At 71.1% G+C, this 54,817-nt stretch carries 60 protein-coding genes (2 of these 60 running past the window's edge); 28 read left to right on the top strand and 32 right to left on the bottom strand.

The genetic code is table 11. The features are described 5' to 3' along the window. Positions 1-579, top strand: the 3' portion of a protein-coding gene (locus DFI_RS13390) for a phosphodiester glycosidase family protein (protein ID WP_244940279.1). Its footprint begins 69 nt before the window's first position; 579 of the gene's 648 nt are visible here — the last part of the coding sequence; the start codon falls outside the window, past its left edge; its stop codon occupies positions 577-579. A gap of 10 nt (positions 580-589) precedes the next feature. On the opposite strand, the gene pth is transcribed toward DFI_RS13390, so the two are convergent. The 17 genes from pth to DFI_RS13475 all read right to left on the bottom strand — a co-directional run bounded on the left by pth (position 590) and on the right by DFI_RS13475 (position 15,361). Beyond that, a complete protein-coding gene (pth, locus tag DFI_RS13395; RefSeq protein ID WP_027464239.1) occupies positions 590-1,246 on the bottom strand; it encodes an aminoacyl-tRNA hydrolase in 657 nt (218 codons plus the stop codon). 10 nt (positions 1,247-1,256) lie between these two features. Continuing rightward, the gene (locus DFI_RS13400) at positions 1,257-1,661 is read right to left on the bottom strand and encodes a hypothetical protein (RefSeq protein ID WP_022800807.1); all 405 of its coding nucleotides are present in this window, start codon (positions 1,659-1,661) and stop codon (positions 1,257-1,259) included. Positions 1,662-1,717: 56 nt separating this feature from the next. Then, positions 1,718-2,218, bottom strand: a complete 501-nt coding sequence (locus tag DFI_RS13405) for a DUF427 domain-containing protein (protein ID WP_027464238.1) — start codon at positions 2,216-2,218, stop codon at positions 1,718-1,720. After that, complete coding sequence (locus tag DFI_RS13410) at positions 2,215-3,255, bottom strand: DNA topoisomerase IB (protein WP_027464237.1); 1,041 nt, start codon at positions 3,253-3,255, stop codon at positions 2,215-2,217. The genes DFI_RS13405 and DFI_RS13410 overlap by 4 nt, the downstream gene beginning before the upstream one ends. 91 nt (positions 3,256-3,346) lie before the next feature. Further along, positions 3,347-4,102 (bottom strand): uracil-DNA glycosylase, encoded by a 756-nt coding sequence (locus DFI_RS13415; protein WP_027464236.1) that lies wholly within the window; start codon positions 4,100-4,102, stop codon positions 3,347-3,349. Between the two features lie 152 nt (positions 4,103-4,254). Then, a complete protein-coding gene (gene carA / locus DFI_RS13420; protein ID WP_027464235.1) occupies positions 4,255-5,439 on the bottom strand; it encodes a glutamine-hydrolyzing carbamoyl-phosphate synthase small subunit in 1,185 nt (394 codons plus the stop codon). A gap of 187 nt (positions 5,440-5,626) precedes the next feature. Then, on the bottom strand, positions 5,627-7,273 hold the full coding sequence (locus DFI_RS13425) for a hypothetical protein (protein ID WP_027464234.1): 1,647 nt from the start codon (positions 7,271-7,273) through the stop codon (positions 5,627-5,629). Between the two features lie 97 nt (positions 7,274-7,370). Then, positions 7,371-7,904: an N-acetyltransferase gene (locus DFI_RS13430; RefSeq protein WP_027464233.1), complete on the bottom strand. Its 534-nt coding sequence runs from the start codon at positions 7,902-7,904 to the stop codon at positions 7,371-7,373. Further along, the gene (locus DFI_RS13435) at positions 7,901-8,392 is read right to left on the bottom strand and encodes a GNAT family N-acetyltransferase (RefSeq protein ID WP_027464232.1); all 492 of its coding nucleotides are present in this window, start codon (positions 8,390-8,392) and stop codon (positions 7,901-7,903) included. Before DFI_RS13435 ends, DFI_RS13430 begins: the two co-directional genes overlap by 4 nt. A gap of 103 nt (positions 8,393-8,495) precedes the next feature. Continuing rightward, complete coding sequence (argH, locus tag DFI_RS13440; protein ID WP_027464231.1) at positions 8,496-9,902, bottom strand: argininosuccinate lyase; 1,407 nt, start codon at positions 9,900-9,902, stop codon at positions 8,496-8,498. Further along, positions 9,899-10,414, bottom strand: a complete 516-nt coding sequence (locus DFI_RS13445) for a GNAT family N-acetyltransferase (RefSeq protein WP_051308298.1) — start codon at positions 10,412-10,414, stop codon at positions 9,899-9,901. The genes argH and DFI_RS13445 overlap by 4 nt, the downstream gene beginning before the upstream one ends. A gap of 122 nt (positions 10,415-10,536) precedes the next feature. Further along, complete coding sequence (locus DFI_RS13450) at positions 10,537-11,013, bottom strand: GNAT family N-acetyltransferase (RefSeq protein WP_027464229.1); 477 nt, start codon at positions 11,011-11,013, stop codon at positions 10,537-10,539. Further along, on the bottom strand, positions 11,010-11,504 hold the full coding sequence (locus tag DFI_RS13455; protein WP_022800796.1) for a GNAT family N-acetyltransferase: 495 nt from the start codon (positions 11,502-11,504) through the stop codon (positions 11,010-11,012). Before DFI_RS13455 ends, DFI_RS13450 begins: the two co-directional genes overlap by 4 nt. 1 nt (position 11,505) lies before the next feature. After that, positions 11,506-12,747, bottom strand: coding sequence for an argininosuccinate synthase (locus DFI_RS13460; protein WP_022800795.1), 1,242 nt, complete (start codon positions 12,745-12,747; stop codon positions 11,506-11,508). A 271-nt stretch (positions 12,748-13,018) separates the two neighbouring features. Beyond that, entirely contained in the window at positions 13,019-13,510 is a 492-nt protein-coding gene (locus DFI_RS13465; RefSeq protein ID WP_022800794.1) for a hypothetical protein, read from the bottom strand. Between the two features lie 133 nt (positions 13,511-13,643). Then, entirely contained in the window at positions 13,644-14,186 is a 543-nt protein-coding gene (locus DFI_RS13470; RefSeq protein ID WP_027464228.1) for a hypothetical protein, read from the bottom strand. A gap of 41 nt (positions 14,187-14,227) precedes the next feature. Then, the gene (locus tag DFI_RS13475; RefSeq protein ID WP_027464227.1) at positions 14,228-15,361 is read right to left on the bottom strand and encodes a pyridoxal phosphate-dependent aminotransferase; all 1,134 of its coding nucleotides are present in this window, start codon (positions 15,359-15,361) and stop codon (positions 14,228-14,230) included. 293 nt (positions 15,362-15,654) lie between these two features. On the opposite strand from DFI_RS13475, the gene DFI_RS13480 reads away from it, so the two are divergent. Together DFI_RS13480 and DFI_RS13485 are read left to right on the top strand one after the other, a co-directional pair. Beyond that, positions 15,655-16,791 (top strand): GGDEF domain-containing protein, encoded by a 1,137-nt coding sequence (locus DFI_RS13480; protein ID WP_051308297.1) that lies wholly within the window; start codon positions 15,655-15,657, stop codon positions 16,789-16,791. A gap of 190 nt (positions 16,792-16,981) precedes the next feature. Continuing rightward, a complete protein-coding gene (locus DFI_RS13485; protein WP_027464226.1) occupies positions 16,982-19,300 on the top strand; it encodes a DUF937 domain-containing protein in 2,319 nt (772 codons plus the stop codon). Between the two features lie 68 nt (positions 19,301-19,368). On the opposite strand, the gene DFI_RS13490 is transcribed toward DFI_RS13485, so the two are convergent. Next, positions 19,369-20,031: a metal-dependent transcriptional regulator gene (locus DFI_RS13490; protein ID WP_022800789.1), complete on the bottom strand. Its 663-nt coding sequence runs from the start codon at positions 20,029-20,031 to the stop codon at positions 19,369-19,371. Between the two features lie 65 nt (positions 20,032-20,096). Here DFI_RS13490 and DFI_RS13495 point away from each other — a divergent pair, with 65 nt between their 5' ends. Genes DFI_RS13495 through DFI_RS13520 form a run of 6 tightly spaced genes read left to right on the top strand, consistent with a single transcriptional unit; the run spans position 20,097 to position 24,659 of the window. Then, positions 20,097-20,651 (top strand): sigma-70 family RNA polymerase sigma factor, encoded by a 555-nt coding sequence (locus tag DFI_RS13495; RefSeq protein WP_027464225.1) that lies wholly within the window; start codon positions 20,097-20,099, stop codon positions 20,649-20,651. Next, positions 20,648-20,920: a hypothetical protein gene (locus DFI_RS13500; RefSeq protein WP_027464224.1), complete on the top strand. Its 273-nt coding sequence runs from the start codon at positions 20,648-20,650 to the stop codon at positions 20,918-20,920. Before DFI_RS13495 ends, DFI_RS13500 begins: the two co-directional genes overlap by 4 nt. Beyond that, a complete protein-coding gene (locus DFI_RS13505) occupies positions 20,917-21,684 on the top strand; it encodes a transcriptional regulator (RefSeq protein WP_081426017.1) in 768 nt (255 codons plus the stop codon). The genes DFI_RS13500 and DFI_RS13505 overlap by 4 nt, the downstream gene beginning before the upstream one ends. Before the next feature lie 7 nt (positions 21,685-21,691). Further along, the gene (locus DFI_RS13510) at positions 21,692-22,957 is read left to right on the top strand and encodes a DUF1800 domain-containing protein (protein WP_027464222.1); all 1,266 of its coding nucleotides are present in this window, start codon (positions 21,692-21,694) and stop codon (positions 22,955-22,957) included. Between the two features lie 20 nt (positions 22,958-22,977). After that, on the top strand, positions 22,978-24,207 hold the full coding sequence (locus DFI_RS13515; protein ID WP_051308294.1) for a DUF1501 domain-containing protein: 1,230 nt from the start codon (positions 22,978-22,980) through the stop codon (positions 24,205-24,207). After that, complete coding sequence (locus DFI_RS13520) at positions 24,204-24,659, top strand: hypothetical protein (protein WP_162899080.1); 456 nt, start codon at positions 24,204-24,206, stop codon at positions 24,657-24,659. Before DFI_RS13515 ends, DFI_RS13520 begins: the two co-directional genes overlap by 4 nt. On the opposite strand, the gene DFI_RS13525 is transcribed toward DFI_RS13520, so the two are convergent. Next, positions 24,656-25,585: a GNAT family N-acetyltransferase gene (locus DFI_RS13525; RefSeq protein ID WP_027464219.1), complete on the bottom strand. Its 930-nt coding sequence runs from the start codon at positions 25,583-25,585 to the stop codon at positions 24,656-24,658. The two genes, DFI_RS13520 and DFI_RS13525, sit on opposite strands and share 4 nt — an antisense overlap. 363 nt (positions 25,586-25,948) lie before the next feature. Between DFI_RS13525 and DFI_RS13530 the strand changes: the two genes are divergently transcribed. From DFI_RS13530 to DFI_RS13560, 7 genes are all read left to right on the top strand, one after another. After that, a complete protein-coding gene (locus DFI_RS13530) occupies positions 25,949-26,380 on the top strand; it encodes a GntR family transcriptional regulator (RefSeq protein WP_051308292.1) in 432 nt (143 codons plus the stop codon). A gap of 35 nt (positions 26,381-26,415) precedes the next feature. Continuing rightward, a complete protein-coding gene (gene tkt, locus DFI_RS13535) occupies positions 26,416-28,383 on the top strand; it encodes a transketolase (RefSeq protein WP_162145443.1) in 1,968 nt (655 codons plus the stop codon). Positions 28,384-28,483: 100 nt separating this feature from the next. Continuing rightward, complete coding sequence (gene gmk, locus DFI_RS13540; protein ID WP_027464217.1) at positions 28,484-29,209, top strand: guanylate kinase; 726 nt, start codon at positions 28,484-28,486, stop codon at positions 29,207-29,209. Between the two features lie 75 nt (positions 29,210-29,284). Next, the gene (locus tag DFI_RS13545; protein ID WP_027464216.1) at positions 29,285-29,815 is read left to right on the top strand and encodes a macro domain-containing protein; all 531 of its coding nucleotides are present in this window, start codon (positions 29,285-29,287) and stop codon (positions 29,813-29,815) included. Between the two features lie 101 nt (positions 29,816-29,916). Further along, entirely contained in the window at positions 29,917-30,774 is an 858-nt protein-coding gene (locus DFI_RS13550) for a sulfurtransferase (protein ID WP_027464215.1), read from the top strand. A gap of 48 nt (positions 30,775-30,822) precedes the next feature. Next, positions 30,823-31,293 (top strand): hypothetical protein, encoded by a 471-nt coding sequence (locus DFI_RS13555; RefSeq protein ID WP_027464214.1) that lies wholly within the window; start codon positions 30,823-30,825, stop codon positions 31,291-31,293. Between the two features lie 32 nt (positions 31,294-31,325). Next, on the top strand, positions 31,326-31,835 hold the full coding sequence (locus DFI_RS13560; protein WP_027464213.1) for a hypothetical protein: 510 nt from the start codon (positions 31,326-31,328) through the stop codon (positions 31,833-31,835). 131 nt (positions 31,836-31,966) lie between these two features. On the opposite strand, the gene xseA is transcribed toward DFI_RS13560, so the two are convergent. Both xseA and crcB read right to left on the bottom strand, forming a co-directional pair. After that, on the bottom strand, positions 31,967-33,220 hold the full coding sequence (gene xseA, locus DFI_RS13565; RefSeq protein ID WP_027464212.1) for an exodeoxyribonuclease VII large subunit: 1,254 nt from the start codon (positions 33,218-33,220) through the stop codon (positions 31,967-31,969). After that, positions 33,217-33,570 (bottom strand): fluoride efflux transporter CrcB, encoded by a 354-nt coding sequence (gene crcB, locus DFI_RS13570; RefSeq protein WP_043779624.1) that lies wholly within the window; start codon positions 33,568-33,570, stop codon positions 33,217-33,219. The genes xseA and crcB overlap by 4 nt, the downstream gene beginning before the upstream one ends. Before the next feature lie 81 nt (positions 33,571-33,651). Here crcB and DFI_RS13575 point away from each other — a divergent pair, with 81 nt between their 5' ends. Together DFI_RS13575 and DFI_RS20960 are read left to right on the top strand one after the other, a co-directional pair. Beyond that, positions 33,652-34,572 carry a magnesium transporter CorA family protein gene (locus tag DFI_RS13575; RefSeq protein ID WP_027464210.1) on the top strand — a complete coding sequence of 307 codons (921 nt, stop codon included), beginning with the start codon at positions 33,652-33,654 and terminating at the stop codon, positions 34,570-34,572. Then, positions 34,572-35,672 (top strand): alpha/beta hydrolase, encoded by a 1,101-nt coding sequence (locus DFI_RS20960; protein ID WP_027464209.1) that lies wholly within the window; start codon positions 34,572-34,574, stop codon positions 35,670-35,672. The genes DFI_RS13575 and DFI_RS20960 overlap by 1 nt, the downstream gene beginning before the upstream one ends. Here DFI_RS20960 and DFI_RS13585 read toward each other — a convergent pair. The 3 genes from DFI_RS13585 to DFI_RS13595 all read right to left on the bottom strand — a co-directional run bounded on the left by DFI_RS13585 (position 35,663) and on the right by DFI_RS13595 (position 37,083). Continuing rightward, positions 35,663-35,860: a hypothetical protein gene (locus tag DFI_RS13585; protein WP_043779608.1), complete on the bottom strand. Its 198-nt coding sequence runs from the start codon at positions 35,858-35,860 to the stop codon at positions 35,663-35,665. The two genes, DFI_RS20960 and DFI_RS13585, sit on opposite strands and share 10 nt — an antisense overlap. 393 nt (positions 35,861-36,253) lie before the next feature. Further along, complete coding sequence (locus DFI_RS13590; protein ID WP_027464208.1) at positions 36,254-36,859, bottom strand: phosphoribosylanthranilate isomerase; 606 nt, start codon at positions 36,857-36,859, stop codon at positions 36,254-36,256. Beyond that, positions 36,856-37,083 carry a hypothetical protein gene (locus DFI_RS13595; RefSeq protein WP_043779621.1) on the bottom strand — a complete coding sequence of 76 codons (228 nt, stop codon included), beginning with the start codon at positions 37,081-37,083 and terminating at the stop codon, positions 36,856-36,858. Before DFI_RS13595 ends, DFI_RS13590 begins: the two co-directional genes overlap by 4 nt. A 204-nt stretch (positions 37,084-37,287) precedes the next feature. On the opposite strand from DFI_RS13595, the gene DFI_RS13600 reads away from it, so the two are divergent. Further along, positions 37,288-39,078, top strand: coding sequence for a copper amine oxidase N-terminal domain-containing protein (locus tag DFI_RS13600; RefSeq protein ID WP_420810871.1), 1,791 nt, complete (start codon positions 37,288-37,290; stop codon positions 39,076-39,078). Positions 39,079-39,158: 80 nt separating this feature from the next. On the opposite strand, the gene DFI_RS13605 is transcribed toward DFI_RS13600, so the two are convergent. The 3 genes from DFI_RS13605 to DFI_RS13615 all read right to left on the bottom strand — a co-directional run bounded on the left by DFI_RS13605 (position 39,159) and on the right by DFI_RS13615 (position 41,831). Then, positions 39,159-40,334: a DUF3089 domain-containing protein gene (locus DFI_RS13605; RefSeq protein WP_051308279.1), complete on the bottom strand. Its 1,176-nt coding sequence runs from the start codon at positions 40,332-40,334 to the stop codon at positions 39,159-39,161. Positions 40,335-40,375: 41 nt separating this feature from the next. Beyond that, positions 40,376-41,215, bottom strand: coding sequence for a Cof-type HAD-IIB family hydrolase (locus tag DFI_RS13610; protein ID WP_043779556.1), 840 nt, complete (start codon positions 41,213-41,215; stop codon positions 40,376-40,378). Positions 41,216-41,447: 232 nt separating this feature from the next. Continuing rightward, positions 41,448-41,831, bottom strand: coding sequence for a 4'-phosphopantetheinyl transferase superfamily protein (locus tag DFI_RS13615; RefSeq protein ID WP_027464182.1), 384 nt, complete (start codon positions 41,829-41,831; stop codon positions 41,448-41,450). 126 nt (positions 41,832-41,957) lie between these two features. Here DFI_RS13615 and DFI_RS13620 point away from each other — a divergent pair, with 126 nt between their 5' ends. Both DFI_RS13620 and DFI_RS13625 read left to right on the top strand, forming a co-directional pair. Next, positions 41,958-42,974, top strand: coding sequence for an MBL fold metallo-hydrolase (locus DFI_RS13620; RefSeq protein WP_081426014.1), 1,017 nt, complete (start codon positions 41,958-41,960; stop codon positions 42,972-42,974). Between the two features lie 141 nt (positions 42,975-43,115). Next, the gene (locus DFI_RS13625; RefSeq protein ID WP_027464180.1) at positions 43,116-43,814 is read left to right on the top strand and encodes a HepT-like ribonuclease domain-containing protein; all 699 of its coding nucleotides are present in this window, start codon (positions 43,116-43,118) and stop codon (positions 43,812-43,814) included. Positions 43,815-43,854: 40 nt separating this feature from the next. On the opposite strand, the gene DFI_RS13630 is transcribed toward DFI_RS13625, so the two are convergent. The 5 genes from DFI_RS13630 to mnmG all read right to left on the bottom strand — a co-directional run bounded on the left by DFI_RS13630 (position 43,855) and on the right by mnmG (position 48,462). After that, on the bottom strand, positions 43,855-44,700 hold the full coding sequence (locus tag DFI_RS13630; RefSeq protein WP_027464179.1) for a ParB/RepB/Spo0J family partition protein: 846 nt from the start codon (positions 44,698-44,700) through the stop codon (positions 43,855-43,857). Next, positions 44,684-45,448 carry a ParA family protein gene (locus tag DFI_RS13635; protein ID WP_027464178.1) on the bottom strand — a complete coding sequence of 255 codons (765 nt, stop codon included), beginning with the start codon at positions 45,446-45,448 and terminating at the stop codon, positions 44,684-44,686. The genes DFI_RS13630 and DFI_RS13635 overlap by 17 nt, the downstream gene beginning before the upstream one ends. Before the next feature lie 37 nt (positions 45,449-45,485). Then, positions 45,486-46,220 (bottom strand): 16S rRNA (guanine(527)-N(7))-methyltransferase RsmG, encoded by a 735-nt coding sequence (gene rsmG / locus DFI_RS13640; protein WP_027464177.1) that lies wholly within the window; start codon positions 46,218-46,220, stop codon positions 45,486-45,488. Next, on the bottom strand, positions 46,217-46,537 hold the full coding sequence (locus tag DFI_RS13645) for a hypothetical protein (RefSeq protein WP_022800758.1): 321 nt from the start codon (positions 46,535-46,537) through the stop codon (positions 46,217-46,219). The genes rsmG and DFI_RS13645 overlap by 4 nt, the downstream gene beginning before the upstream one ends. A 98-nt stretch (positions 46,538-46,635) precedes the next feature. Next, complete coding sequence (gene mnmG, locus DFI_RS13650; RefSeq protein ID WP_027464176.1) at positions 46,636-48,462, bottom strand: tRNA uridine-5-carboxymethylaminomethyl(34) synthesis enzyme MnmG; 1,827 nt, start codon at positions 48,460-48,462, stop codon at positions 46,636-46,638. 240 nt (positions 48,463-48,702) lie between these two features. Between mnmG and DFI_RS13655 the strand changes: the two genes are divergently transcribed. The 7 genes from DFI_RS13655 to DFI_RS13685 all read left to right on the top strand — a co-directional run. After that, positions 48,703-49,812 carry a thiamine pyrophosphate-dependent dehydrogenase E1 component subunit alpha gene (locus tag DFI_RS13655; RefSeq protein ID WP_022800756.1) on the top strand — a complete coding sequence of 370 codons (1,110 nt, stop codon included), beginning with the start codon at positions 48,703-48,705 and terminating at the stop codon, positions 49,810-49,812. Continuing rightward, positions 49,809-50,828, top strand: a complete 1,020-nt coding sequence (locus DFI_RS13660) for an alpha-ketoacid dehydrogenase subunit beta (protein WP_027464175.1) — start codon at positions 49,809-49,811, stop codon at positions 50,826-50,828. The genes DFI_RS13655 and DFI_RS13660 overlap by 4 nt, the downstream gene beginning before the upstream one ends. Before the next feature lie 14 nt (positions 50,829-50,842). Then, complete coding sequence (locus DFI_RS13665; protein WP_027464174.1) at positions 50,843-51,076, top strand: hypothetical protein; 234 nt, start codon at positions 50,843-50,845, stop codon at positions 51,074-51,076. 58 nt (positions 51,077-51,134) lie between these two features. Then, positions 51,135-52,628, top strand: a complete 1,494-nt coding sequence (locus DFI_RS13670) for a dihydrolipoamide acetyltransferase family protein (protein ID WP_027464173.1) — start codon at positions 51,135-51,137, stop codon at positions 52,626-52,628. Between the two features lie 263 nt (positions 52,629-52,891). Continuing rightward, positions 52,892-53,341 carry a hypothetical protein gene (locus DFI_RS13675; protein ID WP_027464172.1) on the top strand — a complete coding sequence of 150 codons (450 nt, stop codon included), beginning with the start codon at positions 52,892-52,894 and terminating at the stop codon, positions 53,339-53,341. Positions 53,342-53,563: 222 nt separating this feature from the next. Then, positions 53,564-54,223: a response regulator transcription factor gene (locus DFI_RS13680; protein WP_027464171.1), complete on the top strand. Its 660-nt coding sequence runs from the start codon at positions 53,564-53,566 to the stop codon at positions 54,221-54,223. A gap of 120 nt (positions 54,224-54,343) precedes the next feature. Then, a protein-coding gene (locus DFI_RS13685) for a sensor histidine kinase (RefSeq protein ID WP_027464170.1) crosses the window boundary here: on the top strand, positions 54,344-54,817 show its beginning. It continues 891 nt past the right edge of the window; only the first 474 of its 1,365 coding nucleotides appear in the window; the start codon lies at positions 54,344-54,346; its stop codon lies off the right edge, out of view.

Here is a 54,817-nt window from a genome sequence, read left to right on the forward strand (position 1 = left end):
TGGAAGGACCGGCAGGGTCAGCCGTTCCGCACTTTCGACGCTGTGCAGGCCGAGGTCGCCCGTCGGGGCAGCGCGGTCCTGTTCGCAACGAACAGCGGGATCTATGCGGCCGGTCCCCGTCCGCTGGGCCTGCATGTGGAGCAGGGACGAACGCTGACGGCCCTCAACAACGCGCGGTCTGGGGGCAATTTCGCCCTGCTGCCCAACGGGGTGTTCTGGATTCAGGGCACCCGGGCGGGCGTAACCGAGACCGGAGCCTACCGCCGCCTGAACCTCACGCCCACCTACGCCACGCAGTCCGGCCCGCTGCTGGTTCAGGCGGGCCGGCTGCACCCGGCGTTTAACAAGGGCAGTACGAGTTTCAAGTTGCGCAGCGGCGTGGGCGTGTGCCGGGACGGCCGGGTGCGGTTCGCGGTCAGTGCCGGTCCGGTGAACTTCTACGCCTTCGCGCTGTTCTTCCGGGACACGCTGAAGTGCCCGGACGCCCTGTACCTGGACGGCAGCATCAGCGCGTACGCCACCCCGGGCCGCAACACGCAGCTCGCGGAGTTCGCCGGCATCTGGGCCGTGGTGCGGTAAAAGGAAGTGCTCAGATGTCGGCGGCGTCCGGTGCGTGAGGCTCGGCCGGCGGCATTTCCGGTTCAGGGGCCGGTTTCGGTTCGGGTTTCGGGCGCAGGTCCGTGCCGTTGAAGCCCTGCTGCGCTTCGGTGAGGCCGGCCGTGGCCCAGACCTCCGCGGCATTCGCACCGAGGCGCACCAGTTCCGCCAGGATGGTCGCCTCCTCCGGCCGCCAGCGGCTGAGCACCCAGTCACTCACCGCCCAGCCGGCCGGGGGGCGGTTGATGCCCACCTTCAGGCGCGGGAAGGCCTCATGGCCCAGCAGGCGGATGATGTCCCGCACGCCGTTCTGCCCGCCGTGCCGGCCGCCCATGCGGAACTTCAGCAGCCCGAAGGGACTGTCCAGGTCGTCCTGCACGACCAGCAGGTCATCGCCGCCCAGCTTATAGAAGGCGAGGAGCGGCTGCACGGCCTTCCCGGACGCGTTCATGAACGTCTGCGGCTTGACGAGCAGCACCTTCGCGCCCGGCGCGGGGCCCACGCGGACCTCGGCGGTCTCGGCGTCCTTCTCCTTGCGCCAGGTGGCCCCCCAGCGGCGGGCGAGTTCGTCCACGACCAGCCACCCGACGTTGTGCCGGGTCTGCGCGTACTGCGTGCCCGGGTTGCCCAGGCCCACCACCAGTTTCAGACTCAACGCCTCAGGCCTCCATGCTGTTCAGAAGCGCGCGCCATTTCGCCTCGGTCTCCCGGACGGCCGCGTCCCCCTTCGCGCGGGTGTACCCGGCGCGGAAGTCCGCGAACCGCGAGTCGGCTTCGCTGAACAGCAGGCCCAGGGCCCCCTGCACGTCGTCCACGTTCCGCTGCGTGAGCTGCATGCCCTTGGTGTCCAGCACGTCGTCCAGCGTTGCCATCAGGCCGGACAGCGGCCGCAGCCACTGGAAGCTCTCGTGGTTCATCACCAGGGAGTACAGCTCGAACTCGTTTTTCACCGGGCCGTACAGGAACTCGTACTCGCCGCGCGCGAAGTTCAGCAGGGCCTTGTGGTAGGCCTTGAGGTCGCGGGCCAGGGCGTCCAGTTTCGAGCGGATCGCGGTGTCGGTCATGCGCGCAGGGTACCGCCTGCCCCGCCCGGCCTGCCTTCCCGCAGCCTTCAGCGTGCCTACCAGCCCATGCTTCCGGGCTCCCCCTTGAACGGCCCGACGACGTCCGGCGTGATCCACCCGCCGTAGAACCCGCCCGGTTGCGGCGTGACGGGCACGCCGTCCACGCGGCAGGCGTCCATGCGCCCCGCGTATACCGCCACGAACCCCGCGATGGCCTGGAAGGGCGGGGAGGGGGTCTCGTAACTCCAGCCGGCGGCCTCGGCGCGCTGCCCGCCGGCCTCCAGCGTCCAGTAGGTGGCCGGCCCTTTCCACTCGCAGACGCTGCGGCCCGCCGCTGGTTGCAGCACGCCGGGCAGGAAGGCGGCCCGCGGCAGGTAGTAGGTGGGCGGGTGACTGGTCTCCAGCACCCGGTACGCGCCCGTCGTGTCGGCGATCCTCACGCCGCCCAGCCAGATTTCCAGGCGTCTGGGCGTGCGTTCCAGGCGGGGCGGGCGTGGGTACGCCCACACGCTCTCCTGCCCGGGCCCGGGCGGCGTGGGGACCGGCTGGGGGCTCACGCGGCCTTCCGGGCCCGGGTCCGCAGGGCGCGTTCGCTGTCCAGCATGCGTTTCAGGGCCGCCTCGCTGCGGGTCAGGCCGTCCAGGGCCGCTTCCTGCCGGGCGGTGCGCGGCTCGTAATCGTCGAGGACTTTGCCGTCCAGGTACCGGTCGAAGATCACCGGGCAGATGTAGCTGCCGCGCGTGACGGCCGGGGTGTTGCCCAGGTCGTCGGCCACGTACTTCACGCACTCGACCAGGGTGCGCTTCGCGCTGCGCTCGGTGTCCGCGGTGCCGGCCTCCGCGAGGAACTCGGCGGCCAGCAGCGTGCCGCCCCAGGTGCGGAAGTCCTTCGCGGTGAACGGCCCGATCACCTCGCGCAGGTAGGTGTTCAGCTCCGGGGCGCGCACGCGGCGCCGCCCGCCGGCCGCGTCGTCCGCCGCCTGGAACAGCCACGGGCCCGGCAGTTCCAGCAGTTTCGAGATGTTCGCGGCGAGCGTGCGGTCGGTGGTCGCCTTGTGCTGCGAGATGCCGTGCTTGCCCCGGAACCGGAACGTGACGGTGCTGCCCTCCACGACCACGTGCCGCTGCCGCAGGGTGCTCAGGCCGTACGTGCGGTTGTGCTGGGCGTACGCGTCGCTGCCCACCCGGAAACGGGCCACGTGCAGCAGCCGCGTCATCAGGGCCGTGACCTTGCGTGGGGGCAGGCCCGCCGAACGGAGATCCGCCGTGGTAGCCGCCCGCAGGTCCGGCAGCACCCCGGCGAACCGCGAGAGCCGCTGCCATTTCTTCAGCGCGCCGGCCTGCACGAAATCCGGGTGGTAGCGGTACTGCAACCGGCCTGCGGCGTCCCGCCCGAAGGCCTGCAGTTCCGCGTCCGGGTCGGGTGACACGTACACGTCCTGGTAAGCGGGCGGCACGGCCAGCGCCGCGATGCGCGCCAGGCCCGCGCGGTTGCGGTACTCCCGGCCGTCCGGCGTGAAGTACCGGAAGGCTTTCGGGTCGTGGCCCTCGCGGCGCAGGTACTCCGCGGCCAGCAGTTCAGTGCGGGACGGCATGGGGCCAGCATGCCCGGGGGGTGCGGCGCGGCATTGTCCGGTGCCTTGCAATCCCCGCCCGGCCCACCCCGGGCGTTCCTTGAGGCGCTTCTCAGGAGCGGCCGGGATCCTCCTGCACCTGCGCGGGCAGCTGCCAGTCGATGGGCGCCTGCCCGGCCTCTTCCAGCGCGGCGTTCACCCGGCTGAAGGGGCGGGACCCGAAGAACTTCGCCTCGCTGAGCGGACTGGGGTGCGCGGACTCCACGATCACGTGCTGCGGCCCGGTGATCAGTTTGGCCTTCTTGCGGGCGTACGCGCCCCACAGCACGAACACCACCCGGTCGGGCTTGGCGTTCACGGCGCGGATCACGGCGTCCGTGAAGGTCTCCCAGCCTTTCCCCTGGTGGCTGTTCGCCTGCCCCTCCCGCACGGTGAGCACGGCGTTCAGCAGCAGGACCCCCTGGTCCGCCCAGTGCTTCAGGTACCCGTGGCGGGGCGGGGTGAAGCCGGGCAGGTCCGCGGTGAGTTCCTTGTAGATGTTGCGCAGGCTGGGCGGCACGGTCACGCCCGGCCGTACGCTGAAACTCAGGCCGTGCGCCTGCCCGGGCCGGTGGTAGGGGTCCTGGCCCAGGATCAGCACCTTCACGTCCGACAGCGGCGTGAACCGCAGGGCGTTGAACACGTCCGGCGCCGGCGGGAAGATGGTGTGCTCCTGTCGCTCACGCACCAGGAAGTCCTTGAGTTCGTGAAAGTAAGGCGCGCTGAACTCGGGTTCCAGGGCGGCCTTCCAGTCGTCCGGGAGGCCGGCCGGGAACAGCGGCTTGGGGCGGGCGGGGGTGGAGCCGAACAGGTCGGGTTGGTCGGGCATGGGCACACTCCTTGTGCCTGCAGTGTGCCGCGTCCCGGGTGCGCCTTGCCCTGAAGGTGCCTTGGGGGTCCGTTCAGCGCGGGCGCCGCGCGGGGCCAAAAGAGAGGCGGCCCGGACATGCACGTCCGGGCCGCCTCCAACGGAGGGAGGGGTTACACGCCGAGGCGGCCGGTGAGGGCCTTCTGCACCGGGCTGCCGGTGCCGCCGTCGAACGCGTCGATCTCCTCGATGAAGCGGTCGAACAGGTAGCGGCTGTCGTGCGGGCCGGGGCTCGCTTCCGGGTGGTACTGCACGGAGAACACCGGGTAGCGGCTGTGCGCCATGCCTTCCAGCGTGCCGTCGTTCAGGTTCACGTGGGTGGGCACGAACGCGCCGTTGGGGATGCTGTCGATGTCCACGGCGTACCCGTGGTTCTGCGCGGTGATCTCCACGGTGCCGTTGAGCAGGTTCTTCACCGGCTGGTTGCCGCCGCGGTGCCCGAACTTCATCTTGAAGGTCCGGCCGCCCGCCGCGAGGCCCAGGATCTGGTGCCCCAGGCAGATGCCGAAGGTGGGCAGCAGGCCCATCATCTCCCAGGCGGTCTTGTGTGCGTACTCCAGCGGCGCGGGATCGCCGGGGCCGTTGCTGAGGAACAGGCCGTGGGGTTGCAGGGCCATGATCTGCGCGGGGGTGGTGTGCGCCGGAACCACGATCGGTTCGATGCCCACTTCCGAGAGGCGCTCGATGATGGTGTGCTTGATGCCGAAGTCCATCAGCACGACGCGCTTGCCGTGCCGCAGGGTCGGGAAGGCGTAGGGCAGGGGCGTGGTGACCTCTCGGGTCATGTCGTGCCCGTCGATGTCCTGGTGGTCGCGGGCGCGCTGCACGTACACGAGTTCCTCGGCGGGCGTGAACTCGCCGTACGGATCTTCCGGGTGCGTGAAGCTGCGGTGTGCGATCACGCCCTTGACCACGCCGCCCGTGCGCAGGCGGCGAACCAGGGCGCGGGTGTCGATGCCCTGGATGCTCACCACGCCGTGCGCCTGCATGAACTCCTCCAGCGACTGCTGGGCGCGGTAGTTGGAGTAGTCACCGCTGAACTCGCGGGAGATGAACCCGCGCACGTACGGCTTGTTGGATTCCATGTCGTAGATCGCCACACCGTAGTTGCCGACGTGGGGGTACGTGATGGTCACGATCTGCCCGTTGTAACTGGGGTCGGTCATGATCTCCTGGTAGCCGGTCATGCTCGTGTTGAACACGACCTCGCCGACCGTCTCCCCGCGGTGCCCGAAGGCGTACCCCCGGTACACCGTGCCGTCTTCCAGCGCCAGAATCGCGCGTTCCTTCCTGATCATGCTTTCCCCTCCCATACCGCCTCGCGGGGCGCGTTTCATGGACCTGCGTGCTGTCGATGAACCGCCTTGCACTTTTATGCATCAAACGGCGGTCACTTCAGCGGGAAAGTCTAGCAGGCCCGCCCGGTAAAGACCGTCATCTGTCCCGCCGGGCGGTCCAGACTCCCTCCGGGCGGGCCGGGACGCCTTACCAGCGGAATTTCACGCGGCTCTTGGTGAGGATCAGGTGCCCGGACGGCAGGGCCGACACGGTCCGCTGCGCGCTCATGCCGTCGTAGCGGTTGAGCACGTCCGCGTACACGTCGCCGAACATCTCCATCATCATGTCCGCCTCCTCGTCGGCGCCGGACATCATGCTCGCCATGTCCTTCTCGGTCAGGTCCGGCAGGTTCCGGGCGTACTGCCAGCCGCCGCCGGTCATGCTCAGGTTCGCCGCGCGGAAGTCGGCGCTGCCCAGCAGTCCCTCGCCGCCTTCCTTCAGGACCTTCTGCACGGCCGCGTCGCTCAGGCCGACGATCAGGTAATCCCCGCGGAAGCCGTAACTGAATTTCAGGTTCTTCAGCACGGCGTCCAGTTCACCCAGGCCCTCGGCCATGGCCCCGGCGGCCGCGCCCGGCAGGCGGGACTTGCCGCCCGCGCTGACGGCGCTGCCCGCCCCGGACGCCATGCCCCGGAGCGTGCCCGGCAGGGCGCCCAGGGCGGCGTTCACGCTCCGGGCGAACTCGGGCAGGTGGGCGCGGGCCGCGTCCAGGTCCTCCACGCGCTGGTACCACACGGTGTACCCCAGGCTGGCGCCCGGGTCACTCATGTTGAGGCCTGCCCTGGTGCCGCCCGCCAGGGTCACCTGGGCGCACTCGCCGCCCAGGTACTGCCCGCTGCGCTCCAGGTGGCTGGCGAGCTGCGTGTCGGTCAGGAAGCCCAGCGGGTCCAGCAGGTCCACGCGGGTCAGCCAGCGGCCCAGGTACGATCCCGCGCCCGGGTGGCAGGCGCTGGCCTGCACCGCCTCGGCGTCGGCGGGAATCAGCTCCTGCACGCGGAAGGTGGTGGTGGGCGTGAGCAGGGCGTACAGCGGCCGGTCGCGGCCCTGCGGGTTGGGCAGGTGCGCGCTCACGGTGGACCAGCCCTGCACGGTGGTGCTCATGCCGCCCGCCCACTGGCCCAGGGTGTCCAGCGCGTCCACGACCGGGGACAGCAGGCGCGGCACGTGCCACTCCGCCAGGGCGCTGCGGGCCACCTTCGCGGCGGCGGAGAAGTTCACGAACATCCGCGCCTCCTGCCCGCCCACCGAGCGCATGGGCGTGGTGTACGCCTCCGAGTTCAGCAGCCGCGGGGCGTCCTTGCCGCTCAGGCGCGACAGGTAGGCCATCAGCAGGGACTTGTCGGTGGAGGCGTACGCCACGCCCTCGGCCTGCCCGATGAACAGGTCGTCCTCGGAGCGCACGAACGGGTACACGCCGACCTTCGCGCCCTTTTTCTTCGGCATCATGGCCGCCAGCAGTTTCCTGCCCTCGGCGTTGGGGCGGGCCACGGCCAGCAGCGCCGGCGCGAACGTCCCGCGCGCGCCGGTCACGGTGAACACGCCCACCGTGGCGTCCTGGCCCAGCACGCTGCCCACCATCCCGGTCAGGGCGCCCGCGCCCTCTGTCTCGCCCAGCGCCACGGCGCCGACCAGCTTGCCCACCCGGGCGATCAGGCTGCCGGCGTTGCGGGTCTCGAAGGTCATCAGCGCGCCGGCGGGGAGGTGCTCGGCCAGCGGGGGCACCTGGGCGGCCTGGGCGGAACCGTACAGGGCGGACGTCAGAAGCAGGGAGGAGAGGACGGTCAGGGATCTCATACGCCCCGCAGCATAGGTGACCCTTCACACAATTCATGCCGCAGATCATGCAGTGGGGCCGGGCCCGTCGCGCCGGCCCGGCCCCTTCCGCTGCCGCTCAGCCCCGCAGGGACTTGAGCATGGCGATCTCGTTGCAGTTCTCGAAGAAGGCGCAGCGCTGGCACTCGCTCCAGACCTTCGGGTGCAGGTTCGTCTTCTCGATGCGCGTGAACCCGCAGCGTTCGAAGAAGGTCTGCTGGTACGTCCAAGCGAACAGGGTGGGCAGGTCGATGGCCCGCGCCTCCGCCTCGCAGCTCAGCACGAGCTGCCTGCCCAGGCCGCGGCCCTGCATGTTCGGGTGCACGGCCAGCCCCCGCACCTCCGCGATGTCCGGCGCGAGCATGTGCAGGCCGCACACGCCCACCAGCCCGCCCGGGCGACCCTCGTGCCCCTCGGCCAGAACCAGGTGAAAGTCGCGGATGGTCTCGGCCAGCAGCGGCTTGCTGCGCACCAGCATCTGCCCGCGGCTGGCCCAGTACCCGATCAGTTCGTGAATGGCGTCGATGTCCGAGAGTTTCGCCTTGCGCGTCACCAGCGGCGCGTCCGGGTGAACGTCAGGAATGGCGATGGAATCCAGGCTCAGGAAGGTCACGCGCCCTCAACCCCGGGCCGGAACAGGGCGTGCTTCCAGACCTGCTCGTCGTGAATCCAGCCGCGGGTCAGGCCGCTGCGGACCTGCGGGGTGTCCGGCAGGGCCGCCTCGATCTCCGCGGCGGTGGCCGGCTCGAACCCGAAGCGTTTCCAGTAGTCGCCGGCCTCGCTGGAAAACAGGTACACCGTGCCGTCCCCGCGCAGGGACGCGTGCGTGAGCGCCGAGAGCACCAGCGCCCGCCCCAGGCCCCGGGACCGGGCGGCCGGCAGCACCGCCGTGGAGCGGATCAGCGACGCGCCCGGCCCGTGCTCCAGGCCGATGCAGCCGCCCGCCACGCCGTCCAGGTCGGCAATCCAGTAGGTGCAGCCCTCCTCCAGGGTGACGCTGCCGGTGTGCAGGCCGGTGCGCTCGAGCAGGTCCACGATCACGGCGTGGTCGGCGGGCGTGGCCTGCCGGAGTTTGATGTGCTGGTCAGTCAGGGTGGTCATGCGGGGGTCTCCATGCGGGGGTGAGTCGGGGCGGCGGACGCGGGCCGGGGGGCAGGCGGGCCCGGTCGTCGTCGGGTGGCGCGGGGCATGGAGGGAAGCTGCTTCACGGATTCAGGGCCTGCTTCGCGTTCACGATGGCCTCGCGCACGCGGTCGGGCGCGGTGCCCCCGAAGCTCTGGCGGCTGCGCACGCTTTCCTGCACGGTCAGCTGCTGCGCCACCCCGGCATTCAGCAGGGGGTGCGCGGCGCGCAGTTCCTCGTCGGTCAGGTCCCACAGCTGGCGGCTGGTGCGGCTGGCGAGCCCCACCAGACCGCCCACGACCTCGTGCGCCTCGCGGAACGGCACGCCCTGCCGCGCCAGGAAGTCCGCGACGTCCGTGGCGGTGCTGTACCCCCGGGCGGCCGCGGCGCGGGTCACGTCGGCGTGCCACACGGTCTTGGGCATCATCTCGGCGTACAGGCGCAGCACGATGGACAGGGTGTCGTAACTGTCGAACACGCCCTCCTTGTCCTCCTGCAGATCCTTGTTGTACGCGAGCGGCGTGCCCTTCACGACCGTCAGGAGGCCCATCAGGTTCCCGAACACCCGCCCGGCCTTCCCACGCGCCAGTTCGCTGACGTCCGGGTTCTTCTTCTGCGGCATGATGCTGCTGCCCGTGGTGTGCGAATCCGGCAGGGTGATGAAGCCGAACTCGAAGGTGGAGTACAGAATCAGTTCCTCGCTCAGGCGCGAGAGGTGCGCCGCGAGAATCGCGCAGGCGGACAGGAACTCCAGCGCGAAGTCGCGGCTGCCCACGCCGTCCAGGCTGTTCGCGGTGGGCCGCGCGAAGCCCAGTTCCCGCGCGGTCGCGTGGCGGTCCAGCGGCCAGGGCGTGCCCGCCAGCGCCGAGGACCCCAGCGGGCTCTCGTCCATGCGCTCGGCCGCGTCGCGGAAGCGGCCCTCGTCGCGTTCCAGCATCGCCACGTACGCCATGAACCAGTGCGACAGCAGGATCGGCTGCGCCACCTGAAGGTGCGTGTACCCGGGCAGGATCACTTCCGTTTCCAGGTGCTTTTCCGCCTCGGCCAGCATCACGGCCCGCAGCTCGCGGGTCTTGCCGGCCAGGTCCAGCGCGGCTTCCTTCGTGAACAGCCGGAAGTCCACCGCGACCTGGTCGTTGCGCGACCGGGCGGTGTGCAGCTTGCCGGCCACCGGCCCGATCCGGTCGCGCAGGGCGGCCTCCACGTTCATGTGGACGTCCTCGCGGTCCAGGCGCCACTCGAAGGTCCCGGCGCGGATGTCCGCCAGGACGCCGTGCAGCCCGGCCGTGATCTCAGCCACCTCATCCTCGGTCAGGATGCCCTGCCGGCCCAGCATCGCCACGTGGGCCAGCGAGCCCCGGATGTCCTGCTCCGCGAGGCGCTGATCGAAGCCCACCGACGCGTTGAAGAGTTCCACCAGCCCGTCGGTCGCTTCCGCGAAGCGCCCGCCCCAGAGCTTCCTGTCGCCTGCCTGCCTGCTGTCTGTCACTCGCTGTCCTCGTTGTGGCTCTTGAATTCCTTGACCATCACGACCGGCGCCGGCCGGCCCTCTTTCAGGAAGGGGTACGGCTCGTCCACCTGCCGGTACCCCAGGTGCTCGTAGAAGGGAATCACGCCCAGGTTGAACTGGCTGATCGGCAGCATCAGGCGCCCGTAGCCCTCACGGTTCGCCATGCCTTCGGCCTCGTTCATCAGCTGCCGGCCCACGCCGCGGCCCCGCGCTTCCGGGCGGGTCGCCAGGCGGTACAGGACCAGGGTGTGGTTCCCGTGCGGGCGGTACCCCACGCAGCCCACCGCGCGGCCGTCCCGGTCCACGGCCAGGTACCCGCCGCAGTCCGGGGCGAACAGCGTGGCCCGCAGGTCGTCCGGGGTGGTGCCGTTCCACGTCTCGGCGCGCCCGTCCATGCCGGCGTTCATCATCACGTCGTAGAAGGCGGGCACGTCGTCCGGGGTGATGGAGCGGTAGTGCACGCCGCTGAGGGTAAAAGGAGAACTGTTCATTCCTGTGACCTCCTGAAGCGGGGACAAGAAGGGAAGGCGGGTGGACAGCACCATTGTTCCCCTTCGGCGGGTGACAGGTGCCCACACGGCCACCGGCCCTGGCCTCGGCAGGCCGCCGCAGCTCACCCCACGCCCCCCAGGGACCGGACCAGCACGACCGGCGGGGGGCTGTGCGGGCTGGCGTGGGCGTAGGGTTCGTCCGTGCGGCGGTACCCCAGGGCCGCGTAGAAGGGCAGCACGTCCAGATTGAACTGGCTGACCGCCAGCAGCACCCGCGCGTACCCGCCCTGCCGGGCCGTCTCCTCCACGGCCGCCACCAGCGCCCGGCCCACCCCCTGCCCGCGCACGCGGGGGAGCGTGGCGAGCTTATTCAGTGTTAGCGTGGCCGCGCCGTCCGGCCGGAAGCCCACCACGCCCACCACCTCGCCCGCCTGCACGGCCACGACACCGCCCGCCCCGGGCCCGAACAGCGACCGTTCCAGGTCCTGCAGGGTCGTGCGGGTCCAGCTGCTGCGGGGGTCCATGCCGGCCGCCATCATCACGGCGTGAAAGGCGGGCAGGTCGGCGGGCGTCACCGGCCGGAGCGTGAAGGGCGTCACGCCGGGCCGTCCAGGGTGAGGCGCATCTCGGGACTGCCGGACTCGGTGAAGCCCAGCCGCTCGTAGAGGGGCCGGCCCATAGGCGCGGCGTTCAGCGTGACGCTGCGCAGGCCGCAGGCCCGCACGTGCGAGAGCGCGGCGTGCATCAGCGCCTCCGCCAGTCCGCGGCGGCGGTGGGCGGGGCTCACGTACATGTTCAGGACGTGGGCGCGCTGCGTGGCCGGGTCGGTCAGGGTGGGAATCTGCGGGTGCAGCATCACACCCACGCCCGCCACCACCTGCCTGCCGTGCTCGACCAGAAACCCGGTGTACACCCCGGCGGGCAGGGCCGAGCGGAGCCAGTCGGTCCACTGGCCGCGCTGCGCCCAGGCCTGAGCGTCGGTCAGGGCGCCCATGTCCACGAACATCTGCCCGCGCTGCACGGCGATGGCCTCCGCGTCCGGCGCGGTGGCCGGGCGCAGCGCGTACCCGCCGGGCAGGTCGGGCGTCATCTCAGCCCTGCTTCTCCGCTTTGGCGTCCACGCGGGCCTGCACGCGCATGCGCAGGGCGTTCAGTTTGATGAACGCGCCGGCGTCGTGCTGGTTGTAGTCGCCGCCCGCCTCGAAGCTCACGAGGTCCTTGTCGTACAGGCTGCGGGGCGCGCGGCGGCCCACGGTGATCACGTTGCCCTTGTACAGCTTCAGGCGGGCCACGCCGGTCACGCTGCTGGCCACGAAATCCAGGTACACCTGCAGCGCCTCGCGTTCCGGCGCGAACCAGAAGCCGTTGTAGACCAGTTCGGCGTACTTGGGGCCAAGGGCGTCGCGCTGGTGCAGCACCTCGCGGTCCAGGGTGATGCTCTCCACGGCGCGGCGGGCGTGGTACAGCAGCGTCCCGCCGGGCGTCTCGTACACGCCGCGGGACTTCATGCCCACGAAGCGGTTCTCCACCAGGTCCAGGCGGCCCACGCCGTTGCGCCCGCCGATCTCGTTGGCCTTCGTGAGCAGCGCGGCCGGGCTCAGGCGCTCGCCGTTGATGGCGACCGGGTCACCCTGCTCGAACTCCACCTCCACGTACTCGGCCTCGTCGGGCGCCTGCTCGACCGGCACAGTCAGTTTCCACATGTGCGCGGGCGGCTCGGCCCAGGGGTCTTCCAGGATGCCCCCCTCGTAGCTGATGTGCAGCATGTTCGCGTCCGTGCTCCAGGGGTCTTTCTTGGTGGTGGGGACGGGAATGCCGTGCTCACGGGCGTAGGCTTCCAGGTCGGCGCGGCCCTGGAAGTCCCAGTCGCGCCAGGGGGCGACGGTGACGATGTCGGGCTTCAGGGCGTAGGCGGTCATCTCGAAGCGGACCTGGTCGTTGCCCTTGCCGGTGGCGCCGTGCGCGACGGCGACCGCACCTTCCTTCTCGGCGATCTCGACCATCTTCTTGGCGATCAGGGGGCGGGCGATGCTGGTGCCGAGCAGGTAGTAGCCCTCGTACAGGGCGCTGGCGCGGAACATGGGGAACACGTAGTCGCGCACGAACTCCTCGCGGAGGTCCAGGGCGTAGGCGCTGACGGCGCCGGTGTTCAGGGCCTTGACGCGGGCTTCTTCCACCTCGTCGCCCTGGCCCAGGTCGGCGGTGAAGGCGACGACGTCGTAGCCGCGTTCCTCGGCGAGCCACTTGAGGATGATGCTGGTGTCCAGGCCGCCGCTGTAGGCGAGGACGATCTTCTGCCGCTGCTCGGGGGTGGGGGTGCCTGTCTGGGTCATGGGGGCATTCTCCTGCTTGTGGGGCGTGAGGGCACAAGACCCCCAGACGTGACGGGCCGGCCTGCGGGGGGCAGGTCGGCCGGGGTCAGCGTCGGGGGGTCAGGGTCAGCATCAGTGGGTCTGTATGAGTATGCGAAAATTTCGCATAGCTATTCACCGAAGCTAGCAGGCGAACCGGGCCGGGTCAAGCTGCCGGGTCCCCGCCTGCCGGCGCCACAGGAAAGCAGGCCCCTACCGATAACGGAAAGGGGCCCTGGGGTTCAGGTGAAACTCAGAGGCGGTAGTTGATGCCCAGGCGGCCGCCCAGACCGAAGCTCACGCCGACGCCGGAGCTGCTGCCGGCGCTGGCGAACACGATGCTCGGCCCGAGGTTCACCTCACCGAAGACGCTCAGGGGCGTGCTGGCCACGTTGTAGCGCAGGCCGCCCAGCACGTGCGGGTACAGGCCCACGGCGCTCGCGTTGCCCAGGGTCACGCCGGCGCCCAGGCCCAGGCCGTAGTAGGGCTGCAGGGGCCCGAAGCCGTTCGCGGCGGACAGGTCGTTCAGGTACGCAAACTCGCCGCCGATGTTGAAGTACCCGTTGCTGAGGCCCAGGCCGGTCAGCGCGTAACGCATGGCGCTGGCGCTGCCCACGTCCTGCTGGTAGTGCAGCCCGCCGCCGAAGCCGCCCATGGTGCCGCCCACAAAGAACCCGACGTAATCCGCCGCGGCCGCCGAGGAGACCGTGGATGCCAGAACCGTAACGAGGATCGCTTTCTTCATACCCTGACTTTACAGGCCAGCATGAAAATTGCGTGTACCAGAATCGTCAATCCGTTCTGTAGAACGCCTTCATTCCCCACAAATGGGACGAAAAATAAGCCCCGCCAGACGCGGGGCCAGTCGGGACAGAAGCTCAGCGGAGGGTGTAGGTCAGGCCCAGGCGGGGCTGCGCGAACAGGCCACCGAAGGTGGTGGAGCTGCCGTTGCCGCTGACGGTCATGAAGGAGTACCCGGCGCCGACTTCGAGGTACATGCCAAGCTCGGGGGTGGCGTAGAAGTTCATCCCGCCGATCAGGGTGGGGTTGAAGGCCAGCAGGTTCGCGCCGCTGTCGGTGGCGAACTGGGCGCCCAGGCCGGCGCCGGCGTACAGGTTGATGTCGTTGTAGGTGCTCACGGCGCCGGGGAACTTCACCAGATAGGCGAGTTCGCCACCGAAGCCCATGAGGTCCAGGCCGTGCAGGTTGGGGGTCAGGTCCAGCGCGGCGCGGACGCTGGAGAGCGCGTCCAGGCTGTAGGTGTACTGCAGGCCGACGGAGAAGGAGCCGTCCAGGTTCAGGGCCTCGCCCTGGTAGGTGTACCAGGGCTGGAGGTACCCGGCGCGGATGCCGAAGCTGTCGGCGCTGGCGGTGCTGAGGGCGGTGGAGAGCGTGAGGGCGGCGATGAAGGCTTTCTTCATGCGCCCACCGTACCTGAACCCCATGAGAAAAGTAACGATTGTTACGATCCGGTCGAGCGCGCCGCGTCCATCGTCGCCAGACGCTCCAGCGCCAACGCGAGGTCCGCCTCCGACTTGCAGAAGGCCAGCCGCATCACCCCGGGCACGTTCAGCGCCTGCGAGCAGAACGCCTGCACGGGAATGGCCGCCACACCCGCGTCCATCAGGGCCGCGGCGCTCCAGTCCGCCCGGTGCGCCGTCAGGAAGTACGACCCGCCGGGCCGGAATACCGTCACACCCAGCGCCTCCAGGCCGCCCGCCAGGATGTCCAGGCGCGCCGCGTACGAATCGCGCAGCGCCCCGTACAGCCCGCCCTCACGGGCGACCGGCAGGGCCCGAACCACCGCCCACTGGAACGGCGTGGGCGCGCAGAACGACGCCAGCTGCCGCACCCCCGCCAGCGAGGACGCCAGCCCGGGCGGGCACACGACCCACCCCACCCGCCAGCCGGTCGCCTCCAGCCGCTTCCCGGCGCTGCCCACCACGAAGGTCCGCTCCGGGGCCAGCGCCCGTGGGGACACCGGTCGCGGCCCGAAATACAGCTCGTCGTACACCTCGTCACTGACGATCCACAGATCGTGCGCCCGGGCCAGCGCCACCAGCGCCTCCACCTCCGCCGGGGTGAACACCAGACCGGTCGGGTTGTGCGGCGTGTTCAGCAGCAGCGCGCAGGTGCGCGGCGTGACCGCGCGGGCCACCGCGTCCAGGTCCAGGCGCCAGCCGAGCTGCGGGTCCAGGGCCAGCATCACCGGCACCGCCCGCGCCCCGGCCAGCTCTGCCTGCGGGCCGTACACGTCGAAGGCGGGCTCCAGCGTCAGCACCTCCCCACCCGGCGGGTACAGCGCCAGGGCGAGGGTCTGCAGGCCCTCGGTGGCGCCGGAGGTGACCAGCACGTCGGCCGGATCCACCCCGAACTCGGCGCCCAGCGCCTCACGCAGGGCCGGCAGACCGGCCGGCGGCGTGTACTGGTCGTGGCGTCCCACGGCCGCCCGGGCGGCGTCCAGCAGGAAGGCCGGCGGGGCCGCGGCCGGAAACCCCTGACCGAGGTTCACTGCGCCCCGCGCGGCCGCCTCGCGGCTGGTGCGGGCGAACACGCTTTCCTGAGCGGCCAGGGCACGGGGCTGAAGGGCAGGCATGCCGCCAGTGTAGGGAAGGGCGCATGCCCCCGGTGGGGCGTGGAAGGGCGCGCCCCGGCTCCCGTACACTGACGGTCCAGAGTGCCCCCACCCCGGAGCGGCGCGCCCTCCCACCGTCTTTCCTGCCTTCCGGTGTTCCCCGCCTGCCGCGTTCCCGGCCGGGAGCGGCCCCGGCTGCCCACTGCCCGGCCCCGCCTCTCCCCTGCCCCGATGGAGTTGCCCGTGCCGACTGCCCCCGACCTGCCAGGCGCCGCACCCCACCTCACCGCCCTGGGCCCGGCTGCCCAGAGCCCATGAGCCCGGGCCGGCCGGGCGCGCCGTCCCCAGTCCGTGGGCGGCGCCGGGCGCTGCCGCTGCTGGCCGGCCCGGACCTGACCCGCGTGTGGGCGCGCCGGCTCCGGCGCGTGTACCTGGCGGCTGCCGTGCCCGGCATCGTGGGGTCACTGATGGGGGTGCTGGCGCAGGCGGACGCCCCGGAGGACCTGCGGCGCCCGGACCTGCTGCTGCTGCTGGCCCTGGCGCTGACCCTGACCGTCTGCACGGCCCTGGTCGCCCTGCGGCGGCTGGAGACCGTGCGGGCCCTGCAGGTCACCTACGCCGTCTCGGCCGGGTACTTCCTGCTGGTGGTCGGGCAGAAACTCACGATGACCGTCGGCGCGCAGCAGCAGCTCAGTGCCGCCACCTTCTGGTTCCCGGTGCTGTTCATCACCGCCTTCGTCGCCTGGGACGTGCGGCCGGCTCTGCGCATCTCCGCGGTGATGTACGCCCTGACCCTGCTGCTCACCGGCCTGAGCCTGCTGGGCCAGCCCACCCCGGACCGGGCGCCGCTGGCCGTGAGCGCCCTGCAGTTCCTGCTGGCCCAGGGCGTGACCATCGCCCTGCTGACCAGTCTGGCGCACATGAAAGAACACCTGACGGAGGTGCGCACGCTGGCCTACATGGACGTGCTGACCGGCCTGCCCAACCGCCGGTACGTGGAGGAACACTGGACGCACGTGCGGCGCGGCGTGCGCACCGTGGTGCTGTTCGACGTGGACCACTTCAAGCAGGTCAACGACCGCCACGGGCACGCCGCCGGGGACGAGGTGCTGCGCGAGCTGGCGCAGCTGGTCCGCCGGATCACTCCCCGCACGACCCTGCTGGCCCGCTGGGGCGGCGAGGAGTTCCTGCTGCTGATCCCCAGGCAGCGTGCCGCGGAGGCGCAGCGCAGCGTGGAGGTCCTGCGCGCCGCCATCGCCGCGCACCACTTCACGGTGGGGCACGTCACCGCCAGTTTCGGCGTGGCGGACGGCACGGACCGGCACGCCCTGAGCGACTGCGTGCACCGGGCCGATCAGGCCATGTACCGCGCCAAGGAGGCCGGCCGCAACCGCGTCGAATTGACCCCCGGGCCCCCGCCCGCCCGGGTGTCCGGTGAAGCGCATCCCTGAGGGCCGGGCAGTCGTTCTCTAAAGAAAGTGTCTGCCTGCCCCTGCGGGAAAGGCCACCTGCACGGGGTTACGGTGAGGCTGGTGAGTCCCGCCCAGCTTTAGGGAACATGCCGGCGCCCCGGTGAACGTCCTGCCACCCCTGGCCTGACGCCCACCGGCCACGTTCACATCAGGTTGTCCAGGAGGGTCAATGAACATCACGGAACTCATGCAGTCGTACTTCGGCGCGGCCGCCGCCGGGCCGCTCGCCCGCGCCAGCGGCCTGGACGCCCAGGCCGCCCAGCGCGCCTTGAGCGTGGCCCTGCCCATGCAGGTGGACGCCCTGGCCGACCACGCCGCCACGCCCCAGGGGCAGGCGCAGATCGCGGACGCGATGCAGAACCTCCCGGCCTTCGGCAGCGTGCAGGACGCCCTGGACAGCGCCGACGGCGCCAGCAACCTGGAACGCGCCGGCGAACTGCTCTCACCTGCGCTGCTGGGCGGCCGCGGCGGCGTCATCCTGAACGCCGTGACCGGTCAGGCGAGCAGCGCCTCCCCGGATAGCCTGCAGAAGCTGCTGAACATGGCGCTGCCCCTGCTGCTGAGCTTCCTCGCGCAGCGCGGCCTGAGCGCCGCCGCCCTGACCGAAGTGAAGGGCACCCTCGGGACCCTGGACCTGAGTAGCACGCAGGCCACCCCGTCCGCAGCGGCCGTTGGGACCTCTGCCGGGCTGGGCGCGGTCACCGGGGCGGCGGGCCTGACGGCGGGCGGCCTGCTCGATCTGCTGAAGGCCGAGTTCAGTGGCGCGAATGCCGACCGGATCGCCGGTGCCGCCGGGTTCGGGGGCGGCGGCCAGCGGGCCACCATGGCCGCCCTGCCGCTGCTGCTGGGCGCCCTGAGCACCCGCGGCCGCACCGAGGCCGGCGCCTCCGAGGTGCTCTCCATGGCCCGTGGGTTCACCGGCCTGACCGACAGCGGCGGTCACCTGAACCTGGGTTTCCTGGACAACAACGCCGAAACCACCCGTGTGGAGGGTCAGGGCCGCGGGCTGCTGGGCAGCCTGTTCGGGAACGTGGATGAACTCACGGGCCGCCTGGGCAGCGCGCTGGGCAGCAGCGGCAGCAATGCCAGCCGGCTGCTTTCGCTGCTGGCGCCGCTGCTGCTGTCGGTGCTGGGCAGCCGCGCGGGCGCCGCGAACCTGGGGGCCGGCGGGCTGAGCGGCCTGCTGGGCGGCCTGGCGCCCCTGCTGCCGGGCCTATTGCCGGCGGGCATGAGCGGTTTGAGCTCGCTGCTGGGCACCCCGGCCGCCACGACCACCACGGTGGCGGCCACCCCCACGCGCGTGGAAACCCCCGTGACCCCGGTGGCGCCCACGCCCGCCCCGCGCCCGGTCGCGACGGCCACCACGAGTACCACCACCGTCACGCCGAAACGCGGCGGGATTCCCTGGTGGCTGATTCCGCTGCTGCTCCTGCTGCTGCTGGGCGGCTGCTGGCTGCTGCGCCCGCAGAACAACGAGGCCAGCGAGGGCACCACGCCCGCCGCGACCGAGCAGGCTGCCAGCATCCTGGTCACCAATCCCACCAGCGACGCGAACCTGCCCCCCGAGCCCTTCACCATGAGCGGCACCGGCCCGGCCGGTACGAGCCTGCGCATCGAGGACCAGGGCCAGGAGGTCGCCACGGCCAGCGTGGACGACAGCGGCAACTGGAGTGCCGAGCTGCCCGCCCCGACCGTGGGCGAGCACACCTACAGCGTGATCGGTGGGGAGAACGTCCGCAGCGAGTTCAAGGTGAACGTCACGGACGACGCGGCGGACACCGGAACCGGCACCGGTGACGCCGCCACGGACAGCACCGAGGAAGGCAGCGCGGATACCCCCACGGACGGGGATGCGGCCACCACCGATGACACCACGGGGGCCGATACCTCCACCGATGCGGCCACGGGCACGGACACTGCCGCGACGAGCCCCGCCACCGGCACCTTCGCGATCAGCGAACCGGCGGCCGACGCGACCCTGGCGGCCGGCGGCTTTACCCTGCGCGGCACCGGCACGCCCGGCGAGTCCCTGCAGGTGCTGGAGGACGGCACCAGCCTGGGCAACGTGACGGTCGGGGACGACGGCAGCTGGAGCCTGGACGTGCCCAGCCCCGCCGCCGGCGCGCACACCTACGCGGTGCAGGGCCCGGACGGCACCGAGCTGGGCAGCGTCTCCGCGACCATCGGCGAGGCCGAGGCGGGGGCCACCGCCGCGAGCTGCACGGATGAGTACAGCCTGAGCATCACCGACGGGCAGACCGTGAGCGAACCCTTCCGCTTCGGCGGGAAGGGCAGCGGCGAGGGGTACACCGTGACCGTGAAGCGCGGCGACCGGACCATCGGCACGAAGGACATCGCCCTGGACGCCACCTGCGGCTGGAGCTACCAGAGCAAGCCCGGCGCCGGCACCATCACGTACGAGGTGCGGCCCCTGGGGGACGCGGCCGCTGAACCGCTCAGCGCCGTGAACCTGACCGTCGACCAGTAAAGTAACTTTCTCTCCGCGCAACGTTTTGCCCCCGCCTGTGCGGGGGCGGTTTCATGCCGTGTGGCCGGTCAGGGGGCAAGCACCTGCACCTGACCGGCCACGAGCAGGGACAGGGTCAGGGGGTGCCCGCCGATCTGCAGGGTCAGGGTCCCCAGGGCGGTGTCCACGCTGAGCACCCGCAGGGCGGAGCCGGGCGTGAGGTCGGCGGCCATCAGGGCGCGCAGCTGATCGGCGTCGCCGTCCGGCACGCGCGCCACGGTGGCGGTGTCGCCCGGGGCGAGCTGCGTGAGGCGCCGTTCCGGGCGGTGCGGGACGCTGCCGTCCAGGGCGGGGATCGGGTCGCCGTGCGGGTCGTGGGTGGGGTCGCCCAGCCAAGCGGCGATGCGGGCCTCAAGTTTCTCGCTCAGGGCGTGTTCCAGGCGCTCGGCTTCCTCGTGCACCTCGTCCAGCGGCACGCCCAGCGCGCGGTGCAGGAACAGTTCCAGCAGGCGGTGGTGGCGCAGGACTTCCAGCGCGACCTGTTCCCCCTCGGCGGTGAGCTGCGCGCCCTGGTACGGCGCGTGCGACACGAGGCCCTGCTCGGTGAGTTTGCGCAGCATGCCGGTCACGCTGGCCGGGGCGACTTCCAGCGCGTCTGCGAGGGCCTGGGTGCTGACCTTCCCGGCGCGGCCCAGGACGTACAGGTGCTTGAGGTAGTCCTCGGCCGAGGGGGTGAGGGTCCGGGCGGTCATGCGTCCAGTGTAGGCGCCGGGGCGGCGCGGAACTTTTCCGGGGCGTGTCACCTCTAAGGTATGAGGTGACCTTGAATGACGCTCACAGCCATCTGCCGGACGTGGAGCTCGCGCGGCGCGCCGCGCGGGACGAGCGGGCCTTCGAGGTGCTGGTGAGGCGGCACGCGCCCGCGGTGCACCGCCTGGCGGCCGGCATGGTCGGCCCGGGCGCGGCGGACGACGTGGTGCAGGAGGTGTTCATCGCCGTGCACCGCGCCCTGCGGGGCTTCCGCGGGGACGCGCAGTTCAGCACGTGGCTGCACCGCATCACCCTGAACGCCTGCCACAAGGCGCTGGCCGCGCGGCAGACTCTTCCGTTCGGGGACGTGCCGGAGCCGGCCGCGCCGCACAGCCCGGTCCGGGCCGGGGAGCAGGCAGCGCTGCGGGACGCCCTGCACGCCGCGCTGGCTGCGTTGCCTGCCGATCAGCGGGAGGCGGTCACGCTGCGGGAACTGGGGGGCCTGGAGTACGCCGAGATCGCCGTCCTGACCGGGGCGGAACTGGGCACCGTGAAAAGCCGCATCAACCGGGGGCGCGCCGCCCTGCGGGCGTGGCTGAGCGGTGCAGGAGTGAAACCGTGAACAAGCATGACTGGACTGACGCCGACCTGGACGCCCTCTTCACGCAGGTGCGGGAACCCGGCGGGGACGCGGACGGCGCGGCCGACCGGGTGCTGGCCGCGCACCGGGCGCGGCAGGGGCACGCCCGGCACGTGCGGGCGGGGTGGGTGTCGGCGCTGCTCGCCTCGGCGGCGGTGCTGACCGGCGTGGCGGTCCTGAAGCCCGCGCCGGTCCTGCCCAGCAGCGCCGCCTACGCCGCGTACGAGAGTGCGGTGGGGGACGGCTGGTGAGGCGGGCGCTGGGGCTGCTGGGGCTGCTGCTGGCGCCGGGCGCCGGGGCGGCGGACCTGGACGACCTGCTGAGCGTGCTGGCGCAGGCGCGCGCGCGGGAGGTGCGAGGTGTGGCGCAGGTCACGGTGAACTTCCCGCCGCGCACCCCCCCGACCCGCGCGGCGAACCGTCTGCCCACCCTGCCGGTGCGGCCGGCGCTGCTGGCCCGCAACTTTAATGTGGTGCGTGTCGGCCCGGAGCTCCAGGTAGGTCGGACCGCGACCCGGTATGACCTGACCCCGAAGGCGGGAAGTGCGGCCCGCTGGGTGGTGTGGGTGGATCAGGCGTGGAACCTGCCGCTGGCCTTCGAGGAACGCGGCGCGGACGGCGCGGTGGCCCGCCGGGCACTGTTCACGAAGGTGAACCCGTCCCCGGTGAAGGCCGCCGTGAAGGTGCCGGCGGTGCCCCGGGGCCTGGGGGCGACCGTGGCCCGCGCCCTGCCGGGCCTGCGGCTCCCGCCGGGGTTCACGCCGGTGGCGCTGCGGCCGGCCGGGAACCGCTGGGAGGTGACGTTCTCGGACGGGCTGAACACCCTGGCCCTGGTCACCGCCGCGCGGGACGTGCAGGCCGCGCCGGGCGTGGCGTCCCGGCGGGTGGGGGCGGCGTTCGTGTGGCTGACCGGGAACCTCCCGGCCGCCGACCTGACGGCCGCGCTCTCCGGGGTGCGGCAGGTCCGCCCGGCCGAACTGGGAACTTTTTTCGCTGATCTCTCCTCTAATCCCTGAGGTGCCCATGACCCTGACCCCCTACACCCGGCCCCTGACCGCCGAGGACGCCGCGCACTTCCTGCGGCGCACGGCGTTCGGCGGCAACGAGGCGCAGCTCCGCGCCCTGACCGGCCAGTCCGCCCGGGCGGCGGCCCGTGACGCCCTGGCCTTCGGCCCGGCCATGAAGGCCGGCAACCCCTTTGACCCGGCGAGCGGCGCCACGCCCGGCGCGATGCTGCAACTCACCCGCGGCGCGTGGCTGTTTGAACTGCTGTACGGCGACTTTCCGCTGCGGGAGAAGCTGACGCTGACCTGGAGCAACCATTTCGTGGTGGGCACCGACACGGTCCGCAACCACCCCAGCCTGCAGGGGTACCTGGGCGTGCTGCGCCGGCACGCGGCGACCACGGACTTCACGGCGTTCGCGCTGGACGTGTCGCGCTCGCCGGCCATGCTGCGGTACCTGGACAACGACCTGAACCGCAGGGGCAAACCGAACGAGAACTTCAGCCGGGAACTGCTGGAACTGTTCACCACCGGCATCGGCCATTACACCGAGGAAGACGTCCGGGAGGGCGCCCGGGCACTGAGTGGCTGGACCTTCACCGGGGGCCGCGGCAACCAGCGGTACCTGGAAGAGCCGCAGTTCGTGTTCCAGGAGCGGCAGCACGACGCGGGCCGCAAGACGTACCTGGGGCAGAGCGGGAACTTCCGTCCGGAGGACGTCGTGCGCATCGCGGCGACGCACCCGGCCACGGCCGTGTTCGTGAGCCGCAAGCTGCACCGGGCGTTCGTGGCGGACGCGCCGGACGAGACGGCCGTGCAGGGCAGCGCCGAGACATTCCGCCGCACGAACGGGAACGTCCGGGCGGTGCTGGAGGAACTGCTGAGCAGCGAGGTGTTTTACGCGTCGCGGCAGCGGATCATCCGCTCCCCGGTGGAGTACGTGGTCGCGGCGGTGCGGGCGGTGGGCCAGCCGAAGCTGGACCCGAAGCAGGTGCTGAACCTCACGCAGACCGCGGGCCGCATGGGGCAGCTGCTGCTGCAGCCGGACACCGTGGAGGGCTGGACGGGTGGGCGCGCCTGGATCAACGACAACGTGCTCCTGACCCGCATGCAGCTGGCCGCCGCCCTGACCCTGGCGAACTCGGCCCCGCCGCTGCGGGACGTGCCGGACGCCTTGGTGCTGACCGGCCGGGAGCGCGACCCGGCGCTGGCCGGGCTGGGCAAGCTGAGCGTGAAACAGCGGACGTACCTGGGCCTGATCGCCCCCGAATTCCAGCTCGCCTGACCCGGGCCAGAGGAGAACCCATGACCACCCCCACGGACAGCCCGGCCCCGGCCGGTTCCGAGACGACCAGCACCACCCGCCGCGATTTCCTGAAACTGTCCGCGCTGGCGCTCGCCGCGACGAGCGGCATGCCCGGCTTCCTGGCCCGCGCGGCCGCGCAGGCGCAGGTGCAGGGCGGCGCGAAGACCCTGGTGGTCGTGCAGCTGACTGGCGGCAACGACGGCCTGAACACCCTGGTGCCGTTCACGAACGGCGCGTACTACGCGGCCCGCCCGAACATCGCCATTCCCAGGAAGGACGTGCTGGGCGTGACCGCCGACCTGGGCATGCACCCGGCGCTGCGGCCCCTGATGGGGCTGTGGGACGCCGGGCACCTCGCCTGGATGGAGAACGTGGGGTACCCCAACCCGAACCGGTCGCACTTTGCGAGCATGGCGATCTGGCACACCGCGGACCCCACGCAGGCGCAGCGGGACGGCTGGATCGGGCGCATGGCGGAGAAGATCGGGGACCCCTTCTGCGCCAGCAACCTGGGCGCGACCGGGCCGCAGGCGGTCCGCACGGCGCGCTTCGCGCTGCCCAGCATCGACAGTGTGAACGGCTTCCAGGTGAAACTGCCCGCCGGGCTGGAGGGCGCCTTCGACGCGCTGCTGGCCGCCCCGAGGCAGGGCGAGGCGGCGTACCTGTCGCAGGCGACCCGGCAGATGATGCGCAACACGGCGCGCGTGCAGGAAAACGTGAAGAAGTACCGCGCCGGGGCCACCTACCCGGAGGGGCGGTTCGCCACGCAGCTGCGGGACGCGGCGCGGCTGATCGCGGCCGGCATCGGGCAGCGCGTGATTTACGTGTCGCTGGGGGGCTTCGACACGCACGCCGGGCAGCGCGCCGAGCAGGACGAGCTGCTGGGCACCCTGGCCGGCGGCCTGAGCGCCTTCCACGCCGACCTGAAGGCGCAGGGCCTGGCGGACCGCGTGATCGTGATGGGCTTTTCCGAGTTCGGGCGCCGCGTCGCGGAGAACGACAGTGCCGGCACGGACCACGGCAAGGGCAGCGTGATGTTCGCGCTGGGCGAAGGGGTCAGGGGCGGCGTGCACGGCAGCAGTCCGGACCTGGAGACCCTGTCGGACGGGGACATCATCTACCGGCAGGACTTCCGCGGGGTGTACGCCGAGGCGCTGGAACGTTGGCTGGGCCTCAACGCCCGCGAGATTCTGGGCAGCGAGTTCACGGGGCCGCGGTGGGTGGCGTGAGGCCGCGCGCGGCCCTGGCGCTGCTGGCCCTGGCCGGGGCGGGCGCGGCGCTGGCCCTGCCGGGCTTCCGCCTGACCGCCATCCAGCAGTTTCACTACGACCAGGGCAACCCGCTGTGGGAGTACGACCGGAAGGTCATGTCGTGCGCGTACTGCCACGTGAAGGAGTCCGGTGGGGCACCCTGGAACGCGTTCGGGCAGGCGCTGCAGCAGCAGTTCCGGGCGGACGCCGCCGCCGTGCGGAAGAACAAGTTTCCGGCCGTGCTGTATGACCGCCTGAAGCTCATGCAGGACGCCGACGGGGACGGGTACGCGGACGCGCTGGAGGTGTACGCCCGGACGCTGCCGGGCGATCCGGCCAGCAAACCCGGCAAACCGGTCGCGGAGCTGGAGAAGGCCTTCACCGCGGCGGGCGGCGTGGCCCAGTACGCGCCGAAGGTGAAAAAGCCCTAGCGCAGCCGGCGTTCCCAGGTGATCCACATGGGTTCGGTGCGGTAACCCAGGCAGGTGTTCACGCGCAGCATGGGCAGGTTCAGGACGGTGCCGCCCGTGCCGGCGCGCGTGTACCCGCTGTCCTGGGCCCAGGCAAGCGCGCGGGCCTTTACCAGCGTGGCGAGCCCCCGGCCGCGGTGAGCGGGGTGGGTGGTGGTCAGGTCGCTGGACACCTCCCGCGCCTTCTGGAGGGGCCGGCCATCCGGCAGGGTCAGGCGGGTCAGGGCGACCAGTTCACCCCGGAAACGGACGACGAACACAGCCTCCTCGCGCGTCATCACGGCCTGCATGGCCTCACGCGTCAGGGGGGCGGCCGTGGTGGTGGGGTTGGAGGGGATGTCGCGTTCTCCCTGCCGTTGCAGGGCGTACAGCGCGGCCCACTCGGCGTCCGGGGCGTCACTCGGCCAGCGCTCCACCTCGTAGCCCTGCAGGTACAGGCGTTCTTCCAGCGGCTGGAAGGCCGCGAAGTCGAAGGTGCTCAGGTCCAGGTGGGCGCCCCAGGACTGCCAGGCGTTCCGGAACCCGGCCGACTGGAAGAGCTGCGTCTGTTCGGTGAAGTCCTCGCGGGTGACGCCCAGCAGCCGCGTGAAGCCGGTGGGCAGGTCGGCCAGCAGGGCCAGGTACAGGGGCGTGAAGGCCGCGCCGTCTCCGGCGAGGTTCAGGCGCAGGGCGTCCGGGGCGCTGTCCCCGAAGGGGTGCAGGCTGGCGGTGGCCGTGACCTCTCCGATGCCGTTCAGGGCGACGAGGTGCCGGCGCTGCGGGTCGGGGTTTTCCCGGAAGTGGTCGGCGGCGTAGGTCCACAGGCCGCGGGTGCTGCGGGTGTGGAGGTTGGCGACGGCTGCGGCGTCGGCGTTCTGGAAGGGGCGCAGGGTGAAGGGGTGGGCCATGCCTGCATGGTCGGGCAGTGGAGGCCCGAGAGCGAATTTGCGCCGTAGGCCAGATGGCGGAGGCGGTGCATATGCAAGCGGGCCCGGCAGGCTTCCCGCGTGACTGGGCGTGCATGGGGGCCGAGGATGCAATTCAGAGGTGGCGCACATTCACAGAAGCCTTGACAGAATTACGCACGGGGCGTATTCTGTTCTTACCGGAATGGAAGTGCCGTGAGTGCGCTTGTTCACCTGCCCGGACGTGGAGCCCCCAACCGCTCCGAACCCGCAGAAGACCGCGCCCCCGCCCCTCCGTAGCGAGTGAGGCGGGGGACGCGTGTGTCCCGCTTGACAGCCCCCCGGCCCGGCAGGAATCGTGATTCCATGACTGCCCCCGACCGCGAGAGCGCCCTGCTGGACCGCATGCGCACGCACCTGAGCACGCCCGGCGCCGCGCCCACCTACGTGCGGCTTCAGGAGGCCGTGCAGGGCGCCCTGAGCGCCGGAGTCCTGCGCCCCGGCGACGCGCTGCCCACCGTGCGGGCGGTGGCCTCAGCGCTGAAGCTGGCGCCGAACACCGTGGCCAAGGCGTACGCCGCCCTGGCCCGCCAGGGCCTGACCGAGAACCGGGCCGGGGCGGGCACCAGCGTGGCCGCCGGGGCCTGGGCGGGCCAGCTGGGACAGCAGGAGGCGCTGCGGGCCTTCCGGGCGCTGGTGCAGGAACTGCGGGCGGCGGGCCTGAAGCTGGACGACGCGCGGCGCGTGCTGGACGAACTGGAAGGCGAGCCGGAGGCCACCCGCGCTTTAAGTGTATGAACCACACTAACGCGCTTCGGGGTAGCATGTCAGGCATGCAAAGTGACGTGGCGCAACTGAGTGTGAACACCATCCGCACCCTGTCCATCGACGGCGTGCAGGCCGCCAACAGCGGCCACCCCGGCGCCCCCCTGGGCGCCGCCCCCATGGCCTACGCGCTGTGGCAGGACTTCCTGCGCTTCAACCCGGGGCACCCGGAGTGGGCCGGCCGGGACCGCTTCGTGCTCTCCGCCGGGCACGCCAGCATGCTGATCTACAGCCTGCTGCACCTCACCGGGTACGACATGCCCCTGGAGGACCTGAAAAACTTCCGGCAGTGGGGCAGCAAGACCCCCGGCCACCCCGAGTTCTTCCACACGCCCGGCCTGGACGCCACCACCGGCCCCCTCGGGCAGGGCGCGGCCATGACGGTCGGCATGGCGATGGCCGAGGCGCACCTCGCCGCCCGCTACAACCGCGACGGCTTCCCCATCTTTAACAACCACACCTACGCAATCCTGGGCGACGGCGACCTGCAGGAAGGCATCAACCACGAGTCCGCCGCGCTGGCCGGGCACCTGCGGCTGAACAAGCTGATCTGGCTGCACGACGACAACCAGATCCAGCTGGACACCCCCACCGAGAAGGCCGAGTCCGAGGACACCGCCCAGCGTTTCCGCGCGTACGGCTGGAACGTCCTGAAAGTCCAGGACGGCAACAACCTCGACGAGATCCGCGCCGCGATCCGGGACGCGCAGGGCAGCGACCGGCCCACCCTGATCCAGGTGCGCACCGTGATCGGGTTCGGCAGCCCCCGCGCCGGCACCAGCAAGGCCCACGGCGAACCCCTGGGTGACGAGGGCGTCGCCGAGACCAAACGCGCCCTGGGCTGGGACCTGCCTCCCTTCACCGTGCCGGACGAGGTGAAGGCCCACATGGACGCCACCGAACGCGGCGCGAAACTCGAAGCCGACTGGAACGCCCTGATGGACGCCTACCGCGCGGCCCACCCGGAACTGGGTCAGGAAGTGGACGCCCTGCTGGCCCGCGACCTGCCCGCCAATCTCTCGGAGGTGCTGCCCAGCTACGAGGTGGGCGGCAAGGCCATGGCCACCCGCAACGCCAGCGGCGAGGTCATCAACGCCCTGGCGAAGGTCGTGCCCGGCCTGATGGGCGGCAGCGCCGACCTGAGCGGCAGCACCAAGACCACCATCAAGGACGGCGGCGAGATGCAGGCCGGCAACATGGCCGGACGCAACGTGCTGTTCGGCGTGCGGGAGTTCGGCATGAGTGCCGCCGGGAACGGCCTGTCGCTGTACGGCGGCCTGCGGCCCCTGGTCGGCACCTTCCTGGTGTTCGCCGACTACCTCAAGCCCGCCTTCCGCCTCTCGGCGCTGCAGTTCCAGCCGGTCACGTACGTCCTCACGCACGACAGCATCGGCCTGGGCGAGGACGGCCCCACCCACCAGCCCATCGATCAGCTCGCCATGCTGCGCGCCGTGCCGGGCGCCCACGTGATCCGCCCCGCCGACGCGAACGAAACCGCCGCCGCGTGGCAGATGGCGCTGGAATACGACAAGGGCCCCACCGCGCTGGCCCTGTCCCGCCAGGACCTGCCGATCCTGCCGCGCAACCACGCCGGCGTGAAGAAGGGCGCGTACGTCGTCAAGGACGCCGAGAACGCGCAGGTGATCCTGATCGCCAGCGGCTCCGAGGTCGCGCTCGCCATGGACGCCGCCGACGCCCTGAGCGGCGAGGGCATCGGGGCGCGCGTGGTCAGCATGCCCTGCATGGAAGTCTTCCGGGAGCAGGACGCCAGCTACCGCGACAGCGTGCTCACGCCCGGCGTGAAACGCGTCGCCATCGAGGCCGGCAGCCCTCAGCCCTGGTACGAGTGGACCGGGTCCGGCAGCGCCGTGATCGGCATGAGCACCTTCGGCGCCTCCGCCCCCGCCAAGGTCCTGTTCGAGAAGTTCGGCTTCAGCGTGGAGAACGTCGTGCGGACCGTGAAGGGCCTGCTCTAACCCCGCGTTCCGGAGGCCGCCCGCCAGCACGGCCGGGCGGCCTTCACCACATGCCCGCCTCTTCCCCCATCTCACGCGGGGCGGGTATCGTGGGCAGGATATGCACGCGCCGGACCCCGCCCATCCCCCCCGCCCCGCCCCCGACGCCCCGCCGCAGCGGGGCCTGCTGATCGTGATGACCGGGGCGTCCGGGGTGGGCAAGGGCACCCTGCGCGAGCAGTGGCTCAAGAACCAGGACGTGTTCTACAGCACCTCCTGGACCACCCGTCCCCCGCGCCCCGGCGAGCGGGACGGCGTGGACTACGTGTTCGTGAGCCCCGAACGCTTCGAGGAGAAGGTCAGCCAGGGCGGCTTCCTGGAGCACGCCAGTTTCGTCGGGAACCACTACGGCACGCCGATCGAACCGATCGAGGCGGCCCTCGCCCGCGGGCAGGACGTGATCCTGGAAATTGAGGTGGAGGGCGCCATGCAGGTCCGCGACCGGATGGGCGAGGAGGCCGTGCTGGTGTTCATCATGCCGCCCAGCCTCACCGAGCTGCGCCGCCGCCTGGAGGGCCGCGCCACCGAGACGCCCGAACGCATCGAGAAGCGCCTGGCGCGCGCCCGCGAGGAGATCATGCACGCGCACGCCTTCCGATACGTGGTCGTGAACGACGACCTGGAGCGCGCCGTGCGTGAACTGCTGGACGTGCAGGCCGCCGAGCGCGTCATGGGCCGCCCCCGCGACACCTGGACCGGGGACGACCGCGCCGTGCTGGCCCGCGTGGCGGACGTGCGCAGCGACCACCTCAGCACCGACGACCTGGAGCGCGTCGTCAACAGCTGACCCAGGCTTGCGGGCGCAACGCCGCATGAAGGCCGGCCGGGGCCGCCAACCACGCCCGGCCGTTAAGCTGCGGGCATGCCGCTGGAACTCGTGCAGGGGGACATCGCCGCGCAGATCACCTGCGCGGTCGTCACGGCCGCCAACAAGGAACTGATGGGTGGGGGCGGGGTGGACGGCGTGATTCACCGCGCCGCCGGCCCGGACCTGCTGCGCGCCATCCGCGCGATCGGCGGCACCCCGACCGGCACGGCCGTGATCACCCCCGCCTTCAATCTGACCGGGCAGGGCGTGCAGCACGTGATTCATGCGGTCGGCCCGGTCTGGCGGGGCGGGCAGGCCGGGGAGGCGGCGCTGCTGGCCGGCGCGTACCGCCGCAGCCTGGAACTGGCCGTGGAGCACGGCTGCACGTCCGTGGCGTTCCCAGCCATCAGCACCGGCGTGTACGGCTACCCCCTGGACCGCGCGGCGGACGTGGCCCTGCGGGAGATCCGGGGGTTTCTCCAGGCTCACCCGGCGCTGCACGTGAGGTTCGTCCTGTACGACGCGGACAGCCTGCACGTGGTGCAGCGGACGCTGGCCCGCCTGGAGCGGGAAGCCGGCGCATAGCCTTGACGCGGCGTGAATACTGCGCTATCTTTTTCCCTATCAGCGCCCAGGTGGCGCGTTTTTTATTGCCTGCCCGGGCGCCCGGCCGTGTACCCTGCGGCATGCCCCCCTCCCCCCTGAAAAGCGCCGCGTGGCTCACCGAGCACCTGAACGACCCGCAACTGCGCGTCCTGGACTGCCGCTACGCCCTGAGCGACCCGCTGGTGGGCCGCATCGCGTACCTCTCGGGCCACGTGCCGGGCGCCGTGTACGCCGACCTGGAAACCGACCTGAGCGGCCCCGTGCAGCCCGGCGGGGCCGGAGGCCGCCACCCCCTCCCCGACCCGGAAGCCCTGGCCGCGTGGCTGGGCCAAGCGGGCATCCGCAACGACAGCGTGGTCGTCTGCTACGACGATCCCAGCACCGGCCAGGGCTTCTACGCCTCACGGGCGTGGTGGCTGCTGCGCTGGCTCGGCCACCGCGACGTGTTCGTCCTCGACGGCGGCTGGCCCGCCTACCTTGCCGCCGGCGGGCCCGTCAGCACCGACGACCCCGCCCCCGTCCCCACCACCTTCACCCCGGACGTGCAGCCCGGCATGGTCGCCACCACGCAGGACGTCGCCACCCGCCCCCCCGGCACCCTCCTGATTGACGCACGCGCCCCGGAACGCTACCGCGGCGACACGGAACCCCTGGACCGCAAGGCCGGGCACATCCCCGGCGCGGTCAACCGGCCCTTCAGCGCGGCGCTGCACCCTGACGGCACCTACCGCCCCGGCCCGGAACAGGCTGAGCGACTGGCCGCCGGGGACGCCCCTACCATCGCCTACTGCGGCAGCGGTGTGAGCGCCACCCCGAACCTCCTTGCGCGGGAGCTGGCCGGTGTGCCCCTCGGGCCGGACAACCGTCTGTACGCCGGCTCATGGAGCGATTGGGTCAGCGACGACGCCCGCCCCGTCCAGACCGGAGAAACGGCCTAGGCACATTTCCGCATGACTTGAGAAAAAGATGAGCGTAGGCTGAAGGGCATGAAGAAGCTTCTGCTCCTGCCCACGCTGCTCCTCGCCTCCTGCTCCATGTCAGGCCCCACTGCCCCCTTCAAAGCCGGGGATGCCTTCATCGTGTCCGGCCGGACCAAGGATGGAGTGAACACGAACTTCACGGCCGTGCTGCGCGACAACGGGAAATTTGAGGACAACTACTGGCAGTACGACGCCGACGGCAGCAGTACCGACAGCGCGCTCCTTGTCGCCAAATCCAGCCAGGACTACGTTTACGCCAAGGATTATTTCGAGAGCGCCGACGGGAAGACGGACATGATCGTCGGGTGCTACGCCTACCCCGGCGGACCCGGCTGGAAGCAGGCCAACGGCTTCCTGATCCGGGAGACGCGCGCGGACTACGACGCCTTCTGGAAACGGATCAGTGGCATGAACGTCAACGACCTGCGCTTCGAGCTGAGCAAGACGGCCGGCGACTGCATGATCACCCGCAAGTAAGCCTCCGCCCATCGCTCTCCAAGGTGGAACCTATGAAAAAACTCCTGTTCCTGCCGCTTCTCCTCCTCGCGTCCTGCTCGGTGACGCCCCCCCAGCCGCCCTTCAAGGTGGGGGAAACCCTGCGGATGGACGGCACCACGAAAGCAGGGGTCAAGGTCAGTCAGACCTACCCGCTGCGCACCGAAGGAAAGTACGAGGACGGTGAATGGGCGTACCGGTTCATGAGCACCGGGTCGAGTGCACTGGAGGGAACGTCAGCGCTGTCCCTGGCGCTGGGCGAAGTGATCGTCGATCAGGGCGGGGACTACGTGATCAGCGTGCAGAGTTCCTTCGAGTCCGTGGCAGGCACTTCGAACAGCATGAAAACCTACTGCATCGCGTACCCGGACTCCCGCGCCTGGCGTTCCGCCGACGGGTTCCTGGTGCACGACACGCTGGACAAGGTGAAGGCGTTCGAAGCGCAGCTTGAACAGCTTACCACCGAGGCCGCGGCACGCCGCCTGCTGTCGGATGCCGGCACCTGCACCCTGACCCGGCAGTAAACGCAGGAGCGACCCCTTGAACCGCCACCCCGCCGTACGCGCGAGGTGGCGGTCGCCTTGTCTCTTTTCCTGCCCGGCGCTTCCAGGCTGTGGCCTACATCATCACGCTCCAGCCTTGTGGCCGCACAACACTATGGCCCGGGGTTCACGGATTCCGGCCGTTCCTTCACCTGGGCGGTGACCGTGCCGTCCTGCCATTCCAGGGTGAGGGTCTGGCCGGGGTGGGTGTGGGCGGCGCGGGTGAGGGGTTGGCCGTGTTCGTCGCGGACGAGGGCGTATCCGCGGGCGAGGGTGCGGGTGGGGGTGAGGCCGAGGGCCTGGCGCATCAGGGCGTCGGTGCTGGCGTGGGCGGCGTCGGTGGTGCGGCGGGCGGCGCTCAGGGCGCGGTCCAGGGTCCTGCGGGTTTCGGCGTCGGCGGTGACGAGGGCCTGCGTGCCGGCGTGGCGGATGGCGCGGGCGTCCTCCTGGGCCTGCGCGGCGGCCTGGATGACGGTGCGGGTGATCAGGGCGGCGGCCTTGCTGGGCGTGTCGGTGCGGGTGAAGGCGACCTCGTCGAGGAGGGTGTCGTCGCGGGCGTGGCCGAGGCCGGTGATGACGGGGGCGGGGAAGGTGGCCAGGGCGCGGGCGATGTCGAGGTCGTTCAGCCAGGCGAGGTCGGTGACGGCCCCGCCGCCGCGGATGACGACCAGGGCGTCCAGGGGCATCTGGTCGTGCTCGGTGCGGGCCGCCTGGATGGCGCGGCCCAGGCTGGCGGCGGCCTCTCGGCCCTGGAAGGTGGCCTGGAGGTACAGGGGGGCGAGCAGCCCGGCGTGTTCCAGGGGGTCGGTCTCGCGGCGGAAGTCGCCCAGGCCGGCGGCGCCCTCGGGGCTGATCACGGCGATGCGGTGGTAGTCGGTGGGGGGGGCGTGCAGGCGGCCCAGGCCGTACAAGCCCTCTCGGAGCAGGGTCTCGCGCAGCGCCTCGAGTTTCAGGGCGGCGTCGCCGAGGGTGAATTCGGGGGCGACGTCCAGGATGTTGAGGGAGAAGCCGTACTGCGGGTGGAATTCGGCGGTGCAGAACAGCAGGACCTTGAGGCCGGCGGTGAGGGTGCCGCCGGTGGCGCGGCGGAACTTGCCTTCCAGGCTGAAGCGTTCGCGGGCCCAGAGGGTGGCGCGGGTCTTGGCGACCTCCACGCCGTCCTCAAGTTGCACGAGGTCGAGGTACAGGTGGCGGCGGTCGGTGAGGCTGGCGATCTCGGCGCGAACCCACACGCCGCCGGGCACGCCCCGGGCGATGACCTGGGAGACGTAGCTGAGCACCTCGGCGAGTTCCAGGAACTGTTCGGGGGGGCGGGTGGGTTCCGCGGCTTTGCGGCGGGGCGGGCCAGTGCCCTTGCGCCGGGTCACAGCCGGGTTCCGAGGGTGCGGCCCAGCACGGCCGCCAGGACGCCCAGGCCGACGCTGAGGATGGTGTTCAGCGCGGCCAGGTCGGCCCGGCCGCGGGTGAGTAGGGCGTCGGTGTCGGCGCTGAAGGTGGAGAAGGTGGTGAATGCCCCGAGGAAGCCGGTCCCGAAGGCCAGCCGGGCGGCTTCCGGCCAGGTGCCGCGGGCGACCAGGGGGAGGGTGAGGCCCAGCAGGAACGAGCCCAGGACGTTGATCAGCAGGACCGCCAGGGGAAACCCGGCCCGGGTGACCAGGGGGGTCAGGGCCAGCTGCGTGCCGTGGCGCGCAGCGGCGCCCAGCGCGCCGCCCAGCATCACCCACCCCCAGGCGTTCACGCGTCTCCTGTGCGGCCGTCGGTCATCTCGTTCAGGATAGTGCGCCGTAGGATGGGCGGCATGATCCGCGCCCGCCGCCTCAGTGATGGTCAGGAGTTCGAATGGGGCGGGGAGACGCGGGGCGTGTGGGTGGACGTGCAGGGCATCACCGCGGAGGACCTCGCGCCGGTCCGGGCGGTCTTTGCGCTCAACCGGCTGGCGCTGGAGGACGTGATGGAGGTGGGGCACTGGTCGCGTGCGGAGCAGTACCCGGAGCACGCGTTCATCACGGTGCGGAGTTTCGCGCGGCCGGAGACGACCGAGGAGTTCACGGAGCGCCTGAGCGTGTTCGTGTTCCCGGAAGCGGTCCTGACGGTGAGCATGCGGGGCACGCTGGCGCTGCGGCACGTGTGGCCGCTGGTGAATGGGCGGGAGTCGGTGAACAGCGCCGCGGAGGTCACGTACGAACTGCTGGACCACACGGCCGACACCTTCTTCACGGTGGCCGACACCCTGGAGGCCGAGGTGGACGCCCTGGAGGAGCGGGTGTTCCGGGCGGAGCGCGAGAACCCGGTGGGGGCGGTCTTCGACCTGAAGTACCTGATCGGTCAGGCGCGGCGCCTCGCGACGGACGCGCGGGAGGCGTCGGCGCTGCTGGGCCGGCACGCGGAGGGTTCGGCAGCGGACCTGGTGCGTTACCGGGATGTGCAGGACAGTTTCACGCGGGCCGCCAGCCGCTTCGAGAGTCTGCGGGAGGCGCTGACCAGCCTGCTGGACCTTCACCTGAGCCTGCAGTCGCAGCGGATGAACGAGGTGATGCGCACCCTGACGGCAGTCAGTGTGGTGTTCCTGCCGCTGACCTTCCTGGCGGGGGTGTGGGGCATGAACTTCGAGCACATGCCGGAACTGAGGCAGCCGTGGGGGTACGCCTTCGCGTGGCTGTCGTTCATAGCAGTGGGCGCGGCCCTGGCCGCGTACTTCAAGCGCCGGGGGTGGTGGTGATGCCCACCGTGACGTTCCACGTTCCGGCCCTGCCGCCGGGCACGCCGGCCGGCACGCTGTTCCTGACCGGCAGTTTCCGCGGCTGGGCGGACGACCCCTCGGGCTGGACCTTCCGGGTCCGGGACGGCCGGATCACGCTGAGCGCCTTCTTTCCGGCGGGCGCGCTGCTGGACGTGAAGGTCCGGGTGCAGCGGCCGGACGGGCGCAGCGTCGAGGAGGGGGACGCCTGGGGCGGCCGCGCCCCGGCGCACAAGGTGGTGGTGGGCGCCGACGACCAGGTGGCCGCGCTGCGCCTGCGCGGCTGGCAGGACGGTCAGGGCGCGGGCCGGCCGGGCCGCGCGCGCCCGCCGCGGGAGGAGTGGACGCTGGCCGCGCCGTGGGGCGAGCAGCCGGTGCGGGTGTGGTGGCCGGAGGGCCTGAGCCCGGCCGGACTGCCGCGCCTGATCCTGCATGACGGGCAGAACGTGTTCGACGAGGGTCCGAGTTTCGCTGGGGCGAGCTGGCAGGCGGCCGACGCCGCGCAGGCCCTCGCGGACGCCGGCCGCCCCTCCCTGCTGGTGGGCCTCAGCGTGGACGGCGCCCGCGTGCGGCGTTACATGCCGTTCCCGATTCCCATGAACAGCTTTCAGCCCGGTGCGGACGAGTACCTGGACTGGCTGACGGGACCGCTGCTGGCCGAACTGGAGCGGCGGTACGGGCCGCTGCCCGCGGAGCGCCGGGCGATGCTGGGGTCGTCGTTCGGTGGGGTGGTGACGCTGTACGGCGGGCTGCGGCACCCGGGAGTCTTCGGGACGCTGGGGGTGATGAGTCCGTCGGTGTGGCCGGACGACCACGCGCTGCTGCGCTGGCTGCCGGGCCGGACAGCGCCGGGCATGCGGGTGTGGGTGGACCAGGGTGACCACGAGGGGGCCAGCCTGGAGGACTCGCAGCGGCTGGTGCGGGAGGTGAGGGCCCTGGCGGAACAGCTGCGCCCCGCCGTGCGCGAGGTGCGCTTCCAGGTGGGGGAAGGGCACTGGCACGACGAGGCGGCCTGGGCGGCGCGGCTGCCGGAGTTCCTGGCGTGGTGGCTGGGGGGCCTCCCGCCGGGCGGTCAGGCGTAGGCGCGGCGCGCGGGGTGACGCTGCGCGTCGTGGACCTGGAGCAGCAGGTAGCCCTCGGTGTGCAGGCCGAGCTGGCCGCGGGCGTGCAGGGCGCGCAGGGTGGGCAGGTGGTACAGGTCGCCGTGCTCGCCACGGATCAGGTCAGCGGGATCGAACGCGGTGCGGGTCAGGGCAGGCTGGTCGGTCATGGGCATCTCCAGGAAACTGAGAAGTGAGTGAGAACAGGTTTTATGTTCCTTAAAGTATGCCGCCCGGCTCTGACAGGACCCTGACCTGAGCAGACGCCTCCCGTCAGCTGCCTGGACAGGTCAGGCGGCCTGGACGATGGCTGGTCGCCACAACACCAATTTCGGGGTATGCCCACCCCTGCTGGGCGCCATACCCAAGGCTCCCACAGGCCCACAGTTATCCACAGAGTTATCCACAGGGTCTGTGGACAGGGTGTGGATAACTGTGAAGCCGCCCCGCGCGCAGCGAAGCAGAAAGCGCGTACAGCGCACCTTTGCGGACAGGTGTCCCAGGCAGCTCACTCTGACCGGAAGTTATCCACAGCCTTCCGTTTCACTGTGGATAACTTCCGGTCAGGCGGTCTTCGCTGCCCGGATGAAGGCCTGCACGGCCGCCGGGTCCTTCACGCCGGCCTGGGCTTCCAGTCGGCTCACGGCGTCCACCCCAGCCGGCCGCAGGTGCCGGATCGCCTCCGCGACATTCGCGGGGCCCAGCCCCCCGGCCAGCCACGCACCGCTGGGGAAGGCGGCCTTCAGGGCCGCCCAGTCGAGTGGGATGCCGCCGCCCGGTTCGGGGGCGTCCAGCATCAGGGTGACGCCGGGGACGTCCGTCCACACGTCCGCCTCGGCCGCCAGGTCGGCGGGGCGCAGGACGCGCAGAACGGGATAGTACCCGCTGATCGCCTGCACGTAAAGACTTGACACCGGGCCGTGAACCTGCACGGCCGAGACGCGCGCGGCCTCCGCGGTGCGCAGCACCTCGTCCAGCGCCTGGTTCATGAACACCCCCACCCGCGCCGGGCCGGGGCCGACACTCAGACCGGCCTGCCGGGCGACGGCCGGCGACACCAGCCGGCGGCTGACCGGCGCGAAGATGAACCCCAGGGCGTCCGCACCGGCCTCGGCACTCAGGACGGCATCGTTGACACTGGTAATGCCGCAGACCTTGACCCGCGTCACTGCTCCACCTCCCCCGTGCCGAGCTGCGCTTCCAGGGCCGCCACCCGGGCCTCCAGGGCGCGGGTGTGGCGCAGCAGGGCCAGCAACGGCAGGGCGTAGTGGTCGTACAGCTTCGGCCGTTCCATGCGGACCTCGCCGCCCATCCACGCTGTCAGGAGGGCCTCCGCCTCGGCGCGCACCTCTGCGTCCGGCACGGCGTTCCAGCGGCGGTCGCCGAGAATCATGCGCGCGAAGTGCAGCTCGCCGTCCGGCCACTCGCGGGCCGGCAGCGGGGCGAGGGTCGGGTCGTGGGGGCCTGCGGGGTCGGTCACCCTTTCATTGTGCCGTGTGGCCGCGCCGGGGTGTGCCCTTAAGAGTACGGGCCGGGCAGTGGGCCCCCTGGCCCGATCCGGCAGACAGGCGTCAGGGACTTTCGCCATACTTGCCGAATGCCTTTTGCTGGCCCCACCTTTTACCGCACCGACCGGCAGCGCCGCCGCCGAACGCTGGGCGCCGCCCTGGCTCTGGTGGCCGCCCCCCTGACACCCCTCGCCACCACGGTCGGCGGACTGAGCGCGCAGGCGGCCCTCACCTTCGGTGCCGCTCAGCTGACCTTCACGGTGGACCAGCCGGGCGCGTTCATGAACGGCCAGATGCTGCGCTTCCAGAACCCGCCCCGCATCATCGCCGGACGCACCATGCTGCCCCTGCGGGAAACGGCTGGGCTGCTCGACCAGCCCCTGACCGGCGCGGCCGGGCACGCCCAGCTGGGCCGGCTGAGCGTGGACCTCGTGCGCGGGCGGGCGCTGCTGGGCGGCGTGCCGCAGCCCGACGGCGCGGCCACGTACGGCAACGTCACGTACGTCAGCGCCCGCCTGCTCGCTGACGCGCTGAACGGCAACCTCAGCGCCGACGACGCCGGGCGCACCTTCACCCTCACGGTCCTGCGCGACGGCGGGAACCCCCTGGCCCCGCAGGCGCGCTTCAGCACCGACAAGACCGTGTACGCCCCGGGCGAACGCATCGTGTACACCGAATATCCCTACGACCCGGACGGCGCGGACATCACCGCCCGCCGCTGGACCGGCCGGCAGGACGTGTTCTTCCAGCCGGGCACGTACACCATCAGCCTGAACGTCGTGAACAGCCGCGGCCTGCAGAGCGAGACCTTCAGCCGCACCGTCCGGGTGGAGGGCACGCCCGTGGACACGCCCCTGACCTACGCCCTGAAGTACGCGCAGCCGGGCGACACCTTCAACGACGCGCAGATCCTCACGTACCCCAGCGCCACGCCCACCTACCTGCAGAAAAGCAGTTACCCGCTGCTGTTCAGTGACAGTCCCGAGGTGCCCACCCAGAGCGGCATCCTGTACCAGGACAGCGTGGCCGGCCGCGCCCGGCTGCTCGGGTACCACATGAACGGCCTGGGCCGCCCCGCGCGCCTGATCGTGATGGCCCGCAACACGGACACCCGCCCGGTGGAGGTCCGCACCGAGCGCCTGGGCGAAACGGCGCCCACCCGCGTGGAGAGCCTGCTCGGGCAGGTCACGCTGATGGAGTACTTCGCCAGCGAACGCGGCGCCCTGCTGAGCCTCGCGCCGGGCGAGGCGGCCGCCGTGTACGCCAGCCCCACCCTGAACCCCGGCAGCGGCGTGAACGTCATGCAGGACCTCAACGCCTCCGGCCGGGTGGAACTGACCTTCCTGATGCTGGAGCTGTCACTCCCGGCCACGCAGCAGGTCGTGCAGCAGCTGCCCTACCTGCCCGGCGACGGCCGGCACGTGCGCGGCACCTTCCCGGACGCCGTGCGCAGCCTGCGCGTGAACCTGGGCAGCCTGCCCACCCGCATCGTGATCGGGGACGACCAGGTGGACCCGGCCGTGACCGGCACCGACGCCCTGACCCGCCAGCCGGTGCGGCTGCTGGGCAACTACGGCGTGCTGTACGACCTGGAAGTGAACGGTGCGGCCGGCACCGCAGTGGCCCTGAGCCCGCGCGGCGGCCTGTACCGCGGCGCCATGAACATCCAGGACGGCCCCCTCCAGCAGGTCATCAAGCTGCCGCGCGTGGGAAACGCCCTGCAACCCAACCAGCCGGTGCTGCTGTGGCGTGCGCAGGCGGACCAGCTGAAGATCGATTTCGTGCCGGCCAGCGGCAGCAACCTGCCGATCAGTCTGGTGTTCTACAAGACCCGGCCCCTGTCCGGCGAGGGCGGCATCACGAAAACGTACCAGCCCTGACCTGAGGTTCACCCCCTTGCGGCGGGTCCAGCCAAGTGGCGGCTGGACCCGCCGCACGTGTTCCGGTGTGGCTGCCCGGCTCAGCGGCCCGGTCGGGCGAAGTAGGCCCGGGTCTGCGTCTGGACCACGCGGATCAGGTCACCCAGCGCGAGGTCCACGTCGATCAGGTGCAGCCCCCAGCCGGGCAGATCAACCCCCGCGATGTTCACCTCGCCGCCCAGGGTGTCCGTGCGCGGGTCGGCCGGGTCTGCCCGCACGGTCACGCTCAGGTACCCCGCACCTGCCCGGTCCTGCACACACTCGGCGCGCAGGAAGCCGGGCAGCGTCACGTACGGGGTGGGCACGGCCGCGCCCTGCACCCAGGGACCCGGGTCCCGCTGCACCGGGCCCAGCACCGGGAAGGTCCGCGTGGTCCGGAAGTACGGCGTCAGGTCGGCCGGGCCGCCCGCCAGGGCCGCCGGGTTCACGCAGGCGCTCACCAGCCCCGGCGTATCCGGGCGGGTGAAAGGACCACCGACTGGCGGGGCGTCCGCGCGGAAGGAGGCGTAGGTGATCACGCAGCCCGTCTGCCCGCCGGCGCGGCACAGCGGCACGCTGCGGAAGGTGCCCCCCACGTCCTGACCGGCTGGCACCCCCACCGGCATCCCGAGCAGCAGCGCGGACAGCATCCGGCCCTGCACCTCCTGGCCGTCGATCTCCTCGCGGATCAGGCGAATCAGGTGCGCGGCGCCCTGCGAGTGCCCGATCAGGACGAAGGGCCGCTCGCCGGCCTGCTGCCGGAACGCCCCCCACGCCGCGCGGACGTCCGCGTACGCGAGTTCCCGGTCCGGCTGGCGCGCCAGGCCAACCAGGGCCGCCACCGGCACCTGCCGGTACATCGGCGCGAACACCCGGCACACCCGGCCGAACGGCGCGGCCTGCTGGCGCGCCAGGGGACGTTCGGAGCGCTCGTCCGGAATCAGGTCGGCGTTGCGGGTCAGGTCCCAGGACGCCGTGGGATACACGTAGAAGCAGTCCACGGGCGCGGCCGGGTCGGCCCTCCAGGCTTCACGGGTGAGAGTCCCGTCCGGCGCGATGCGGGTAGCCGTCAGGTCGGTGTCACAGTCGTCCGCGCGGGCCGGGTGGCACAGCCACGCGCCGCTGGGGGAGTAGTCGGCCGGGGCGGTAGACACCGGCGCGCAGGCCGCCAGGAGCAGCGCGGCGCCCAGGACCAGGGAGAGCCGGAACCGGCGGGACCGTGGACTCGCAGGGGGCATGCTCCACCCTACGCGCCACGATGCCGGGGGTCAGTGGGCGCTCACACGGATGCGGGCTCTTCCCTCTCCTGCGCGGCGAGAAGTTGCTCGATCACCACGGCCACGCCGTCCTCGTCGTTCGTGAGCGTGACCTCGCCGGCGGCCTCCAGGGCTTCCGGGTCGGCGTTGCCCATCGCCACGCCCCGCCCGGCCCAGGCGAGCATCTCCGCGTCGTTCGGGGCGTCCCCGAAGGCCAGGACCTCGGCCTGCCTTACGCCCAGCGCGGCGCACAGCTGCGCCAGGCCCCAGGCCTTGCTCACCCCCTCGGCCAGCACCTCCAGGAACGGCGCGCCGCTGTGCGTGACCGCGAAGCCCGGCACCTTCAGGGCCTGCACGTGCGGCAGCAGCTCGCGGGGGGTCAAGGTGGGGTGACGCACGATGAACTTCAGGCTGGGTTCGGCCAGCACGGCCTCCAGCGCATGCTGGCCCATGTCGGCCGGGTCGCGTTTGTGGTCCTCGAAGTGCGCCAGGTCGGCGTACCCCTGCTGCGCGACAAACACCTCGCCGCCCTGGCGCACGCTCACGAACAGTACGCCCGGCACGCGTTCCGCCAGGGCCTGCGCCACGGCCCGCTGCACGTCCCCGGCGACGTGCGCCTCGAACAGCACCTCGCCGGTGCCCAGGTGCACGCCGTGCGCACCGTTCCCGCACAGCGCCCAGCCGTCAAACCCGGTAGCCTGCGCGATGAACCGCACGCCGCGCGGCTGCCGGGCCGTGACCGGCACCACGTGCACCCCGGCGGCGCGGGCGGCGTCCAGAGCCCGCCGGGTGCGGGGAGAGACCTCCAGCCGGGAGTTGAGGAGGGTGCCGTCCAGGTCCGTGGCGATCAGGCGAATGGGCATCCTCCCGAGCGTATCCGCTCCTCGGGGGCGCCGTGCTGGCCGTGTCCAGCGGGGCGGGCCCGGGGCAGGCAGGTTTCTTGACACCCTCTCCGCGCCTCCTCTAGTCTCTCCTCACCCCCAAGGTTTCCGGCCGCTTCTCCTTCCGCCTTCTCCACCCGGAGTGGAGGGCCGGACATTTTCCCTCCCGTCTTCCCACCCGGCCGCCACGCTGGGGGTTTTTCATTCCTGGCGTTCAGGGCCGTTCCAGTACCACCACCGCCGAGGCGTGCTCCTTAGTGTGCGTGAGCGTGAGGTGCGCGACCAGCCCGCCGGCCCGCAGTTCCGCGGCGATCTCCGGCGCGAAGCCCAGCACGGGCGGCGTGAACGGGAAGGGGCCGTCCGGCGTGCGTTCGCGCTCCACCCATACGTCCCGCCAGCCGTGTGGGCGCGGCCAGACCTTCTGGAAGGCTTCCTTCGCAGCGAAGCGCGCGGCGAGGCTGGGGGCGGGGTCACTCAGGCGGGCCACATAGGCCAGTTCGGCGGGCGCGAACAGCTTCTCCGCGCGCCGGCCCTCGCGCTCCAGCATGGCGCGGATGCGGTCTATCTCGATCAGGTCGTGTCCTATGGCGACGATCACCCCCGCAGCATAGGCGCCCGGGCCGTCTTTAGCCCGCCTTCACAGGGTGGGCGGGGTGACCGTCCCCGCCCGAAATTCGCTTGATCTTGAACGAAATCCTGCACAGCCCCACCAGGAGGTGGCCCCATGCCCGACAAGAAGGCCGAGACGACCCCCGCCCCCACGCCTGCCGATCCGGCCCCCGCCGCCCTGAACCGCCGCGACACCCTGCGCCTGCTCGGCGCGGCCGGCGTGCTCGGCGTGGCCGGCCCCCTCGCCCGCGCCCAGGGCACCACCCCTGCCGCGCCCGCCGCGGCCCCCGCCCAGGCCGGGAACCTGAACGGCAACGGCTTCTACCGCCAGAAGATCGGTGACCTGACCGTCACGGTCGTCAGTGACGGCACCGCCGCCCTGGCCGCGCTGCTGCCCACCTGGGGCGCCAACCCGGACCGGCAGGCGGATTTCGCCGCCACGCTCGCCGAGTACAGCGTGCCCGCCACGAACACCGTGAACCACTTCAACCCGGTCGTGGTGGACACCGGCAAGAACCGCGTGCTGATCGACACCGGCCGCGGCGGGGAGGCGGGGCAGCTGCTGAACAACCTGCGCCGCGCCGGCATCGACCCGGCCAGCATCGACACGGTGTTCATCACGCACGGTCACGGCGACCACATCGGCGGCCTCACGCAGGGCGGCAAGGCCACCTTCGACCGGGCCCGGCACGTGATCGGCCGCGCCGAGTTCACCTTCTGGACGTCGCAGGCCCAGCCGAACGCCGCAGTGCAGGCCAACCTGATCGGCCTGAAAGACCGCTTCACCCTGCTCGATCCCGGCGGCGAGATCGTCCCCGGCCTGACGAGCGTCGCCACCCCCGGTCACACCGCCGGGCACCAGAGCGTGCTGGCCGTCAGCGGAGACCAGAAGGTCATGGTCTTCGGGGACGCCGCCGGGCACTTCCTGCTGTCCCTGCGCCACCCGGGCGCGTACGTGAGCTTCGACACGGACGGCGCGCAGGCCGCCGCCACCCGCGCCCAGGTGTTCGCGCAGGCCGTCGCGGAAAAATGGTGGGTGACCGCGTACCACTTCCCCTTCCCCGCGCTGGGGCACCTGCGCAAACTGCCGGAAGGCTACGAGTACGAACCCACCGTCTGGCAGTGGAGCTGACCTCTTCACCCCAGGACCGGGACGCTGATTGCCAGCGTCCCGGTCCTTTCCATGGTTCCCACTGGGGCAAGCTGGCCCCAACAGCCTGAACTGGCCTTCAGGAACGGCGCCCGGGCTGGCAGGGCGCTTTACACTGCGCCCGTGACCGGCCCCACGTCCCTCTTCCCGGATCTGCGCCTGAGCACCGTGGCCGCCCTGCTCCGGGACGGCGCGGCCCGCTGGGAGGCGCTGGGGGTGACGCGGGTGCGGGTGTTCGGCTCGGTCGCGCGGGGGGAAGCGGGGCCGGCGTCCGACATTGATTTACTGGTCGATTTTGTCGAGGGGTTCAGCCCCGGCCTGCTACACCTGATGAGTGTGAAGGCCGTCATGGAGGACCTGCTGGACCGCCGGGTGGACGTGGTCACGGAGGCGGGCCTGCACCCGCCGCTGCGCCGCGACATCCTGCACGACGCCGTGGACGTGAGGCACGTGCCGACCCCGCCGCCCAGCGCGCACCGGGAGAAGCGCTGGCGTTGGCGGCTGTATGACCTGCTGGCCGCCCTGGACCGCATCGAGGCGTTCACGCGCGGCCTGACGCTGACCACCTTCCTGCGGGACGAGCAGGTGCAGGACGCCGTGCTGCTCAACCTGCTGCGGCTGGGCGAGACGACCAAGTTCATCCCGCAGAGCGTGCAGGACACTCACCGTCAGGTGCCGTGGGCCTGCCTGCGCGACATCCGCAACCTGATCGCCCACGACTACTTCCGGATCGACCCGGCGCTGGTGTGGGTGACGGTCCGGGAGGACCTGCCGGCCATCCGCGTGGCATTGCAGGCCCTTGCAGACACCACGCCCGAATAAACGGACCGGCCCACACATGGTGGCCGGTCCGGAGGTCTCCTTACTCCTCGGCCGCGTAGCCGAACAGTTCCAGAATCCGGTCGAGTTCCTCGCGGGACGCGTAGCTGAGTTCCACGCGGCCCTTGTCCTCCCCGGTGATCCGCACCTTCGTGCCGGTGCGGCGGCTCAGGGCCAGTTCCACCTGCCGGTAGGTGCGGGGCGGGTTCACCTTGACCGGCGCAGGGGCACGGGCTTCGCGCTTCAGGGCCTCGGCCTCGCGCACGTTCAGGCCGCGGGCGGTGATCTCCTTCAGCGCCCAGGCGCGGTCCTTTTCAGGCATCGCCAGGATCGCGCGGGCATGCCCGGCACTGATCTCCCCGCTGTCGAGGGCCTTCAGGGCAGCGTCCTCCAGGGTGAGCAGCCGCAGGGCGTTCGCCACGGTGCTGCGGCCCTTCCCGACCGCCTGCGCCACGCCCTCCTGGTTCAGGCCCTGGTCCATCAGGGCCTGGTAGGCGCGGGCCTCTTCCAGCGGGCCCAGGTCCTCGCGCTGAAGGTTCTCGATGATCGCGATTTCCAGCGCCTCGCGGTCCGAGAGGTCCCGGATGATGACCGGAAGCTCGGTCAGCCCGGCGAGCTGACTGGCCCGCCAGCGGCGCTCGCCGGCGACGATCTCGAAGGCGTCCCCGCGGGGGCGGACCAGCAGGGGTTGCAGCACGCCCTTCTCGCGGATGCTCTGCGCGAGTTCGGCCAGCGCCTCGGGTTCGAACACCTGCCGGGGCTGGTAGGCGGCCTGCACGATCCGTTCGATCTTCAGGACCTGCGCGCCGCCGGGGCCGGCCGTGTCCGGGGCGGGCTTCTCGCCGAGCAGGGCGGTCAGGCCGCGACCCAGGCTAGATTTTTTCGACACGTTGCATCACCTCGTCCGCGAGTCGCTTGTACGCCGCCGCGCCGCTGGAGAGGGGCGCAAACAGGTTGATCGGCTTGGAGAAACTGGGCGCTTCCGACAGGCGCACGTTGCGCGGCACGACCGCCCAGAACACCAGTTCCCCGAAATGCCCGCGGACCATGGTCTCGACCTCCTGCGCCAGGTTGGTGCGGCCGTCGAACATGGTGAGCACGATTCCCAGCACCTTCAGGCGCGGGTTCAGGCCGCCCTGCACGCGTTCCACGGTGCCCATCAGGCCGGCCAGGCCCTCCAGGGCGTAGTACTCGGCCTGCAGGGGAATCACCAGGGCGTCCACGGCGGCGAGCACGTTCACGGTGAGCGGGCCCAGGCTGGGCGGGGCGTCCACGATGATCATGTCGTAACCCTGAATGCTGGCGAGCAGGCGGGTCAGGGCGTCCGGGTCGTCGGCGAGTTCCACGCCGGCCCCGGCCAGGTCCGGCGTGGCCGGCAGGACGTCCAGGCCCTCCTGGGCGGAGGGACGGGTGTACTCGGCCGCTCGGGCCGGCTCGCCGAGGGCCTCGTACAGGCCGGTTTCGGCCTCCCGGGCGCCCAGGCCACTGGTGGCGTTGCCCTGGGGGTCCATGTCGATCAGCAGCACCCGCTGGCCGTCGGCAGCGAGGTACGCGGCGAGGTTCACGGCGGTGGTGGTCTTCCCCACCCCGCCCTTCTGGTTCACGACGCCCAGGGTGCGTGGCGTGCGTCTGGTCATGCGGCTCCTTGCGCGGGCCGGTGGGGGTCAGTCCGGGTCACTTCGCCCGCCAGAATAACGGTTTGCTGTTCGGGATGCCCACGGCCCTGGGGTACTTCTCCGGCGTGGCGGCGACCTTCTCGATCACGATCAGGGTGCGGTCGTCGCCGGTCACGGGCAGGGTGAACGGGTCCACCTCGCGCACCGCGCCGCCCACCTCGCGGGCCGCGCGGCGCCCGGCGTTCAGTTCCTCGGGCGTGATCGGGCCCTTCTGCGCGATGAGCAGGCCGCCGGACTTGAGGAACGGCAGGGCCAGCTCGGCCAGGATGGGCAGGGCAGCCACGGCGCGCACCACCACCCGGTCGAAGGTGCCGCGCAGCTCCGGGTCGCGCCCCAACTCCTCCGCCCGGCCCGACCGCGGGGTGATCTGAGGCAGGTTCAGGGCCTCGGCAGTCGCGCGCACGTACTCGATCTTCTTGCGGGTCGCATCCACCGGCGTGATCTGCAGCTCCGGCTGCACGATCGCCAGCGGGAAGGTGGGAAAACCGCCGCCGGTGCCCAGGTCCAGCACACGCAGGGAACCCTGGAGGTGGCCGCCGCGCAGGCAGGTGAGCGAATCCACGAAGTGTTTCAGGACGATGTCCTCTTCGGTTTTCAGAGCGGTGAGGTTGTGGCGGGCGTTGCCTTCCTGTAGCAGGCGCAGCAGGTCGGCGAAGGCGCCGAGGTGAGGGGCAGCGTCCACGCCGGTGGCCCGGGCCCCCTCGGTCAGCAGGCGGGTGGCTTCTTCATTCACAGGCCGTACCTCTGTTTCATGTCGGTGTAGCGCTCGTAGACGTGCAGGTCAATGTCCTCCAGCGGCAGGGCGTCCAGGCGGGGGATCAGCTGTTCGCGCAGCGCGTCGCCGCGCACCATCCACTGGTAATAGTGCCGGCCGCCGTGGTCGTAGGGGCCGTACAGCTTCGAGCCAGGGCACAGTGAGAGCAGGGTCTGGAACAGCCGGGCGTGCCGGGTGTGCATGCGCACCGTGATCTGCGGCTGTTTGCCGTCCCCGCCGAAGTGCCCTTCCCCGATCAGCACGCCCAGCAGCAGGCCTTCTTCAAATGACGCCAAGTCTCGTCCTCCGGGTGGCGGTGTCTTGTTTCACCGTCAGGTTTCCCGTGAAACATACCGCGCTCCCCAGAGGAGGTCAATCCACCAGTCGAGTTGTTTCACCGTCGGGTTTCCCGTGAAACACGCTGCTCTTTCAGGTGCACCAGCAGGGCACTGATGTCCGCGTGCCGCACCCCGGAGATGCGCCCGGCCTGCGCCACGGTCTGCGGTTGCAGACGCGCCAGTGTTTCGCGCGCCTCGTTCGACAGGGCCGCCACCCGGCTGTAATCCACACCCTCCAGGCTCAGGCCCTGGGCGTGCGCCTCGGCCCGCAACTGCCGCTCGGTGCGCTCGATGTACCCGGCGTACTTCACGCGGATCTGCAGTGCCTCTCGCTCCTCGGCAGTCAGCCCGTCCACCTGAATACCCAACGCCTCCACGTCTTCCAGGCTGAATTCCGGCCGGCGTAGCCAAGCGTCTCCGGTCTGGCCCTGGGCCCGATGCGTCTCCAGCTGCCGGGTGGCGGCCGCGACCCGCGCGTACTTGGCCGTGACGGCCGTCGCCTGCTGCTCTCCCACCAGGCCCAGCTTCACCGCGTAGGGCGTCAGCCGCTCGTCGGCGTTGTCCTGCCGGACCAGCAGCCGGTGCTCCACGCGGCTGGTCATCATGCGGTACGGCTCCTGGCTGCCCTTGAACACCAGCTCATCCAGCAGCACCCCCAGGTAACTGGACTCGCGCGGGAAGGTCACCTCCTCCAGACCCTCGGCGCGGCGGGCCGCAGCCACCCCGGCGACCAACCCCTGCGCGGCCGCCTCCTCATATCCACTGGTGCCGTTGATCTGCCCGGCCGTGAACACGCCCGGCAGGCGCCGCGACTCCATGTTCAGGGTCAGCTCGGTGGATTCCACCACGTCGTACTCCACGGCGTAGGCATACCGCTGAATCACGGCCTGCTCGAAGCCCGGCAGCGTCCGGACCAGCCCGTCCTGAAGGTGCGGGGGCAGTGAGGAGCTGAAGCCCTGCAGGTACACCTCACTCGTCTGGATGCCGTCCGGTTCCACGAACAGCAGGTGCCGGTCGTGGTGGGCGAACCGCACCACCTTGTCCTCGATGCTGGGGCAGTACCGCGGCCCCAGCCCCTCGATGTCCCCGGCGTACATGGGCGACTCATGCAGGTTCGCCTGAATCAGGGCGTGGGTGGTGGGGGTGGTGTGCGTCTGCCAGGTCGGGGATTCGCTGGCGCGCGGGCCGGGCCGGCCGGTGAACCCCCGCGGGTGCGGGTCGGCCGGGATCTCCAGCAGGTCGCTGAACCGAACAGAGTCCGCCCGGACGCGGGGGGGCGTGCCGGTCTTGTAGCGCTTCAGTGTGTGCCCGGCGCGGGCGAGCGGCGCGGACAGGAAGCGGGCCGGCGGCTCCCCCTGGCGGCCTTCCGGGCGGGACTGCCGGCCGTACCAGGTGACGGCGCGCATGAAGGTGCCGGCGGCGATCACCACGCTGCGGGCGTGGAAACGGCGCCCGTCGGTGGTGATCACCCACCAGCCGCCCCGGCCGTCGGATTCCAGGTCGGCGGCCTCGCCGCGCAGGATGTCAATCTCTGGGTGGCCGAGAATCACGTCCTGGGCACGCTGGGCGTAGGCGTCGCGTTCGTTCTGCACGCGCAGCGATTGCACGGCCGGGCCTTTGCTGGCGTTCAGGACGCGGGTGTGGATGGCGGTGTCGTCGGCCAGCCGGCCCATCAGGCCGCCCAGGGCCTGAATCTCGAACACCAGCTGGCTCTTGCCGGGGCCGCCCACGGCCGGATTGCAGGGCATGCGGCCCACCGTGGCGGGGTTGCCGATCAGCAGGGCCACCCGCGCGGACTTGGCGGCGGCCCAGGCGGCTTCCAGGCCCGCGTGGCCGCCGCCGATCACCAGTACGTTCCAACTGTCCCTGCGGCCGCTCGTCATCCGGCCAGTGTAGCGGGCAGGGGAGAGGGAACACGGTGAGGCGAGTCGGAGGTGCCAAGGCACCATAAAAAGCCTTGTTCGCCATCCCGGGACGACCGGCGTGGCGGGCGGTCTGTCGGATAACGTCTACAATGCCTAACGAGTGTTAGCTCACTGCTAGACCGCCGTTCTCCGGCCCACATCCCCCCGCAGTCACCAACCGCGTCACGGGGGCCGGTTTCCCAGGAGGCTCCACCCACCATGATTGAACCCTTCACCCCCGAACCGATCCGCTGGGTCGCGGAAGACGGCACGCCCGTCCGCCCGCTTCCGGAACGGTTCACGCCCGAACTGCTGCGCGACCTGCACCGCGTCATGGTGCAGGCCCGCGAATTCGACAAGAAACTCATCAACCTGCTGCGCATGGGCCGCACCACCTTCTACGCCCAGTCCAGCGGCATGGAAGCCACCCAGGTGGGCCTGGCGCGCAGCATCCGCGTCGGCCACGACTGGGTCTGGCCGTACTACCGCGATCAGGCGCTGGGGCTCGCCATGGGCGTGCCGCTGTTCGAGATGATCAGCCAGTGCCTGGGCACGAACACCGACACCTGCCGCGGCCGGCAGATGCCGCACCACTTCGCGTCCCGCCGGTACAACTTCGTGTCCATCAGCAGCTCCATCGCCTCGCAGGTGCCGCCGGCGGCCGGAAGCGCCATGGCGCAGAAGTACCTGGGGACCGACGAGATCACCGTCTGCACCTTCGGGGACGGCGCCACCAGCGAAGGCGACTGGCACGCCGGCCTGAACATGGCCGGCGCCGCGAAGGCCCCGGCACTGTTCATCTGCGAGAACAACCAGTGGGCGATCAGCACCAGCATCCGCGAGCAGACGGCCAGCGAGACCATTCACATCAAGGCCAAGGCCTACGGCATGCCCGGCTTCTACGTGGATGGCAACGACATCGTGGCCGTGATGGAAGTCTGCGCGCACGCCGCCGAATGGGTCCGCGCCGGCAACGGCCCCGCCTTGGTGGAGTGCCTCACGTACCGGGTGGGCTCGCACAGCAACGCCGACGCCGACGCCGAGAAGCAGTACCGCAGCCGCGAGGAAGTCGAGGCCTGGGTCGCGCGTGACCCCATCACCCGCATCGAGGGGCTGCTCGCGCACCTGGGCCACCCGGTCACCGCGGAGGAACGCGCCGCGCTGATCAGCGAGACGCACCGGCAGATTGACGAGGACGTGCAGCGCGCCCTGGACAGCGGCGAACCCGACTGGCGGATCATCTTCGAGGACGTGTACGCCGACATGCCCACCCACCTGCGCGACCAGGAGGCTTTCCTGCGCGCCGAACAGACCGGAGGTCAGGGATGACCGCGACCAGCAAGGCCCCCGCCGCGGGCGGGGCAGGGGAGAGCCGCGTGATCACGCTGATCCAGGCGGTGAACGAGGCGATCGCCGAGGAGATGACCCGCGACAGCCGCGTCGTGCTGTTCGGCGAGGACGTCGGCGGACGCGGCGGCGTGTTCATGGCCACCGCCGGCCTGCAGGCCCAGTTCGGCAAGGACCGCGTGTTCGACACGCCCCTGAGTGAAGCCAGCATCGTGGGCGCGGCCGTGGGCATGGCCGCGCGCGGCCTGCGGCCCATCGCGGAGATCCAGTTCGCGGACTACATGGGCCCCGGCTTCGACCAGATCATCAGCCAGGCCGCGAAGATCCGCTACCGCAGCGGCGGGCAGTACACCGCGCCCATGGTGATCCGCACGCCGTCCGGCGGCGGCGTGAAGGGCGGGCACCACCACAGCCAGAGCCCCGAAGCGTACTACGCCCACACCCCCGGCCTGAAGGTCGTGATGCCCAGCACCCCGTACGACGCCAAGGGCCTGCTCAAGGCGGCGCTGCGCGGCGAGGACCCGGTCATCTACTTCGAGCCCAAACGCCTGTACCGCGCCGCGAAGGGCGAGGTGCCTGACCACGACTACACCGTGAAGATCGGGGAGGCCGCCGTGCGCCGCGAGGGCACCGACCTGACCCTGGTCGGGTACGGCGGCGTGATGCCGGACGTCCTGAAGGCCGCCGACGCGCTGGCCAAGGAAGGCGTGCAGGCCGAGGTGATCGACCTGCGCAGCATCGTGCCCTGGGACCAGGACTGCGTGCTGCAGAGCGTGGAGAAGACCGGCCGGGCCGTGCTTGTCAGCGAGGCGCCCCGCACCGCGAACTTCATGGGCGAGGTCGCCTACACCATCCAGGAGCGCGCCTTCGACTATCTGACCGCGCCGGTCACGCAGGTCGCGGGCTTCGACACGCCGTACCCATACGTGCAGGACAAGGTGTTCCTGCCGGGCGCCAACCGGATCGTGAACGCCTGCGTGCAGGTCCTGAACTATTAAAGGCCGGCCAGCGCGTGCGACCTGACCTGCTGCGCCCCCTGCTGGGCACCCTGGGCGTGGTGATCGGCTTCGGCCTGTACGCCGCCCTGGGGCGCCTGCCGCAGCCGTGGCCCCACCTGCTGATCGGCCTGGCGTTCGTGGTGCTGGGCATCTCGGCCTGGGTGTACGCGCGCGGCGAGCGCTGGATTCAGATCCTCGGCGCCGTGCTGGCCCTGTACGGGCTGCTGCGGGCCACCGTGCTGCACTGATTGCAAACCCAGCCTGCTTTCCCTCCCCGACTGTTTCCCGATTCCCGAAGAGGTTCCCATGAAAGAAATCCTGCTGCCCGAACTCGCCGAAAGCGTCGTTGAGGGCGAAATCCTGAAGTGGCTGGTGCAGGAGGGCGAGACCGTCGCCCTGGAGCAGCCGCTGTGCGAGGTCATGACCGACAAGGTCACCGTGGAACTCCCCAGCACCGTGGCCGGCGTGCTGCACAAGCAGCTGGCCAAGGAAGGCGACGTGGTCGCCGTGCACGCCGCCATCGCCCTGATCGACGACGGCAGCGCAGCCGGGGCCGGGGCGGCCGCGGCCCCCAGCGCCACTCAGGCCATCCAGGAAACGGCCGAGAACCCCGGCACCGCCGACGCGCAGCTGCCCCCCCAGGCGCAGGAGGAACGCGAGCAGGTGGGCGGCAGCATCGTGGAGGCCACGCACCTGCCCAAACCCGAGGACGACTCCGGCAGCCTGTTCAAGGCCTTCGCCTCCGACGACGCCGTGAAGGTCCAGGGCCTCGGACAGCGCGCCGCCGCCCCGGCCGCTCCCGTGAAGCACAACGAGGGCCGCATCCTGGCCGTGCCGGCCGCGCGGCAGCTCGCCCGTGAACTGAACGTGGACCTCGCGTACGTGCCGGGCAGCGGCCCGAACGGCCGCATCCGCGTGGCGGACGTCCTGGCCTTCAGCCAGCAGGCCACCCAGGCGCCCGCCGCGGCTCCGGCCGCCGCCACGACCGCCGCTCCGGCCACCCAGGCTGCCCCGGCGGCGCGTCCCGCCGCGCCCGCCGCAGGGGGCATGCCCGTCGCGCCCGTGCAGTACCGCACGCCGAAAGGCTACGAGCACCTGGAAGACCGCGTGCCGCTGCGCGGGATGCGCCGCGCCATCAGCAACCAGATGGTCGCGTCGCACCTGTACACCGTGCGCACCCTGACGGTGGACGAGGTGAACCTCACGAAGCTCGTCGCGTTCCGGGACCGCGTCAAGGACGATGCCAAGGCCCAGGGTGTGAAGCTCTCGTACCTGCCGTTCATCTTCAAGGCCGTGGCCGTCGCCCTGCGCAAATACCCCAGCCTGAACACCTCCTTCGACGAGGCCACGCAGGAGATCGTGCAGAAGCGCTACTACAACATGGGCATGGCCGTCGCCACCGAGGCCGGCCTGACCGTGCCGGTCATCAAAGACGTGAACCACAAGAGCGTCTTCGATCTGGCCCGCGAGGTCGTGGACCTCGCCGGGCGCGCCAACGAGGGCAAGCTCCAGCCGGACGAACTGGCCGGCAGCACCTTCAGCATCACCAACATCGGCTCGATCGGCGCGCTGTTCAGCTTCCCGATCATCAACGTGCCGGACGCCGCCATCCTGGGCATCCACAGCATCGTCAAGCGCCCCATCGTGGACGAGAACGACAACATCGTCGTGGCGCACATGATGTACCTGTCGCTGTCCTTCGACCACCGCCTGGTGGACGGCGCGGAAGCGGCCCGCTTCTGCAAGGAAGTGATCCGCCTGCTGGAGAACCCCGACCGCCTCATGCTCGAAGCGATGTGACCGCCCCGCCGGCCTGACCCTGCGGTCACGGCCGGCTGGACGTCCGGGCCCCGGGAGCACACCGCTTCCAGGGCCCGGCCCCGTTGGCCCCGGTTCAGCACCCCGTCAGGTTGGGCGGGTAGGGTGGGCCGTCACGGTGGACGGTCCACCGGCCCCTGCCCCTCCCGGAGGGCCCCTGGGGCGAACCCCCCGCGACAGCCCACCTGATCTCTCTGCATTCCTTGTCGCTTTTCTCACACCCTGGATTGGATACCCTGATGCCCATGCTGCGCCTGCCCGCCCTGCTGACACTGCTCACGCTCCTGACCGCCGCTCCGGCGCAGGCGTTGAAGGTCATGGTCGTGGACGCCGAACTGCAGAGCACCCTCGGCTACGGCGAGACCAGCGGCGGCCGCCTCAACCTGCAACTCGTCGGCAACTACAACGGTCCCGTGGTGCTGCTGTTCGCCCAGACCGACGCCGAGAAGAAAGCCGGCCTGTTCCCCGGCCTGCAGGCCCGCTACGACGGCACCCTGCGGGGCGGCGTGCTCTCCCTGAACGAGGGCAGCGCCAACCGCGCCAGCGCCCTGTCCTTCCCGGGCAGCGCCAACCCGGTCACGCTGGACAAGTTCCTCAAGGGCTTCAAGCTCACGCTGGGCGTGAACACCCCGGCGGTCACCCTGCCCGGCCTGAAAACCCAGGAGAACGGCAACAACAGCAACCAGAAGAAATGAACCGAGGCCGGCCCTACGCAAGGGCCGGCTTATTTCTGATGCCCGACAGGCCCCCCCTGACCCAAGATCAGCGCAAGTTTCCCCCGGACAAGCGTGAAGGTGAGATCAGGTCGAACCTGACATCCTGATGCTCATCCACGGCCCCCTCTCCTTCCGCCCTGCACGCCGTCCGCTGCTCCTTTCAGTCCAGGCCCGCCCGCGCGGACCGTTCACGGAGGCTCCATGCTCGCCCAGATCCTGATCGTAGAAGACGACCCTCATCTCGGCCCGCTGCTGCGCGACTACCTCGCAGCGGACTACCAGGTGCACCACGCCGCCACCCTGAAAGACGCGCAGGCCTGGCTGGGCACGCACAACGCCCAGCTGATCCTGCTGGACCTGAACCTCCCCGACGGGGACGGCCTGGACCTCGTGCAGGCCCTGCGGCAGTACTCCAGCACCCCGGTGCTGGTGCTCTCGGCACGCAGCGGCGTGCAGGAGCGCGTGGCCGGCCTGAATGCCGGGGCGGACGACTACCTCACCAAGCCCTTCGCGATGCCGGAACTCGACGCCCGCATCACGGCCCTGCTGCGCCGCACGGCGGCCGGGACCGGCGTGAATCTGGGCAACACCAGCCTGAGCACCAGCAGTCTGTTGCTTACCGTGAACGACAAGAACGTGAACCTCACCGAGCACGAGGCGCGCATCCTGGAACTGATGATGCGCACCCCGGAACGCGTGTTCTCCCGCACCGACATCGAGTCGCACCTGTACGGCTGGGAAACGCCGAACAGCAACAGCGTGGAGGTCCGGATCTCGCAGCTGCGCAAGAAGCTGGAATCGGCCGGCAGCGACCTGCGCATCCGCACCATCCGGAACGTCGGGTACGTTCTGCAATCCTGAAGAAAGCCTCCGGGCGACCGGAGCGCCTGACTACACTGACGCCATGAGACGCCCGCCGCGCCGCCCCCGCCTGCCTGTGCAGGAGGCGCGGCGCGGCGCCGTGCCACACCCGGGGCACCCATGACCCGGGCAGCCCGGCTGGACGGCGCGCGCGTGGCGTGGCGGCACAGCCTGCGCTTCCGGCTGGCCCTGATCTACACCCTGCTGGCCCTGGCGATCACGTCCGTCATGGCCCTCGGGGTGATGGCGCTGCTGCTGCGCAGCATGGACCGGCAGTTCGACGCCCGCCTGAACGAGCGCGCCGACGTGATCGCCGAACGCTTTTCCAACCCCGCGCGTTCGCTGGGCGTGGGCCTGCCCCCGGTGGGGTACACCGCCCTCGTCAGCCCGGACGGCACCATCCTGCAGGCCAGCAGCGGCCTGAACCTCAAGGCCGGGGAGCCCTTCCCGTACCTCAGCCAGTCCCGGGTGCCGCTGCTGGGCGTCCCGATCCGCACCGTGACCCGCAAGGCCGGCGATTTCGGAACGCTGTGGGTGGGCCTGCCGGAGGAGGACCTGATCAACGCCCGTGAGAGCGCCACCCGCGCGCTGCTG

The organism is Deinococcus ficus (assembly GCF_003444775.1).
Taxonomy (GTDB): Bacteria; Deinococcota; Deinococci; order Deinococcales; family Deinococcaceae; genus Deinococcus; species Deinococcus ficus.

What these genes read in the sequence shown, in the direction of transcription:
- DFI_RS13490 (WP_022800789.1), bottom strand. Translation starts at nt 20,031, where the DNA reads ATGACCGCCCGGACCCTCACCCCCTCGGCCGAGGACTACCTCAAGCAC.
- DFI_RS13425 (WP_027464234.1), bottom strand. Translation starts at nt 7,273, where the DNA reads ATGAGATCCCTGACCGTCCTCTCCTCCCTGCTTCTGACGTCCGCCCTG.
- DFI_RS13585 (WP_043779608.1), bottom strand. Translation starts at nt 35,860, where the DNA reads ATGACCGACCAGCCTGCCCTGACCCGCACCGCGTTCGATCCCGCTGAC.
- DFI_RS13595 (WP_043779621.1), bottom strand. Translation starts at nt 37,083, where the DNA reads ATGATTCTCGGCGACCGCCGCTGGAACGCCGTGCCGGACGCAGAGGTG.
- DFI_RS13410 (WP_027464237.1), bottom strand. Translation starts at nt 3,255, where the DNA reads ATGCCGTCCCGCACTGAACTGCTGGCCGCGGAGTACCTGCGCCGCGAG.
- DFI_RS13550 (WP_027464215.1), top strand. Translation starts at nt 29,917, where the DNA reads ATGCCCCCCTCCCCCCTGAAAAGCGCCGCGTGGCTCACCGAGCACCTG.
- carA (WP_027464235.1), bottom strand. Translation starts at nt 5,439, where the DNA reads ATGATCAGGAAGGAACGCGCGATTCTGGCGCTGGAAGACGGCACGGTG.
- DFI_RS13435 (WP_027464232.1), bottom strand. Translation starts at nt 8,392, where the DNA reads ATGACCACCCTGACTGACCAGCACATCAAACTCCGGCAGGCCACGCCC.
- DFI_RS13510 (WP_027464222.1), top strand. Translation starts at nt 21,692, where the DNA reads ATGACCCTGACCCCCTACACCCGGCCCCTGACCGCCGAGGACGCCGCG.
- DFI_RS13600 (WP_420810871.1), top strand. Translation starts at nt 37,288, where the DNA reads ATGCCTTTTGCTGGCCCCACCTTTTACCGCACCGACCGGCAGCGCCGC.
- DFI_RS13445 (WP_051308298.1), bottom strand. Translation starts at nt 10,414, where the DNA reads ATGAACAGTTCTCCTTTTACCCTCAGCGGCGTGCACTACCGCTCCATC.
- DFI_RS13545 (WP_027464216.1), top strand. Translation starts at nt 29,285, where the DNA reads ATGCCGCTGGAACTCGTGCAGGGGGACATCGCCGCGCAGATCACCTGC.
- DFI_RS13610 (WP_043779556.1), bottom strand. Translation starts at nt 41,215, where the DNA reads ATGCCCATTCGCCTGATCGCCACGGACCTGGACGGCACCCTCCTCAAC.
- DFI_RS13455 (WP_022800796.1), bottom strand. Translation starts at nt 11,504, where the DNA reads ATGACGCCCGACCTGCCCGGCGGGTACGCGCTGCGCCCGGCCACCGCG.
- DFI_RS13485 (WP_027464226.1), top strand. Translation starts at nt 16,982, where the DNA reads ATGAACATCACGGAACTCATGCAGTCGTACTTCGGCGCGGCCGCCGCC.
- DFI_RS13555 (WP_027464214.1), top strand. Translation starts at nt 30,823, where the DNA reads ATGAAGAAGCTTCTGCTCCTGCCCACGCTGCTCCTCGCCTCCTGCTCC.
- DFI_RS20960 (WP_027464209.1), top strand. Translation starts at nt 34,572, where the DNA reads ATGCCCACCGTGACGTTCCACGTTCCGGCCCTGCCGCCGGGCACGCCG.
- DFI_RS13670 (WP_027464173.1), top strand. Translation starts at nt 51,135, where the DNA reads ATGAAAGAAATCCTGCTGCCCGAACTCGCCGAAAGCGTCGTTGAGGGC.
- DFI_RS13655 (WP_022800756.1), top strand. Translation starts at nt 48,703, where the DNA reads ATGATTGAACCCTTCACCCCCGAACCGATCCGCTGGGTCGCGGAAGAC.
- DFI_RS13460 (WP_022800795.1), bottom strand. Translation starts at nt 12,747, where the DNA reads ATGACCCAGACAGGCACCCCCACCCCCGAGCAGCGGCAGAAGATCGTC.
- gmk (WP_027464217.1), top strand. Translation starts at nt 28,484, where the DNA reads ATGCACGCGCCGGACCCCGCCCATCCCCCCCGCCCCGCCCCCGACGCC.
- DFI_RS13575 (WP_027464210.1), top strand. Translation starts at nt 33,652, where the DNA reads ATGATCCGCGCCCGCCGCCTCAGTGATGGTCAGGAGTTCGAATGGGGC.
- DFI_RS13620 (WP_081426014.1), top strand. Translation starts at nt 41,958, where the DNA reads ATGCCCGACAAGAAGGCCGAGACGACCCCCGCCCCCACGCCTGCCGAT.
- DFI_RS13400 (WP_022800807.1), bottom strand. Translation starts at nt 1,661, where the DNA reads ATGACCGACACCGCGATCCGCTCGAAACTGGACGCCCTGGCCCGCGAC.
- DFI_RS13660 (WP_027464175.1), top strand. Translation starts at nt 49,809, where the DNA reads ATGACCGCGACCAGCAAGGCCCCCGCCGCGGGCGGGGCAGGGGAGAGC.
- DFI_RS13605 (WP_051308279.1), bottom strand. Translation starts at nt 40,334, where the DNA reads ATGCCCCCTGCGAGTCCACGGTCCCGCCGGTTCCGGCTCTCCCTGGTC.
- DFI_RS13560 (WP_027464213.1), top strand. Translation starts at nt 31,326, where the DNA reads ATGAAAAAACTCCTGTTCCTGCCGCTTCTCCTCCTCGCGTCCTGCTCG.
- DFI_RS13415 (WP_027464236.1), bottom strand. Translation starts at nt 4,102, where the DNA reads ATGCCCGACCAACCCGACCTGTTCGGCTCCACCCCCGCCCGCCCCAAG.
- DFI_RS13475 (WP_027464227.1), bottom strand. Translation starts at nt 15,361, where the DNA reads ATGCCTGCCCTTCAGCCCCGTGCCCTGGCCGCTCAGGAAAGCGTGTTC.
- DFI_RS13470 (WP_027464228.1), bottom strand. Translation starts at nt 14,186, where the DNA reads ATGAAGAAAGCCTTCATCGCCGCCCTCACGCTCTCCACCGCCCTCAGC.
- DFI_RS13680 (WP_027464171.1), top strand. Translation starts at nt 53,564, where the DNA reads ATGCTCGCCCAGATCCTGATCGTAGAAGACGACCCTCATCTCGGCCCG.
- DFI_RS13480 (WP_051308297.1), top strand. Translation starts at nt 15,655, where the DNA reads ATGAGCCCGGGCCGGCCGGGCGCGCCGTCCCCAGTCCGTGGGCGGCGC.
- DFI_RS13635 (WP_027464178.1), bottom strand. Translation starts at nt 45,448, where the DNA reads ATGACCAGACGCACGCCACGCACCCTGGGCGTCGTGAACCAGAAGGGC.
- crcB (WP_043779624.1), bottom strand. Translation starts at nt 33,570, where the DNA reads ATGCTGGGCGGCGCGCTGGGCGCCGCTGCGCGCCACGGCACGCAGCTG.
- mnmG (WP_027464176.1), bottom strand. Translation starts at nt 48,462, where the DNA reads ATGACGAGCGGCCGCAGGGACAGTTGGAACGTACTGGTGATCGGCGGC.
- DFI_RS13525 (WP_027464219.1), bottom strand. Translation starts at nt 25,585, where the DNA reads ATGGCCCACCCCTTCACCCTGCGCCCCTTCCAGAACGCCGACGCCGCA.
- DFI_RS13530 (WP_051308292.1), top strand. Translation starts at nt 25,949, where the DNA reads ATGACTGCCCCCGACCGCGAGAGCGCCCTGCTGGACCGCATGCGCACG.
- DFI_RS13465 (WP_022800794.1), bottom strand. Translation starts at nt 13,510, where the DNA reads ATGAAGAAAGCGATCCTCGTTACGGTTCTGGCATCCACGGTCTCCTCG.
- DFI_RS13515 (WP_051308294.1), top strand. Translation starts at nt 22,978, where the DNA reads ATGACCACCCCCACGGACAGCCCGGCCCCGGCCGGTTCCGAGACGACC.
- DFI_RS13675 (WP_027464172.1), top strand. Translation starts at nt 52,892, where the DNA reads ATGCTGCGCCTGCCCGCCCTGCTGACACTGCTCACGCTCCTGACCGCC.
- tkt (WP_162145443.1), top strand. Translation starts at nt 26,416, where the DNA reads ATGCAAAGTGACGTGGCGCAACTGAGTGTGAACACCATCCGCACCCTG.